Origin of the sequence: Pseudoalteromonas sp. T1lg122 (assembly GCF_002964825.1) — a bacterium.
Classification (GTDB): Bacteria; Pseudomonadota; Gammaproteobacteria; order Enterobacterales; family Alteromonadaceae; genus Pseudoalteromonas; species Pseudoalteromonas gelatinilytica.
Window position 1 is genome coordinate 576,714 of the sequence record NZ_PQCG01000001.1, and the last position, 57,671, is coordinate 634,384.

Consider the following 57,671-nt stretch of genomic DNA (forward strand, 5'->3'; position numbering starts at 1 on the left):
GACGCAGAAATTGCTAAAGATGCGTTATCGCCAGAGTTAGTCGGTAATACACCACGTCGTCAAGCTGACCTAATCTACTCATTAATGGCAACTTACAACTTTGACAAAGGTGCTGCTGGCCTGAGCTTTATTGGTACAACGGATGCTTACGCACAAGACAGTAACGACCTTAAATTTGATGGCTATACACAAGTGAATGGCTTTGTAAGTTACAACCTGTCTGAAAACTTAAGCCTATCGCTTAACGTGAACAACCTGTTCGACACCGTAGGTATCACAGAAGCAGAAGAAGGCTCAGTACCAGATAACGACATTATCCGTGCCCGTACTATTAACGGCCGTACCACGTCGCTTACGTTAAAATATTCTTTCTTTTAACTCTCCTCCCTCGTTTTAGCCCAGTATTTACTGGGCTTTTTCGGCTTTAATAACCAATTTTTTCAACTACACTTAATCATATAGTCGTAATTACCCTCTTTCTAATAAAAAACACTGATAATAAGTTAATACTTTGATCTATAATCAGGATTGGTATAAGTATTAACCATATGAATTAGGAACATACATGTTTGTCTCTAGCAAAAGCCACTCTTTACTCCAAGATCAATACAACGCGCTATTAGCTGAAGTTGAGGCACTTAAAGCCGACAATCACGTATTACGTGACGAAAACGAACGCTTAGAAGCAAAATTACATCAGCAAGCTGATGATGCAGACCAACTGTTCCTTGCCAACTTATTGAATAGTTCGATTGAATGTATCACGCAAATTGAGGGCGTACGCCAAACTGTACTCGACTCATACCTTGTTATCGAAGAAGAAAGCCAAGTTACTTTACAAATAAGCCAACTACTAAACGACTCGAATAACGCTCTACAACATATTGTCAGTGAAATGGCGAGTATGGCAGGCAAAATGGGCAGCATGACCAGTAACATTACGGGTCTTTCTGATATGGCGGATAGCATCAATACCTTTGTATCAACCATTTCTAAAATTTCTGATCAAACCAACTTACTTGCGCTTAACGCTGCGATTGAAGCTGCCCGTGCGGGTGAAGCTGGTCGTGGCTTTAGCGTTGTTGCCGACGAAGTGCGTACGCTTGCAACCAACACCAATAAATCAGCACAAGAAGTGTCTGATCTAGTAAAAGAGATCATCAACAAAACCAGCGAAACGGTGACCTCAGTTGAAGATATCCAGCAAAATAATACTCAGCTTTCAACAAGTTTTGATACGCTGAACAATGACTATGGTTCAATCATGAGCCACTGTGATTCGATGAAAGAAACCATTATTAATGCTGCTACGCGCTCATTCGTGCAAACCGTAAAACTAGATCACATTGTTTGGAAAGGTGAAGTCTATGCGGTTGCTAATGGCACAAGTAACAAGTCGATTGATGACTTTTCAGATCACACTATGTGCCGATTAGGTAAATGGTATAATTCAGAGCAATCAAGTAGCTTCAAACAGCACAATGCTTATCGTCAATTAGAAGAGCCACATCGTGAAGTTCATCGCAATGGTGTTGAAGCGTTAGTCATGCTGCAAACAGGCAATAAAGACGCAGCGATTAATCACATAAATAAGATGGAAGCAGCCAGTGAACGAGTCATGCATTTACTGGATCAAATCGCCAATGGCTAATGCCTAATTACTAAAAATAATAAAACCGAGCTCCGATGCTCGGTTTTTTATCAAGTTACTCAACTAAGCCTTCTTGCAGTACTGGCATAACAGCTTCTTGCTGCTCTTGGCGCTTCACATAACTAAACAACATTAAGCATCCAAGGGCTAAACTTGCAGCTAGCATAGAGCCAAGGGTTGCAAACCTAAAACTATAAAACTGTGCGACAACCCCTGTTGCCCCAGCCCCGCACATAACACCCAGTTTAATGGCGTTCGTGTAAAACGCTGAGGTAAACCCTATTCGTTCGGGGAGCTGATCTTGTAATACGGTTAAGCCAATGCCCGCAAAAATACCGTAAAACAGCCCATTTAAAACTTGCAACGCGATTAAATGCCATACTTGAGTGGCAAAAAACACCCCTAAATAAAATACAATGGCACAACAAAATGCCACCGCAAGCATCGCAACTTTACTGTATTTTCTAGCAAGCTTTGCCCCATACAGCATGATAGGAATTTCTAACAGTGCCACCACACCCATAAACAGCCCCGGTGTATGTTCAGCAAATCCTAGTTCAGTAATGCTATAAAGCGGCAGTGCCGATGAATACATAATATTGCCCGTTGAACCAAGCATAATAGCTAAACCCAACAACCAAAATGATAAACTCGCTGCGGCTGCAGGCTCTCTGCCATTTTGTGATTTTTTAGCGCTGTAGTCAGGAATAAACTTAAATGCGAAGATTAGCGCAACCAAGGCACACACCGCAGCAAAGTAAAACGAGCGGCTAAACTCGCCTCCAGCGGCTAACAAATAACCAAGCGGCGGACCGCCCACCCAAGCAAAGGAAATAGCAGCTCGTAAACGCGAATTAAAACTGGTAATGTCGATGTTCTGTTGGCGCCCAGCCCATTGTCTTGCCACAGTCATCATTTGCGGAATTGCTGCATTGCCCATCGCAAGAAACAACACGCCTGCGAGCAAGACTTGCCAAAATGCAGTGGCATTCGCAAAGGTCACTAACGCACACACCATACCTGATACAGCCACCATAAATAACTTTCGCGCACTGGTGCCTTTATCAGCCATGCCACCTAGCCACTGACTAATAACTAACCCAGTAATGGTGACCGCCACCATATAAACACCTAAATACACGGGCGGTGTTTGCAGCCCCTCTACAATGAATAAGCTCATCAACGGGTTAACAAATGCTCCCATTAACCCAGTTAGCATACTTAGAAGAATAAAAATTACACCATGCTGTTTCAGCAATGCTTTCACTCGCAACCCCACATTAATACGACACGTGAACAGATATTTAAAGGGCGCAAATTATACACAGTTTTAGCGAAGACTTCATTTTGTAATACAAATTAAATTAAGCCCACCATTAATAGTTAAAACCTATCACAACGATAGAAACAATCAGTTTTACCAAATCAAAACACCTTCATATAATGGCTGCAACAAAACGCCAATGCCTTGGTGACTTATGAAGAGGTTTATTATGAAATTTAATCGCACACTGACTTTAAGCACACTTGCTCTTGCAATCAGCCTTCCGGCATCTGCTGCTACACTTACCAAAGACAATGGTGCAGCTGTGGGTGACAACCAAAACTCTATTACAGCTGGCCCGCGTGGCAGCGTTTTACTTGAAGACGTTCATCTAATTCAAAAACTACAACGTTTTGCTCGCGAACGTATTCCTGAGCGTGTTGTTCATGCTCGTGGTACAGGTGCACATGGTGTGTTTGTTGCGAGTAAAAACCTTGAAGACCTAACCATTGCTGCGCCATTTGCACAAGCAGGCAAAGAAACAGAGGTATTTGTTCGTTTTTCATCGGTTATTCACGGTAAAGGTAGCCCTGAAACTCTACGTGACCCACGCGGTTTTGCTACTAAATTTTATACAGATCAAGGTAACTGGGACTTAGTGGGTAACAACTTACCGGTGTTCTTTATTCGAGATGCGATTAAATTTCCAGATATGGTGCATTCATTAAAACCATCTCCGGTTGATAACATTCAAGATCCAAATCGCTTTTTTGATTTTTTCTCACATGAACCAGGTTCAACACATATGCTGACATGGGTTTATAGTGACCATGGAACACCAGCAAGCCTGCGTAAAATGGATGGCTTTGGGGTGCATTCTTATAAAATGGTCAACAAAGACGGTGACGTAAAATACGTAAAATTTCATTGGCTTAGCCAGCAAGGCATTGAAAACTTAAATGCTAAGCAAGTTGCTGAAGTACAAGGTAAAGATTTTCAGCATTTAACCCGTGATCTGTACCAAGAAATCAATAACGGTAATTTCCCGAAATGGGATTTATATATCAAAGTATTAGACCCATCTGAACTGGATGACTTTGATTACAACCCGTTAGATGCAACAAAAATGTGGTTAGGTGTTAAAGAGACCAAAGTAGGTACCATGACACTAAACCGTATGCCGGGCAACTTCTTCCAAGCAACAGAACAAGTCGCTATGGCCCCTGCGAATATCATTCCGGGTATTGAACCATCAGAAGATCGTTTATTACAAGGCCGTGTGTTTTCATATGCCGACACCCAAATGTATCGCCTAGGTGCAAACCACCAGCAGTTGCCAATTAACCGCGCCAAAGTAGAAGTGGTTAATTACAACCAAGACGGTGCGATGAACTTTGGCCATACTACTAGCAATGTGAACTATCAGCCAAGCCATGAAAACGTGCAAGAAAACCCAATTGCTCGTAAGGCACAAACTAAGCTGGCTGGCTATGTTCAACAAGCAGCGATTAAAAAACAGCAAAACTTTGCTCAAGCTGGCGTGTTATATCAAAGCTTTACTAAACAACAGCGTACTAACCTGATCAACAACTTAGCGGGTGATTTAGGGAAGGTAAAAGATAGCAAGGTAAAGCACATTATGCTCAGCCACTTTTACAAAGCAGACAGCGAATACGGTACGCGCTTAACCAAAGCCGTCGGCGGTAACCTAGCAACCGTGAAAAAACTAGCAAACTCACTTTAATTCACTCTCCCAACCTTGATGAGGAAGGCATACCCTTCCTCTTTTTTAGGAGTTAACTATGCGTATTTTTGCTTTTCTACTGCTGAGCCTTTTATTAACAAGCAACCCTGTTAATGCTGATCAGCAAACCGATTCACAGACACAATATCAAACCTTACTTGCTTATTATTTTGCTGCTGCGCGAACCGCAGAGAACGACATCATTGAACAATTTGTTGAGGCCGGATTACCAATCAACAGTATTAATGAGAAAGGCTATACCGCGCTGATGATTGCCACTTACCATGGTCACAAGCAAACGGTAAACCAACTGTTAGCATTAGGCGCAAATGCTTGCCTTGAAGATAAACGCGGCAACACCGCATTGATGGCCGCAATTTTTAGAGGTGAATTTAGCATCGCTAAAACGTTAATGAAACAAGACTGTGACACAGAGCATGCGAATAAAGCAGGGCAAACCGCCGAAGCATTTGCAGCACAATTTGGTCAACAGCATGTACTCGCTTTACTTACGCAATATAAGAAAGCGAAACAATAAAAAAAGCCCAGTGGGGAAACTGGGCTTTGAGCAGTGAAACAATGTTAGTCGAAGGACACTGTCACTGGGTTAGAACAAACAGTATCAGATACACACACTTGATATTCATAGCTTGGTAACTCAGCTTTACGCTCTACATCGCGATAGAAACCACGATCAGCGACTGTTTCAAGTAGTTCACCATTACGGTAGATGCTTACTTGATCAGCCACAGTTTGCCAGCTTAAATCAACACGCATAGTACCTAAACGCGTTTTGTTAGCACGTTTAACCGATAGCTCAATTTCAACATCAGATACCACAACCGTTTGCGTGAACGTATCTGTTTGACCTTCACTATCTGTCGCAGTTAACGTCACTTCATAGCTGCCTGCTTGTGCGTAAGTATGCATAGGATCAGCATCTGTTGATGATGCACCGTCACCAAAATCCCACGCCCAAGCAACGATATCGTCATTGCTATCTGTGCTGGTGTTAGTGAAAGTGACATTTAAGCCTGATGTTTCAAATGCAAAGCCTGCTTGTGGCGGCTGCGGGCTCACTTCACCAATGGCGCTAAACGTCAGTGACCAGCTGTTTAAAGTACCGGTATCAGCAGACAGTACGTCTTTGACATTAAGTACCCAATCACCTGTCGCAACTTCGCCATTAAAGTTAGCCAGCGAGTAGCTTTGTACTAAGTCATCTGCACCACCGCCAGACTGGCTGTGAAGTGTTGCCGTTGTACCTTGCGGCGACGTTAATGTAACGATTAAATCACCAATGTAAGTATGAGCAATATCAATACTTGCATCCGTTGAGAACACAGTAAGCTCATCAGCTACCGTAATCACTGAATCAATACCCGTGTCATTGTTATCTGGGATAGACACTGGTGTTTCATTTGAGAAAGTAAAGTCATTTAAGCCAACAGGGTTAACAAACAATGACGCACTGCTTTGTTTCGCTAACTCACCTGATGTAGCATCAACAACAAAACTATAACTACCCCATGCTGTTGCTTCTTGTGTTGGTACGGTGAGTGTAACTACATCACCTGGTACAGCTTCTGTTTGCGATAGTGTTGCGCCCGCTAAATCAGCTTGAAGAGCTAAGCTAACAACGCCTTCCCACTGGGCGATTGAACCAATTTCAAAGGTATAGGTTGCTGTTTCACCCGCGGTAATTTGCTGTGAACTTGGCGAAACTGAAATTTTGAAGCTCGGTGTTGGATCAGCTTGCTCAAGTGCTTGATTCACATTTAAGCGATTGCCAGACACTGTTTTGCCTTGCAGCGCTTCATTTTGGTCGCCGCTATTCATTAACAACTCTTTAAGTTCAAGTGCTGTTAAATCAGGGTTGATCGAAAGCACGAGTGCTGCTGCACCTGCAACATGCGGTGTTGCCATTGATGTACCAGAATAGCTAGCGTAACCATTGCCCGGTACCGTTGATAGAATTGCACTACCTGGTGCACCTAAATCAACACTTGTTAAACCCCATTGTGAAAAGCTCGACATGTTATCTCTGTTGTCAGTACTGGCAACTGATAACACGCTGTCATGCTCGTAGTTTGACGGATAGTGAGGGTTTTGATCGTTATCAACCGCATCGTTACCCGCTGCCGCTACAAATAGAATATCAGCTTGTTCACTTGCCGTAATAGCATCTGCCAGTGCTTGGCTAAAGCCACCGCCACCCCAGCTGTTATTTAACACACGTACATTTACGCCTTGGTTTTTAAGATCAACCATGTAATCGATACACTTAATTGCATCTGAGGTTGAACCTGTGCCATCTGCACTTAAGAATTTACAACCCACGATTGATACTTCGTGGTTTACACCGACAACACCCGTGCCGTTGTTACCAGACGCACCGATTGTGCCCGATACGTGAGTACCGTGGCCTTGGTCATCCATTGGGTCACCTGAGTCGGTAATCGCATTAATACCGTGCACGTCATCGATGTAACCATTACCATCATTATCGATACCATCACCCGGAATTTCGCCTGGGTTGATCCATGCGTTATCAGCTAAATCTTCGTGGCTGTAATCAACACCGGTATCAATTACACCAACAACAACTTCGCGGCTACCCGTTGAGATTGACCATGCTTCAACTGCATCAATGTCAGCATCGGCGACACCACCTGTTTGACCTTCGTTGTGTAAACCCCACAGCGACGAAAAATCAGGATCATTAGGTACACTGGCAATCGATACACGGTAGTCAGGCTCTACATATTCAATAGCAGCATGGTTTTGTAGACGCTTGATAGCTTCTTTGCTGCTCATACCTGCAATTTTAAATTTAGCTAAACGGCCAGACAAAATGGCTGAATAGTTATCATCGACGCCATCTTTGTTGATATCGCTGATGGTGGCTTTAACTAAGCTACGAGCATGGGCACGCATTACAGCAGAGGTGCCTTTTTTATACATAACAAGTACAGAGTCTTCACTTGCACCAACGACGGTTGTTTTTGCTGGTGTGCTGACTTGTGCAGCACCTAAACATGGTAATAAGGCTAGGCTTAATACAGATAATTTAGTTTTCATATTTACTATCCATAATTAGTTGAACTGATCGAATCGCTATGACTCGACCACCAAAGCTCATTACTTCTGAATGATGAATATCACGTGGCATATTTCATAAATGGCAAATTGCAGATAACAGGCAAGAAAAAAAATGATGCTAAGTTTAAATCCATACTTTTTTGCTGATTGAATCAATAAAAATACGTCCAATTCACACTTTTTTGTGAAAAAAGCACCCTTAATGATCCATTAATATTTCTCCAACTTTTTTACTGCTTTTAAATAAAAAACCATACTAAAACCTATACAAACACACATAACCAATTGAAAATAAATAATTTATAAAAACCACAAAAACTGATGATTTTATATTATTCCAAATCTGTCTAAAGTAATTTCCTTGTTATTTGTATGACCTCATAGTCACAAATAACAACGTTGCTTCATTCACTTCTGATTGTTAGCTAACAGTTGAATATCACATAAATTAATCCGGCAAGGCATGCTGGTACATGGTTCTAAAAGCGAAAATAATAATTTTAGAGCTTTGATTAATAATAATTTAAAGGAAATAATCATGAAGTTAAGAAAGTCTCTACTCACCTGTGCAATCACTATTGCGTTAGGTTCAAGCTTCGCAGCAAGTGCAAACACAGATGATAAAGCTCAATCTAGCTCGGAGCTTGCAAGCCAAGTATCAACACTGGGTGTGTCAAACTCAATTACCCTAGATCAAGTATCGGTTACCGGTGTTGGTAACGAGGCGGTTATTGCTCAACAAGGTACAGGTCATCGTGCAGAAACAGTCAGTGTGGGTGATGGCAACATGGTTGAAGTAAGCCAAGCACAAACATCAAACTTATCTCTTATCTACAACACAGGTGACGATAATACGGTTTCGCACAGCCAAAACGGCACCATGAATGGCGCATTGTCTGAAACCGTTGGTATCGGTAATGCTATTCGCGTTGAGCAAGAAGGTGCAGGATTCTTTGGTGTTAACAACGAAGCTATCAACATCATGGTGGGTGATGAAAATACCGCAACTGTCACCCAAGGTGATGGCGGCCATTGGTTCTACAACTTTGACTTACAAGGTAACAGCAACACAATCAGCGCAGAGCAAAGCGGCTTACTAAATGAAGCAACGTTCAATGTAATTAGAGGTGATGACAACAGCATCGAAGTCATGCAAGAAGGTGTTTTCAATGCGTTTACCTCTGATGAAGTAATTGGCAACGGCAATGAAATTACTATTGACCAAACAGGTTTCTTCAACAGCGCTGAGCTTACTTCGCTGCATGGTGATTATAACGAAGTTGAGTTTGAGCAAGATGGTGACTCTAACAGCGCATTAGTTGCAGAAATCACAGGCAATGACAACGAAGTTAAGTCTGATCAAGAAGGTAACAGCAACAGCTTTGAGTCAGGCGTGATTGTTGGCGATGGCAATACATTATTGGTCAATCAAAAGCATGACAGCAATACTGCTGGCTTAGATGCTATTGGTAACGACAACGAACTCACTGCGTTCCAAAATGGTAACGGTAATGATGTGTACTTAGGTGCAATTGGCGATAGCAATGAATTTGTTGCTAACCAAATTGGTGACGCAAACAGTGCTCACGTTGCTAACTTCAATGGTAGCGACAATAACGTCGATATCGCTCAAGGCGGCAATGAAAACACGGTTCTAGTACAGTCTTCTTACCCAGACCAATCTCTATCTTCAAACGATAATGACATTGCAATTAACCAGTTAGGTGACCTAAACGAAGCTGCGTTAACGTTTGCAAGCGTACTTGATAGCAATAGCAACCAAGTCGCTTTCACACAAGTTGGTGAACTGAATGCAATCGACCTTTTTATGGAAGGTAGCAACAACTCTGTAGATATTAGCCAAACAGGCTCAGAGAACTTGGTTGCAGGTATCGGTGAAGGTGCATTCTTGCTAGGTGGTGAGGGTAACTCACTGGTCGTTGTACAAGACGGCAACGCAAACCTTGTTGAAGGCTCTATGATTGGCTCTAACAGCACAGTTGTTATCACTCAATTAGGTGATGGCAATGTCGCAACTGTAACCCAAGAATAATCGCTTAAGAGGGAGCTTTGCTCCCTCATTCCACTATGAAAATAATAAACTTACTACGTATATGTTGCATCGTGCTTGCAGCTCAAAGTACGACTAGTTTTGGTGAAGATCTCGAAATCGATGGCTTAGTACTCGATAGAAGTATTAGCCGATTTGGTCATCAATTTTATTTTGAATTTGCCAACCTATGGCGCGACTTACCTTCAACAGCAGGTTTTAATATCGAAATAAAAGAAACGGTATTACCCAGAGCGGGGACTCGACTTGCCTTAAAAATGAATAACCAAATAGTGTACGTCACTTACTTAGGACGTCGCTTAGAGCCATTAGATGAGCGTGTAAAACAAGCCATGTATAGCGTGATGGATGCCATGGCACGCAGTCAAATGCAGCAATCATCACCCGATATGGCAAAAGATGGATGGTAAAATGAAATACTTAACAACACTAATAATAATCCTCTGCCCTCTTTCTAGTTGGGCAACCGAACTCGTTTATACCCCAATTAACCCAAGCTTTGGTGGCAGCCCACTGAATGGCAGCATGCTACTTAACAAAGCGCAATCGCAAAATAAACACAAAGCGCCGGTTGTAGAACAGACCTACGGGGAAAAATTTCAAGATTCGTTAGAGCGTACCTACTTAAATAGAATGGTACGAGAAATCACAGATATGGCATTTGGTGACGAAATCGACGACAGCATCTTTAATGGTGACTCGACCTTTATGACGGGTGATTATGAAATTCAAATTATCACCAGTACCAGTGACACAATCACCGTTAGAATTACCAACACCGCTGATGGCACAGTGACAGTAATTGAAGTACCGAGGTTTGGATAATGAAGACACTCACATTAGCAGCAATGGTATTACTTCTGTCGGGTTGTTCATCAATGGGCAATTTAATCCCGCCGACTAAACAACTAGCAGACTCTCTTGAGCCAACCGAAACATTCCAGGCTTTGCAGGCCCTTCCTCAACCAATGGGAAGCATTCCTGTGTCAGTGTACTCATTTCGTGACCAAACTGGGCAATACAAACCACAGGCAAATGTAAGCTCATTTTCTACCGCAGTAACACAAGGCGCTAACTCTATTTTAGTGCAAGCATTGCATGAATCAGATTGGTTTATTCCGGTAGAACGCGAAGGTCTACAAAATATCTTAACTGAGCGTAAAATTATTCGCGCTGCGCAAGCCGAAAACGATAAGCTACCTGAATTACCACCGCTCACGACAGCTAAGATAATCTTAGAAGGCGGTATCATTAGCTACGACACAAATATCAAAACCGGCGGGATTGGTATGGAATACTTCGGGATTGGCGCATCAGAGTTATATCGTGAAGATGCAATCTCAATTTATTTACGCGCTGTCGATGTTCGCACAGGCCAAGTTTTGTTATCCGTTGCGACAAGTAAAAAAGTACTCAGCCAAGAAATGCGCGCAGGCTTCTTTCGCTATGTGAGCTACAAACGTCTTGCAGAAGCAGAAGCCGGATTCACCGACAATGAGCCTATGAGTATTTGCGTCACGCAAGCAATTGAAAAAGCGCTTAGCGACCTTGTATTAAAAGGTATTAACAAAGGCATTTGGTCTGCAAAAACGGTCTAATTTAATGAGTATATTATTGTGGCGCTGAACATCACAGCGCCCAATTTGAACTTTCTGCTTAATTATCCATCGAAATAAATACTTATAGCATTCAGTCAATTAGGTTTTATTTATGAAATGGATTACCTTCTCCAAATGCGCTTATTCTCTTATTGTTTTAGCCGCACTGATTACTCTAGTCATCACCATTGATAATTTTGACAGTTCAAAAAGCCTGCCAATTGGCTTTGTTTTATGGGGTATTTCGCCCTATTTATTAATGGCGTGGATGGTTGAACACAGTAAAACAAGAGTGACACAAATCGCCACGTTTATTGTCACTATTATGTGTGTCTTATTTGGTACTGTGACCTTAGGTTCAATCTATTTTTCTCATGATGCACAATCAGCACTGGTGTTTCTTTTTGCGCCATTATGGCAATGGCTGGGATTATTAATACTGTGTATTCCACTGTACTTTATGAATAAGCTCACATCTAAATCGAACCGAGGCTCGAATAATGGAAGCTAAACGGAAACATGATTTTGAAGGCTACTTGCTTGAATCTGGATTTTTAAGCATCGAGCAAGTGTCTGAATATTCTGATCAAACACTACCACTGGGATTAAACTGGCTATAGTTTGTCACTGTGTATTTTGTAAAGACAAACTCACTGCCATGTAATTTTGTGCCCAATTAGCCAGCTCCACGCGGTTACGCGATGCCGTTTTCTTGAATGCACTGTACAGATGGGTTTTAACTGTATGGTCGCTGATATTTAAACGCTCTGCGATATCTCGATTACTCGCACCTTGGGCAAGTAAGTGAATCACTGATTTTTCTCGTTTAGTCAGTAAGCTGAGGTCAATATCTGTATTTACCGAATCGTTACTAGCATTGAATTGGCTACGAGACATTGCTGACAGCATATGATTAAACGTAGTAGAAATACTTTTACGGCTAAAAAACAGCTCGCCATTGATCACTCTGACCAGCCCTGCAAAAATATCTTCAGGTGATTGATCTGCAAAAAACACCCCTTTAATGCCATTTAAAAGTAAGTTTTTTTCGCAAATTGCATTAGCGTCCGCATTAAAAATAACCACTAAATGTTGCTTAGCAAGTTGCACTAACTCAGCAGGTAATAAGTCTTTCCAATGTGCATCAGTGCTATCAATTAAATAAAGATTAAACTCATCGCGCATAGACTCATGAGGCAAGCTTGCATCGACTTTCACACGCATAAAAAACGCATCGAGTATTTTAATTAAATATTGATAATTTTGGCTGCGGTTTTGTAACCTTGGCTGTGTTTTTAGAAATACAGAAGTTGGTTGAATCATCTCATTTCTTCCTTGAAACATTTTATTCACAATACCCAATTTGGATACATGATTCAACCATTTATAAGCCTTTATTTTGGCAATTTACAACATTGCTAACCCATTTGGATGGCTAGATGCTTGAGTTAACAGAATGTAAACCAACTATACCGCATCTCCCCTTTTACAGCGAGTCATTGAGTAGTGTGTAAAAACGGAAGTTACACCGTTTGTCCAACCAAACCCTTGCTGTACTGTGTATTCGCCACCACCGGCACGACTGACTAATTCGCACACATTATACTTTTCAAGCAGGCACTTATCCTCTGCAAAACGCATTTCGATCATACTCAGCCAGTTCTTCATGATCGCCTGTGCCTCGCTGACAAAGCCATACTCTGTTAAACCTTTTACAGCAAACCATTGCAGCGGCGCCCAACCGTTAGGACTATCCCATTGTTGTGGTGTACTACACAATGTTGTCACTAAACCACCGGGCTTTAAAAACTCACTCATCAGTTTTTGCTTCACTTGTTGAGCTTGTTGTACAGATGCAGCGCCTACAAACAAAGGAACAGCCATTGCCATCGAATCGACACTGCTTTGCTGATTAAGTCGAATGTTGTAATCACGATAAACACCCGCCTCAGAATTCCAACAATAGGTATTAATTGCATCTAAGCGCAGTGTAGCCAGCTCAGCAATTGATTGACTCTTTTGTTCTTCACCAAGTAACCGATAAAAACGAGATAATGTATGCTCTAAGTTATACAGTAAGCTATTCAAATCAACCGGTATGATATTGGTTGTTTCAATGCTTTTTAGATCATCATGATCGCAAAGCCAACGGCTACTAAAGTCCCAGCCAGACTCGCATGCCGCACGAATATGTTGAAAATAACTTTGTTGCTGCTCAGTTGTTAGCTCTTCAGCGTCATGTAAATCTTCTTTTAATGACTCTGGACGAGGTGTTGCTGCACTATCCCAATAGCGGTTTAAAATAGCCTTATTAGGCATTTTTACAACACGCCTAATAGCAGGCGTTTCACTGCTAAGATCATTACAGCCTTGCATCCAAAATTGATACTCAGCTTCAAGTGCTTTGACGGCGTTTGCCAGCCAAGTTAAATCTGCTTCATGTTTATATTTAGCGTCCCATAGCATCGCTATCATTAACGCCAAAACAGGTGGTTGCGAGCGAGAGCTATAATAAACACGGTTACCATTTGGAATACAGCCATTACGTTCTTGTAGGTCAATAAAGTTATTAACCATGGCTTCAATGGTGGCTAGGTCGCCACAATCTTCTAAACCCAAAGCTGTAAAATAACTATCCCAATAATAAATTTCTTGAAAACGGCCACCCGGCACAATGTAATCAAACTGCAAAGGCATTAGTGAGCTTGCTAAATCTGTATCAGCATTGCGATGCAAATGCGGCCATAGGTCAAGAATATACTGTTTAACTGATGTGGTATCTAATTTCGCAGTCGGAATAGACTGATCAGCAAAAACAAAGTTCGACATCACAAATTCACGCAGCGCATCACCTTTTAAAGGGCCTACAAGTTGATATAACTCACAAGCACTTTGCCAAGATAAGTTTGGCACAGCATCGGCAAACATTTTTGAATCAGCAAACACTTCTGCTAGCTGTACGTCTTTAAATAATTGGCTATTAACGAAGTTCATGACAATCCCTTATTCTGCGCTTGAAGCCGCTTGATACTGTGGTTTTAGGGTAATTTTCTTAAAGATTGAAACGGTGATTAATAGCAAGGCTATTGGCACTAATGTGAGATAAAACGCATGCTGACCGCTAAATTTATCGAATACAAAGCCCGTAATAATTGAGCCTGTTGTTCCACCTAATGCTGAAAAAACCACAATTAAACCTGTCATAGCCGCATGCTTGTGCTTAGCAAGTGAACTCAGCATCACAGAGTTAAGTAACGGGTAAATCGGTGCCATAAAAAAGCCAATCAACGGCAGCATGTATGCTGCAAAAGGCACATCAAACACACTTTTCACTTGGCTACCATCAACATCGTGAGTCAAAGGCAGCACCAATAATACGAGCACCCCCATAGCGACCAAGCAGCCCATTAATAAACTAAACCAACTAATAAACCTAAGTACTTGCCCTGCTACCAAACGACCAAGCGCTAACGCAGCGGCAAACAAACTGGCAAGTTGGATACTGACATCAACAGGCAATTTTAAAACTTGGTTATTAAAGGTCGGCAGCCAAGTGCCCACGCCTTGCTCAATTAGTACATACATAAATGCACTAACAACAAAAATAAGCACAAGGGGTTGGTAAGTCAGCTTTAACATGTCAATAAAATCATGAAGCTGCGATTGCTGATTAGTTTTTAATTCTGGCGATTTTATTGGTGCCGCAAGCACAGAAACAAACGCCACCGCAACAATCGCTGCAAGCAAGTAATAAACATTCAACCAGTGGCTACTTTGCGGGTCATCAGCGTCTATAAATAGTGCAAAAATCCAATAACCCGACAGCACACCTAGCATAAACACCCCTTCAATGGTGTTTAATAACGCTGAATGTTTATTTGCATTATCAGTCACTTGACCAATAACAGAGTAAACAGAGATTTTCATTACTGCAAAGCTACAACCAATTGCGGCAAAGAGCGCTTTTAATACCCAAAAGTCGGCAATGCTCGGAACAACCAAGCACATCACTGCAACCAGTAATAAAGCGCCAAGCATGGCAATTTTATAGCCTATACGAGGGATAAATGACGCCACTAAAAATGACACAATGGCAATACTAAGATCCTTAAATCCTTCAAGAACAGACGCCTGAGTTTTGCTTACATCTAAGCTATTGATTGCTTGTAAAATAACAGTGCCCACACTATTAAGCATAATAGCAAAGACAAAATAGCTGCATGCCAGCGCGATAGTTATTCTTATAGGATTCATTCACTTCAACCTACGATTATTTTTATTCAGTCTAGTTTAGCGCAAAACAAAATGCAAACGTTTGCATTTAAAATTACACATATTGCTAACATTTAATAGGCTTAGCGCTGGCTCGACTGCCTATTTACTAGTTCTATTTCAACAACTTGAGATTCTACCGACTGCCCTGCTAACTGGGCTAACAACTTTTCAACAAGAATAACTGAAGCGCGTTGAGTATTTTGTTTAATACTCGACAAAGAAGGATGACTGATATCTGCCATGGCAATATCATCAAAGCCCACGAGGGCAACGTCGTTTGGAATACTAATGTAACGCTCTTTCAGGGCTTTCATCGCACCAAAAGCCACCATGTCACTACATGCCATAATGCCATCAAAGCACAGCCCTTTTTCTACCAACAATTGGTTAATTCCTTTATAAGCAGCACTACTAGTAATATCGATAGAAACCACGTGAGGAGTGGCTTTGGCTTCATTAATAGCATCTAAATAACCACGGTGGCGTTCACTAATTTCAGCGTGCCCAGGGTCACCTAAAAACAAAATATTTTTAGCGCCATTTGCCAATAAGTGCTCAGTCGCTAGGCGACCACCTAAATAATTATCGCTGCCAACAATTGGGTAAATGCTGGGTGTTTTTGGATCGCCCCACACAACTAGAGGAACACCAGCACTCGCTGCAGCTTCAATATTTGCTTGGCTTTTACCTTGGCCGACCACAATAATGCCATCGGCGCGGCGGCTATTAATAAAGTAATTTGCCCAATCATCGCTGGCCATAAACGAATTAGAAAGTAATAACTCTAAGCCAAATTTATTTAGCGCTAAATTTATTTCACCAACAATTTTAAGTAAGAAAGGGTCGTTAATAGACTGTTCTGTATCACCATCGAGGTTAATAATAACCGCAACAACATTGGTTTTTTGGGTGCGAAGGCGGCTAGCAGCCGTGTTTAAACTAAAGTTATGTTTTTTTGCTAACTGTTGAAGCTTGTCGCGAGTTTCCTTCTTTATCAATGGGTTATCATTGAGCGCACGGGAAACTGTCGACGTAGAAACACCGGCTAATTTAGCAAGATCAGCTAACTTTAATTTTCTATCATTCATGATACTGAAACACTGCTTTCCTTTAAAACATATGCTGGCAATATACCACCATTTTGACCAAATCGCTGCGCCAAAGAGCATAATATTTTTTCAGTAAGCAAAACAGACCAACTCACCCTGTGGGTAAAAAAAGGACAAAAAATTGAAAAAACAAATTGCAAACGTTTGCATAAATCTTTATGGTTTATAAAAGCAAGGTGTTAACAATTGCAAAATATTCGCTAATACATTGCTTTCAACAACATAAAAAATGGGAACACACAATGACAACTACATACACACGCAGTGCGCTAGCCTCTGCAATTTTGCTAGCTTTGAGTGGCCAAACAGTTATGGCCGAAGAGCAAACTGAGCAACCAGCTAAAGAAAAAGTAGAACGAATTATTGTATCTGGTACACCTGCAGGTATTGGCGTACGTAAAATTGATGCTGGCTATGCAGTAACCAATATCGATGCAGATCAAATTGTTAAATTATCGCCAAAAAGTACCGCTGATTTATTCAAAGCCGTGCCGGGTGTGTGGGTAGAAAGCTCGGGTGGTGAGTCTGGCGCGAACGTATTTGTACGTGGTTTCCCTGGTGGTGGTGATGCACCATTCTTAACATTAAGCCTTGAAGGTTCGCCAATTTACCCTGCGCCTACTTTGTCATTTTTAGAAAACTCGTCGTTATTCCGTTTAGATGAAACAATTGAAACAATGGAAGCACTGCGCGGCGGTCCAAACCCTGTTGTATCAAATGGCCAACCTGGTTTAACAACTAACTTCCGCCTTAAACGTGGTAGTGAAGATACCGAAGGTGTATTCAAATACACAACTTCAGATTACGACTTACAACGCATTGATGCCGTGGTAAGTGGTGAGATTTCGGATGATTTATATTTCATGGTGGGTGGTTATGTTAAAAGCTCTCCAGGTATTCGTGATGCTGGATTCACATCAGAAAAAGGCAGCCAGTTCACAATTAATATCACTAAAGAATTAGAAAACGGCACCATTAATTTATACACCCGTCAAACCGACGACCACGGTGCTTGGTACTTACCAACACCACTTAATGTTGACGGCGTTGACGCAAGCTACACGCAGCTGGGTACTTTAAATCGCCAAGCGACTATCTACACAGGCGCAAATAATGACGAGCAACAGATCGACTTAGGTGAAGGCCGTGGTTGGAAAGGTCATGTTTCTGGCGGTAGCATCAAACTTGAATTCGATAACGGTTGGAGCTTCACAGATCGCTTCAACATCACCAAAGGTGATGCAAACACGTACGGCTTAGTACCGGCAGGCTCTGCAACAACCGTTGGTGCGGTGGCTGATAACGGTGAAACAGCAACAGGTGCAGTAACTGGCACAGAATACGATGCAGACACAGCGGTTCAACAACTTGGTCGTTGGGTGGTATTAAAAGAAATTAGCGCATTCACCAATGATTTAGCATTTGCTAAAAAGCTTGATAACTTATCACTGGCCTTTGGTTATTACACAGCCAGCACATCAGCAAATGACTGGTGGAGCTTAGGTAACACAGCGTATCACGTCCTTGAAGCAGGCGGCGAAATGCTAGACGGCATCGAGTGTAATGCAAGTGTTGATGGTTGTGACTTCAACTACGATATCAACTCTACAGGCGATGCACGTACCAATGCGTTTTACACAACAGCTCAATATAAATTCAACGATGACTTTACGCTTGATGCCGGTGTTCGTTTTGAAAACCACGAAGTGGAATACTCGGTTGATGAAGGCCTTGATGGCGTAATCGACAAGTCTGTTCAATATGACGAAAGCAAAACATCGTGGACAACGGGTATTAACTACTCAATTAACGATGACATGGGTGTATTTGCCCGCGTAAACCGTGGTTACAAAATGCCTTACTTTGACGACTTCCGCGATAACTTTAGCGCATACGAAGGTGGCGAAAAGTTAATTAAAGAAGTAACACAAGCCGAGTTTGGTTATAAGCTATTAACTGATAGCACCGATTTCTATGCAACATTCTTCACTAACGAAGTAAAAGGTGACACCTTTGTTCGTCGCCCTGGTGTACCAGCTGAAATCTTAACCAACGAAGCATACGGTATTGAGCTTGATTATAACTACAACCACGAATCTGGTTTCTCAGTTAACTTAAACTCAACGCTTCAAGAAACAGAAATCACAGAAAGCCCAAGCAACGAAGGTAACGAAAGCCAACGTCAGCCAAAATGGCAAGTACGTGTAACACCAAGCTATGACTTTGAAGTAAGCGATATGTATGCAACCTTATACGGCACAATCTCAGCGGTTGATGATCGTTGGGGCGACAACGAAAACACGGTTGTGTTAGAAGGTTACGAAAAAGTAGACATTGGTTTAATTGTTGAGCCTATGGAAGGTATTAAAGTGCAATTAGCGGTTGATAACTTAACTGACGAGCAAGGTATCACTGAAGGTGACCCTCGTAATGCTGATGCACCGAATGGTCGTTACATTATGCCTCGTACTACACGCTTAAGCATTAGCTACGAGTTTTAAGCGATTCTCCCAAACCCCTTGATTGAAAGAATCAATACCCAAGCCACAGTGTTTTATAACCTGTGGCTTTTTTGTATTGATGCTATTTATTTATATTTTTCTATTAGTCTTATCGCAGCATTGTTTAAGTCATCATTGATGATCTCAAATACGGTTAATTTTTTAGTCACAGCGTAATAAGTTGCTAGGCATACCAAACAAAAAGTAAACAATATATTTTGCCATGAGTTTAAATACCATTGACCACTCCAAACCAATAGAAATTCATCATTTACTGGCGATAGATAGTGAATAGGCCACTGAAATCCATCAGGACTTTTTGACCCAATCACATCAAATAAAATGTGAACCTGAACGAGCAAAAATGATGCAATAAAAACCTTAGCTCTTTGTACTTTAGATAAGAGCATCGCTAGAGTTGCGATAACCAAGGCTGCAAACAATGAATGCCCTAAATGATGATGAAAGGAAAAGTAATAGTTTGAGCTTCCATTAAATTTATCAACAATGATACCTAGCCCATCTAGATCTGGTGCTACACCAGCCAAAGTTACAATAGCTCTTTCGCGGCGATTATTAAAAAGGCGGACGGTACTGAGCCAACTAAATAACAGATGAGTCACTGGTGCCATTAAACTTCTCCTTAAACCTTTTTAGTTGCTAATTAATAAGCTTAAACCAATAAAATCAAGCAACATATCTACGAAAAGAATAGGCCATACTATCCATTGAATAAGTCCCTTTTTTTTGGGTTACAATGCTCAAAACCTACCTGAATGAAAAAAGTTTTTATAAAGCTCTTGGGCTAAATTACTATGCGATTCAAGGGTAAAATGCACACCTTCTTGCTGGCAAGGCGTAGCGATTGCTGTGATATCCAAGAACAAAGTTTGCTGTTCTTGGCACAGTTCAGAAAAAGCCGCGACTAGCTCATCAGACTTAGCAGCCGCACCTGCATATATAGATTGATACGCGCCAACCTCATACACCGCCGGCGGGCTTAGTATCATTAGTTTGGGCAATTCGCGGTGCAAATAGTAGTTTTTTATATCTAAAATAAGTGCTTCGAGGGCTTTGGCAATATCAGCAGCCGACAGTGCAAAACGGCGCTTTAAATCATTCGTGCCGAGCTGAATAACAATCACATCTAAATGATAAGCCGCTAAGTAGGGCTCCAAGTATTTAATGCCCAGTTTATCACCACTAAAAGGTGGGTCGTTCACCAGTGTACGATTGGATTGGCCGGCTTCAATAACTTGGTAGCCGGCACCTAATTTAATACCCAGTAAACTAGGCCAGCGCTCATCGGCTGCAAAGCGCTTACCATCGACGGGCGAAATACCATAGGTATTTGAGTCACCAAAACATAAGATATTCATTAGAATGGATTCAGTGTGTAACCTTGCTGTTGCAACTGTGCATGCGCCGTCATTGCCGATAACGCCATTTGCACACCAGGAATAAGCTGTTGCTGCTTTACCTTCATGTGCGTTGCAGACTGCCCACACACATACACAACGGTATTATGTGCCAACAATTGTGAGATCAATTGCTGATTTTTATTGTCACTGTCAAAGCGCTGTTTATAAAAACTGTTTTCCAGTACATCAACACTCGCGCCACCATGCACAACTAAAGCGAGTTGAATGTTCTCAGGCTTCACACCATGGGCTATATGCATATTAATGAACCGTGCTAATGAGTTCATTTTGTTATTCTGCGCCCCTTTTTCTGCCGCATCAGCGACATCAAATGCCACTTTAAAAACCGTTTGATCAGAGATTGGTGCATGGTTTGGCACATCATAATAAAAACCAAAACCTTTGATAGCAGGCTCAGCTTGCTCTGCATAACTAAACGAAGATAATAAGGCTAAAGATAAACCTAACAGTGTTGATTTCATAAAAGTTCCTGTTGTTTTTTACTCTAGCCTACCTTGTTTAAACCCGTTTAACTAGCATCAATATGTTGGTGCGCTTTAAAGGTCATGCCTAAGTAATTAAAGGTGTTTTTAAACATCTCGATAAACGCGTTAGGTGCCTGAGCAGATCCTGCATTTGAGAGCAATGAAAACTGCTTTTCACGCAGTGTTCTCAGTTTTGGCCTGAGAGTTTCATCATCCATGTAATCAGTGATCCGGTCTAAAAACGCTTTAAACTGCGGTGTGGTGTTATACCAATACACTGGCGATGCCAATACCCAGTGTTGATAATTCAACAGCGCTTCAAATACCGCATAAAAGTCATCATTTTTATATTGCTTATCGTAGCAATAAGGCGAGATAACATAATCATCTAGACATACCAGATCACCACCATATTGTGCTTTATAATCATTAACTTGTAAGCTCGTGTTACCCTTTTTTCGTGCACTTGAATAAATAATTACCGTATTTGTTATTGGTTTTTGTTGCATGACTATCACTCCTTTTTTATGATGTGCGCAGCGTAAAACCTCAAGCTAACTTTAGGTCAACACCTTGGAGCAAATTATGTCAGATAAGAAACTTATTGATGCAAACCTAGCGGTTGGCTTTGTAGCAAAACGCAGTGGCGTAAATGTTTCGACCTTGCATTTTTATGAGTCGAAAGGGCTTATTCGCAGCTGGCGTAATAACGGTAACCAGCGCCGCTATAAACCCGATGTTTTGCGCCGAATTGCCGTAATTAAAGCTGCGCAAACCATGGGCATAACTCTTGAAGATATTAAACAAACGTTAAGCACCCTACCCGAGCAACGCACACCCACTAAACAAGATTGGGCAGCTCTTTCAAAAGTCTGGCAAAAGCAATTAGATGAACGCATTCAATACATGCAACGATTGCGCGAACGCGTTAATGGTTGCATTGGCTGCGGCTGTTTATCAATGGCCAAGTGCCCTATCTACAACAAAGATGATTATTTAGGTGAAGAGCACAGCGGCGCTGTGCTGTTAGAAAGAGATTAAAGTTTAGCTTTGCTCGGCTCACACATACCGTAAATAGCAAACGTATGCTCAGGCGCCTCTTCTATCTGAATATCAACTGTTTGTGGGCTGTTTGATAGCTCGCAAACAAGATCGCCAAGCAACCCTTTAAGGGTATTACTATTTTCATGAATTGAAATACTTGTATACCAAAGCACAATACCTTCGGGGGTGCCATTTTCAAGGTAGATATGTTGAATAAGCGAGTCATTATCAAACATATTTGCAGGCTTGGCCGTTCTTATTAGCTTTTCATCAAAACGAAAGCGGCCATTCTCATCTGTGATCGTCTTATCAATATATTCTTTACCATAAGTAAGCGAACGGGTTACTTTTTGCTTTGCCACCGGTTTACCGTTATCTAGTAAAACCCCTTGAACTGGAGCAGATAACAAAAAATCATTTTTATTGAACAAACCAAACATGCCTGCGAATACCTCAGTTGAAGTAAAAAGAAAAATAGCGATAAATGCTAACTTAATAAAGCTCACTACCACACGGCTTCTCTATTTACTTGGCAATCGACTGGATCTAAATAGGGTTTTAGCTCCTCAGGGAATCCGTGTTTTTCGGTTATGTCTTTATCAATTTTGAAGTAATGCTCTATCGATTGATATAAGTGAGTACCAAGCGGGATGGATGTATCCATAAAGGTCATGGCTGTGGCATATGCCAGTGAATCCCATTCACGGTTTGAACCACCTACATAAAATGTTGGCTTAGTGAAGCGATAATGTTTAGGGTATTTTAACGGCACCATGAGTGACACAAATACACGTGAACCACCACGGGCTGAACCGACATTACGCTGATTTGCGCCATAACAAACAATGTCTTCGTAAGGTAAGTAAAACGGTTTTCTAAATAAGGTATGCGGAGTTTTTACAAGGCCAGTATGGCGATTAAAGTAAAAATTATCTCGGTGCGCTAATATAGCGCGGTGTTTTAAAATGAATAAACCCAAACTAAAGAACGTCACATAGATTGAGGCCATCACCCAGAAATACTCAAACCCATTCGCAATTAACGCTATGATATGAAAAAAGAAAACCATTAAAGCGAGACTCGTACAACCGAAACCAAGAATAGTAAATAAATTAGACCAGCCTCCGAACCATGAAATAGCCAACTGCTTACCATCATTCTCTACCCAATGTCCCTCAAGTGTTGAGCCACGATTAGGGGATTCAAGCTCTGCTGCATATTGATCAGTAAAACGCTTACTTTTAAAGGTACGAGTTTTGAAGCGGCAGCCATTGAGTGCTTCTGCTTTTTTTAATCGCGTTTCATAACTGTCTTTATGTAAATAGTCTCTTGGCAGTTGCTCGTTATAGGTTTGTCTATCATCAAAATATTTACTACTGTTCTCGGCTCTCCTTCTACTTTCTGCAGCTTTTTCAGGATTATCTCTTCTAAATTCTTCTAATCGCACCACATCTTCTTCATCTAAGGCGAGCTGTTTAATGGTTTTATCTTTTGCTCTTGTTGGGTCTCTGCCAGGGTTTTCGGCGCACCACTGGTTAATTGCATTAATACGATTTTCTCTTTTAATTTTTTCTCGTTCTTCATGAGTTAAACCATCGTTTTGTTCAGCAATATAGCGTTTAAGATCCTCATCACTAACAAGATTATCAATTAAATCATCCAGATTGCTTGATTTTATAGAGCCTTTATCATCGCTAGTCATAGCTCTCTACATTCCTTGTTTTTAACCATGCCACTTTAAACTTCTTAAACCTCAAACACCCATTGCTTTTTTGCTTACTTCGTCGAAGGTAATTTTAAGAGTGCTGTTTTTGCAAAACTGTTAACGTATCATTGGCAATGCAACTTAAGCCTTTTCACGGAAAACCTATAAAAAGTTGAACCAGTAAACGCTTAACTTTATATTTCCACGTTAATCGCTCTATGCGTTCTGGCTCGGCTTTCCAATGTAGCCAAGGCTTGGTTATTTCGACATTTGCTTTACCTTTTAGCCAATCAAATGGAAAAGCATCCTCTAAAATTTCGTCCCTAATTTCAATTTGCTGTTCAATTGAAAAGTCTACCCAAAAGTTTGAAGGACGATTATTTTTCTTATCAAACTCTGCAGTAACTGGATCTAAGTGACGGTGTTGTTCATATACCGGCACATCAGGTAACGGCTTACTTAAATCCATGAAACGTACATAACACTCCCATAATAAATAACAATGCACAGGATTGGCCGAAAGTTCGACAACTGAACCAGTTACAGTTGTTTTAGGGTACTTATCTTGGTCTATATGGCTAATTTCTGGAAAGTAATTCATTACACCCGGCGCGCCCATTTTCGAGGTTAACCTGCAAACAATCTCTTCCCATTTAAAGCAACAGTTACCTAAGTCATCACGCCCTTCACAACCGGGAATTTCAAAAGTGAAACCGACCGTTTGATTTTGCCTGTCAAGGTACATCACCCTATCAGGTATATACTTAACCGTTATTGGTAGTAAATTTAAAAAGAATAAGTTCCAAGAAAAGGTCAGAATTACAAGCCACCAAGGGAATGGTTCTTCTGAATATGTTGCGACAACACATGCTATTATAATTAATAAACTCAATACAGCCCCTATAGCCATTGGCCCAAACAATATGGCTTTTATAGGGTTGTTGCCACAAGGAATGACCTTATATCTCTCGCGTTCATTTTCATATACCTTATTGGTATTAGCCCAATCATATAAAAAACACAGGCCTTTAAATTCGTGATATGTATTTTTTATACTACGATATTCAAAAAAACGATTAAACTTCGTTTTCTTTGGCATTATTCCAACACCTAGGTAATTTTGTTTTTGCATTAGATTCCTTTGCTTTAACAAGCCGAGGCGGTACATAAAAACTACAACTAAGATATTTTTATTATCAATACACTTAACCCAATACTATGCATCAAACTATCTTTTAAGGTATTCCTATAAATAATTGTAGTGCTAAGCGCTTTGCTTTGTATTTCCATGTCAGCTTTTCTATGCGCTCGGGCTCACCTTTAAAATGCAACCAAGGTTTAGTGATTTCTTCGTTAGGTGTAGCTCTAAGCCAATTGAAATGCGCAGCCTCTTTATTGAATTTTCGCCAAATTTCGACTTGTTGAGCAATCGAAAAATCACTCCAAAACTTATCGGGTCTGTTATTGTGCTTGTCAAATTCAGCAGTTAACTCATCAAGATGACGGCAACTTTCATACTCAGGCACATCAGGCAATGGTTGATTGCTATCCATAAACCGAACTACACGTTCCCAATATAAATAACAGTTCATCGGGTTATTTGAGTTATCAGGCACTTGAACTGCTATTTTAGTCTCAGGGTATTTATCCTCATCAATATGACTAATAAAAGGCACAAACCCCATTACACCTGGGCGCGTTGCCACAATATCAAGATGACATACAATATCGGCCCATTTAAAACAACAATTACCCAGTTCATCGCGCTCTTCACATCTAGGTATGTCATAAGTAAAGCCGACTAACTGTTTTTTTCTATCAAAGTAGATTTGTTTTTTGGGGATATAACTCTCTGTTATTGGCAATAAATTAAGAAAAAACAGGTTCCAAGAAAAAGTAAGTATCGGCACCCACCAATGGTAAGGTTCATCCGAATATGTCATCACAATACAAGATAATAATAGTAACAAACTTAAAACAAAGCCGATTATGATTGGGCCAAAAAGCAAAACTCGAGCAGGACTATTCCCACACATTTCTATTTTAAATCGCTCTGGATGTTTTTGAATTACTGTTTGCTTTCTTGCAGGTAAATCATATAAATAGCATAAGCCTTTGAACTTCTTCTTAAGACCATTTAATCTCTCAGGGTAAAAAAAACGATTAAATCTCGTTTTTTTAGGCATGATATCAACAGTTAAGTAGTCATTGTTTTGCATTACTTTCCTTATGCAATTGCTAAATCAGGTGAGGCATTTTCAATTGGCTTTTCATACGCATCAAAATCTACCGGTAAAGTTAGACTTTCGTTGTAAATAAGTGTTGATGTTATTTCAACATTAAACACCCACTGCTATTTGCCTTAATAAAGCTTCACTACCACACGGCCTCCCTATTTACTTGGCAATCGACTGGATCTAAATAAGGTTTTAGCTCCTCAGGGAATCCGTGTTTTTCTGTTACGTCTTTATCAATTTTGAAGTAATGCTCTATCGATTGATATAAGTGAGTACCAAGTGGGATGGATGTATCCATAAAGGTCATGGCTGTGGCATATGCCAGTGAATCCCATTCACGATTTGAACCACCTACATAAAAAGTGGGCTTAGTGAAGCAATAATGTTTAGGGTATTTTAACGGCACCATGAGTGATACAAACACACGTGAGCCACCACGGGCTGAGCCGACATTACGCTGATTTGCGCCATAGCAAACAATGTCTTCGTAAGGTAAGTAAAACGGTTTTCTAAATAAGGTATGCGGAGTTTTTACAAGGCCAGTATGGCGATTAAAGTAAAAATTATCTCGGTGCGCTAATATAGCGCGGTGTTTTAAAATGAATAAACCCAAACTAAAGAACGTCACATAGATTGAGGCCATCACCCAGAAATACTCAAACCCATTCGCAATTAACGCTATGATATGAAAAAAGAAAACCATTAAAGCGAGACTCGTACAACCGAAACCAAGAATAGTAAATAAGTTAGACCACCCTCCAAACCATGAAATAGCCAATTGCTTACCATCATTCTCTACCCAATGCCCCTCAAGTGTTGAGCCTCGATTAGGAGATTCAAGCTCTGCTGCATATTGATCAGTAAAACGCTTACTTTTAAAGGTACGAGTTTTGAAGCTGCAGCCATTAAGTGCTTCAGCTTTTTTTAATCGCGTTTCATAACTGTCTTGATGTAAATAGTCTCTTGGAAGTTGCTCTGTATAGGTTTGTCTATCATCAAAATTTTTACTACTGTTCTCGGCTCTCCTCCTACTTTCTGCAGCTTTTTCAGGATTATCTCTTCTAAATTCTTCTAATCGCACCACATCTTCTTCATCTAAGGCGAGCTGTTTAATGGTTTTATCTTTTGCTCTGGCAGGGTCTCGGCCAGGGTTTTCGGCGCACCACTGGTTAATTGCGTTAATACGATTTTCTCTTTTAATTTTTTCTCGTTCTTCATGAGTTAAACCGTCGTTTTGTTCAGCAATATAGCGTTTTAGCTCCTCATCACTAACAAGATTATCAATTAAATCATCCAGCTTGCTTGATTTTACAGAGCCTTTATCATTACTACTCATTGTCATTGCTATCTACATTCCTTGTTTTAACCATTCCATTTTAAACTTTTTAAACCTCAAACACCCACTGCTATTTGTCTTAATAATGTTTTTGTTAATCGCTTCCAATAAGGCGTTGTATCAGGCTGATTTAAGCTTTCGTCGATTGGCCATTTTTCCCCAAGGCTTAGTGATTTCTTTGTTTGCCCAGCGTTTAAAGTTGATTGGCAAGCTATATTCAAACTTATTTAGAGCGATATACTGTTCAAATTTTTGTAACGCTTCGATTGTTCTTGCATTCATTTTTGCGAATCTATACGAAATAGACATTGATATCCTTATCTTTCAATGTTGCCCTAACAGTCAGTATTTACAAATCAATCATTAAAAATGAGGTGAATTTTTGCCACGCTGTTTTGCCAAACTTAATCTCACTTTCAGGTTTTATATTTTCTGCGTATTTCCAAGGAAACTTAAAGATTTCAGGTGGATTGAGCTTTTTGATTGGCTTACCCATCAGTAAATTATCTAGTTGCTCCTCATTATCAAACTCTTTACTTAACTTCAGGGCTTCTTTGTTCATTTGTTTAGCGAACTTGCGCTCAACACGATACCAAAAATATTTTGGACGACCATTCGCTTTATCAAACTCTGCAGTTGTTTTATCAAACTCTCGATAATATTCAAATTGTGGGATATCAGCTAAAGGTTTTGTGGTATCCATGAAATTTTCAATCAGTTCCAACTCACAAAACACATCATAAATATAAGTTGGGCCTGTATAATCAAACAGTTCATCTTTTTTATAATGCAGTAGTGTAAAGCCTCTAAATGGGAAACCACTATTAGGGTTATGCACGACACGATAGTGTGCATTAAATTCATCATATTTTAAGCCAATTAACTCTTTACCATCTGAGCTAGGAACCTCAATATTACCACTTGATCGATTAAAAAATGTTTGTAATTTTAATTTTTTAAATAATCGACTTTTTCTAAAAAAAATACTAACTAACTTTGAAATTAGCCAAACTAATAAACAAATTTTTATGAGATCAAAACTAAGCTTCTCATTCCCAAGTAACCATGCTAACAGTGGCATACTGATTAATAAAAAGATTACAGATAAATGTATATATATCCAAGCTACAATTAAAGAGGTTTTCCAGTTAGTTGGGGTTCCACCAATACCTAGTTTTAGGTGTGTATTGTCTTTTGCAATAGTATTATAAGCTCTAATTGATTCCCCATTTCTATTAAGCCGATCACTCTCTAATTGAAAGTCACTCCAAGCATTCATAACGCATTGTTCTTTTGGAAAAATAGGCATCTTGCTTTGTTCTTTACAAAAGTAAGATTCTCTTTCATTTGTTAAACTTTCAGATTCTATCGATTTTCTTTTAAGACCTTTATAACAACCCTCTAGATAATCTTTATACATATTCAACTTTCTTAACCAGCCTAGTCGTTTTTATAAATCAATCATTAAAAACGAAGTGAATTTTTGCCACACTGTTTTGCCAAATTTAATCTCACTTTCAGGTTTTATATTTTCTGCGTATTTCCAAGGAAACTTAAAGATTTCAGGTGGGTTGAGCTTTTTGATTGGTTTACCCATCAGTAAATTATCTAGTTGCTCATCATCATTAAACTCTTTTAATTGCTCGTCTTTTGCTTGGCTCATCTTTTTTAAAAAAGATTTATCAACCCGATACCAAAAATATTTTGGACGACCATTCGCTTTATCAAACTCTGCGGTTGTTTTATCAAACTCTCGATAATATTCAAATTGTGGGATATCAGCTAATGGCTGAGTAACATCCATAAAATTTTGCAATAGCTCCCAATGTAAAAATGCAGAGCTAATTAAATTAGCACCTGTCCAAGCATAAAAAACGTCTTTTTTGAAATGTAATAGTGTAAATCCCCTATATGGAAAGCCGCTTTGAGGGTTGTTTTGGACTTTATAGTGAGCGTTAAACTCTTCAAAAGGAAATTTCAAAGAATGGCTTCCGCTATTATTATCCATCCAAACGAGACCTTTCGTTCGCTCAAAGTTAACTCTTGAAGCTTTGACCTTTTTCCTTATTAACTTCCATATCGTTAAATTAAAAAATTTAGAGAATGCCCACATTAAAAATATATAGCAAAGTGCAAGAGTGCCTTGTTTTTCATTACCTAAAAGATATAAAAATACTGGAATAAAAAAAAGACATAAGAGAATAGTTAAGTGAATACAAACCCAAATCAGTAATAATATATCAGACACTTTCCTACCAATTGTTGATAGGCTTAGAATGTTTGGCGTGCAACCAAGGGCATTTCTATAGTGCTCTGCTTTACCAGATAAATTGTACTTAAACGAAGCGCTTTGATAACTATCATAACAATGCCCAAATACATTATCCCTGGGAAATAGCGCTTGTTTACTTTTATAGCGGCAATACATTGATTCACGTTCATCTGTTGCGATTTCATTTCTAAATTTTGAAGCTTGTTTTCCGCGATAAGCGGTTTCTGCATATTCCTCAAGCATATTCAACTTCCTTACTACCGAACTGTATTACTAACTATTTATTTACAGTTCGGCGCCACTCCTTTGCGTAAGTACAAACCAAACTAGCTTCACTACCACACGGCTTCTCTATTCACTTGGCAATCTACTGGATCTAAATAAGGTTTTAGCTCCTCAGGGAATCCGTTCTTTTCTGTTACGTCTTTATCAATTTTGAAGTAATGCTCTATCGATTGATATAAGTGAGTACCAAGCGGGATGGATGTATCCATAAAGGTCATAGCTGTGGCGTATTGCAATGAATCCCAATCACGATTTGAACCACCTACATAGAAAGTGGGCTTGGTGAAGCGATAATGTTTAGGGTATTTTAACGGCACCATGAGTGATACAAATACACGTGAGCCACCACGGGCTGAACCGACATTACGCTGATTTGCGCCATAACAAACAATGTCTTCGTAAGGTAAATAAAACGGTTTTCTAAACAAGGTATGCGGTGTTTTTACAAGGCCAGTATGGCGATTAAAGTAAAAATTATCTCGGTGCGCTAATATGGCGCGGTGTTTTAAAGTAAAATAACCCAAACCAAAGAGCGTCACATAGATTGACGCCATAATCCAAAAATATTCAAACCCATTCGCGATTAACGCATATACATGAAATAAGAAAACCATAAAAGCGAGTGTTTCAAAGAAAAAGCCAAGTGCTGTAAATAAGTTAGACCACCCTCCAAACCATGAAATAGCCAACTGCTTACCATCATTCTCTACCCAATGCCCCTCAAGTGTTGAGCCTCGATTAGGGGATTCAAGCTCTGCTGCATATTGATCAGTAAAACGCTTACTTTTAAAGGTACGAGTTTTAAAGCTGCAGCCATTGAGTACTTCTGCTTTTTTTAATCGCGTTTCATAACTGTCTTTATGTAAGTAGTCTCTTGGCAGTTGTTCGTTATAGGTTTGTCTATCCTTACGGTATTTACTTTCGTTTCTAGTTCGCTTTCTTATTTCAGCCGCTTTTTCAGGGTTATCTCTTCTAAACTCTTCTCTTCGAACCACCGCCTCTTCATCTAAGGCCAACTGTTTAATGGTTTTATCTTTAGCTCTTGTTGGGTCTCTACCAGGGTTTTCGGCGCACCACTGGTTAATTGCGTTAATACGATTTTCTCTTTTAATTTTTTCTCGTTCTTCATCAGTTAAACCATCGTTTTGTTCAGCAATATAGCGCTCAAGATCCTCATCACTATTAAGATTATCAATTAAATCATCCAGCTTGCTTGATTTTACTGAGCTTTTATCATTACTACTCATAGTCATTGCTATCTACATTCCTTGTTTTTAAGCATTCCATTTTAAACTTTTTAAACCTCAAACACCCATTGCTTTTTTGCTTACTTCGTCGAAGGTAATTTTAAGAGTGCAGTTTTTGCAAAACTGTTAACGTATCATTGGCAATGCAACTTTAGCCTTTTCACGGAAAGCCGATAAATAGCTGAAGTGAAAGGTGTTTAAGTTTATATTTCCACGTTAATTGCTCTATGCGCTCAGGCTCGGCTTTCCAATGTAGCCAAGGTTTAGTTATTTCCTCCTGCTCTCTACCTTTAAGCCAATCAAAAGGAAACGCTTGATTCAGAATTTCCTCTTCAATTTCTAATTGCTGTGAAAACGAAAATGAGGACCAAAACTCATCAGGCCGATTATTCCTCTTATCAAATTCAGCTGTAATGGGGTCTAAATGGCGGTGTCGTTCATATACCGGCACATCAGGCAATGGCTTACTTAAATCCATAAAGCGCACATAACACTCCCATAATAAATAACAATGCACAGGATTAGCTGAAAGTTCGACAACTGAACCAGTTACTGTTGTTTTAGGGTACTTATCTTGGTCTATATGGCTAATTTCTGGAAAGTAATTCATTACACCCGGCGCACCCATTTTCGAGGTTAGCCTGCAAACAATCTCTTCCCATTTAAAACAACAGTTACCTAATTCATCACGCCCTTCGCAACCTGGTATATCAAAAGTAAATCCGACCGTTTGGTTTTGCCTGTCAAGGTACATCATCTTATCAGGTATATATCTAGCCGTTATTGGTAGTAAATTTAAGAAGAATAAGTTCCAAGAAAAGGTCAGAATTACAAGCCACCAAGGGAATGGCTCTTCAGAATACGTTGCGACAACACAGGCAATTAGTAATAGTAAACTCAGTACAGCACCAATAGCCATTGGTCCAAATAATATGGCTTTTATAGGGTTATTGCCACAAGGCGCTATTTTATATTGCTCTTTATTATTTGCATAAATGCGCCTATCTTGATTTAGCCAATGTCGGAAAAAACATAATCCTCTAAATTCGCTTCCTTCATTTATTATTCGATGCGCTTCAAAAAAACGATTAAACTTCGTTTTCTTTGGCATTATTCCAACACCAAAGTAGTTATTTTTTTTCATTAGGTTCCTTATGCAATTGCTAAATCAGGAGAGGTATTTTCAATTGGCTTTTCAAACGCATCAAAATCTATCGGTAAAGTTAGACTTTCGTTGTAAATAAGTGTTGATGTTACTTCAACATCAAACACACTAATGTTCGGTGATTCAATTTCAAACTCATAGGTGGCTGCATTTAAGCTCAGGCTATTTTCATCAAATTCAGCTAAATACTCTTTAATTCCTTCTACCCAAGTTGCTTTTTTATACACATCCAGCGTTATTGGGTGTCGCCAAGAGTATTTTACATCTAAAAGCAATTCGGATTTACCAACAATAAACATTGGTAATTCAACTTGCACCGTATAATAATTGCGACTGTCAAAAAAAGTAGGCGTATTAACTGTCACCTTAGGTGAAAACAACACACTTTGAATATATTTAAAATATTGATTTGGATCTGAAAAAGTATTGTAAATAGCCCCCTTTTCACCAGCAAATACGCCCCGCTTATTTTTAGCAAATGGGCCAAACTTTGCCCAAATCTCTAGCTTGCTATCGATTAACCACACAGCAAGTAAACCAAATACGATAGAGCCTAATAATAATGCCCACCCCCATGGCCCAAGACTTGCAAAAAATATAGTGTGAATACCAAGCCCAATACCGAAGCCTGCAGCTGCAAACATAGCAATGCCAGCATCAGTATCACTTTTACTGATAAGTTGATATGCATCAACCCCTTGTACAACGCCCATAAGTACCCCCATGGCACCAGCAAAACCTCTCAATACTGTCAATTGAGCGTTGTTTGTTGCAAGTATTGAAAATTTACTTACTACATTGTTTAATCTAGGCTTAGTTAAAAATTTTTGATCTAGATCTAATGAATACGCTTCCCAGACACTTCCGACAGCAGCTAAGCTAGCTCCAATTAAAGCTATATTTTTAGCTCCTTCATAGAGGTCACCTTTTTTAAATTCTTTTTCATAATTAATGTAAGCAAGATAACTGCTATAACCAGTCAAAAATAGTAGAGGGATCGACACAAAACGCCCTGCTGAAAGTGTTATGCGCTTAAGCATATTTGAGTCTAAGCCACGATAGTGAAATTCTTCACCTAAACTTCTTACAGGACTTTCAAATAAAACTTTGCCGGGAATATCGTTTTCAGGCAATGTGAGCACATAAGAGCGACCTCCTGACATCAGAGATGCAAGCGCTTTTTGCTCTAATACCATTTTTGCCATTTGGGACACTAAAGCAATTGTTTGTTTAAATAACCGTTGATTACTAGCATTAATACCATTTGCAAAAAGAGGCTGCTTTAAAGCTTTTGCGACGGTTATAATTTGGTTGGTATTGGTAGAAGTAACGTGTCCTTTTTCTTCAATGGCTTTAATAATATTTCTAAATGCGCTACGTTGCTTTTTAGTTTTTAAGTCATTTAATAGTGGATGGCTGACAATATCCATGTTCAACGCAAAACGCCCTTCAGGCACTGCATTTGCTGGATGTATTTGCAGGTTTTTAAATTCTTCTATGTTGCGTGACTTACTAAAGCCACCGATTAAATGATGGTACTTAACTCCCTTTTCTGTCAGCTCTTTAACAAAAGTAGAAAACACTCGTTCTTGTAAACCTAGCCACTCATTAAGCCCTTTTGAGACAACATCAAGCACGCTTTTGTTAGATAAATAAGCGGGTATAAACGGTAATCCAAGTTCTTCTTTAATTTTGTCATGATCAAACTTTTTAGGATTAAACCCTTCAACCGTATTAGCTATTAAATCTTCATCATAATCTGTGTTAACTAAGTTATCGCCATAAGCGTCAGGATGCACACATAACTGCTTACTAAACCAATTATCTCTAGTTTGTGTTACCTCAAGCACAAGGGCTTTATTGTCTTCAAACTGCTTATCTAAACGGTCAATTAGTACTTGCATTTTAGCTTTATCGCATAGCGCAGGTAAATAAGCTGATAAAGTCGTTTTGGGTAAGATAAGTGTGATTAATTGCTCACAAATAAATTCTGCAGCCAGCCCATAACTTAATGCGCCAGCGCTGGTTAAGTCTTTAACCAAATCTTCCCACTCTGCTGGTGGGTCAATATTAATTTGTTGACTGATTTCATGTAACGTCAACTGTTGAGCTTGGCAATCTAAATAATATAAATCATAGAGCTTCTCTCGCGCATCTAAGTATCCTTCTACAGCATTGATTACTGTTGTTGTATCAGATCCTAATAAATACTTTTCTAATTCCTGCTCGGATACTTCGCCGGCGGCTTTCCTTGCGTTACGGCTTTGCGCATCTTCTCTATTAAAAGATTTATGCATCGTTTTAGGCATACTAAGTGCCTGCTTTTGCCATAGTTTTTCATCAAAATATAGTTGATGAGCGAGCATTGCTGATTTATAAAATCCGTTTGATTCAAGTTCACTTTGATGACTTTTTAAAACTTGAAAATAATAATCCGCAGTTATTTTTTGCGCTTGAGCAATGCCTAAAATATCATGAACAAAGACATTTACCTTACCAGAATAAATATCCATATTCTTAATAGCATCCCAGCTTGGAGCACTACTTAGATCCAATGATTGCATTCTTTTAGTACGATAACGGCTCGCTGTTTGAGTATCATCGCACTTGCTCAGCAAAGGCTTTTTACTAAGGCGTGAGTCACTTTCATACATGCCACCTAATGCGGTGATATATTCCCAAGACCATTGCACTCGTGAAAAAGCAATTTGAATATCCGGAACCTGAATACTGTCCCCTGAACCAAATAGTCCTATAACTTTTCGTGGTAATAAAATATCTTGATTAAATACACTCGTATGCGGCCTGAAATCCTGACTATGATATAAGGATAAATCTACATCACTCAATTGTTTATCGGCGAGTGCCGCTATCTCTCTCCACAAGAAACCATTGATGTATATATAGTAATAACCATATGCTGCATTTTCTTCTGGTTGGGGCTTGAACTTATCCATAGGGATAAACTCAGGCGCCCCCGCTTTACTTTTATCTAACGTGTAGTCTTTAAATACGAGTGGCGTTACTGTTAAAAATGTCGGCTTTTGATCTGCTGATAGGCCTTGTGACTTTAGCTTTTTAGCAGCTTTACCAAAAGGAATACATAACTCTGAGCCAGAAAAGCTCTGCAAAAACAGGTTCAAGCTACAATCTTTAGCTTCATCAACAATCCTAGGAGCGTATACATACTGTGTTGTCATTTAAACTCCCTCATCGAAAATTTGATTATTATTAAAAGCGCCTTGAGTAACGGTGAATTTACCTTGGCCTATTAAATTATTATTTGTGTCTGTTTCTACGATAAAAGCAGCCTCTACAGGGTCTTCACTTTGTGTATCTAAATCCCTAACTTGCACTCTAAGCCCTCTTGGTGCAGGGCCGCCAGACTGCATAAGAGGCATGGGTGGGGTATTTTTATTATTTGATATCATCGGGTCGCCTTGGCGAGCCGCTGGCTTGCCTTCAATCATTACGTTAAATGACCCCATAATAAATTCGGCTTTACCGTCGTTCGTTCCGCTAGCGATACCTTTTTTATCACCTGGAGAGTCACCCGAGCTTTGAGAAAAGTAACTTTTTACATTCGCAGCACCTTGACCATTCACTTTGACTGAACTTGCGACAGAGGTAACATCACTTGATTGGGCTTTATTGCCGTAGGGAATAGGCACAACGCTAGTGCCAATTGTGGTTAAACACACATCGATTGTTGTTAACTTACCACCGCTATCTTGATGCACAGCGGTGCGGCCATTAATAAGTACATTTTGGCCAGAGACTGTAGCGGTTTGCGGTGTCTCTGATTCTGTATCTTTAACTAATTGCTGCTCTGTACCTGCTTGCCAACCTAAATGATTCGACACTAAATCTAAAAAGGCACGAGGGTTATCGATTGGTTTGTTAACGTCCATATTAGTCTGCGGTTCGTTCCACGGCAAAATTGGCTGGTTTTTCTCGTTATCCCATTGTGGTGGCGGAATAATGTAATCTGGAATAAATCGATTAACCAGTTCACCAAGTGTATGCTCTCGGTACTTAGGTCTGGCAATTTCATCTAAAAAAGCAGATTCGCCTTCAGAGCGGTCCGAAAAAATAGCAATACCATTAGCTTTGCCGAGCGCACCATTGCTGCGTGCACTATTGGTTAGACCTAGTAATGTCGGGTTATTATGGCGCCATGTAACACTGCCGCCGCTTCGTACGTCAGCAGTGAGTGCGTCTATGTCGTATTGTACGCTGCCTGATTCTTTGCCAGCCATGGCATTTATATATGACATTCGCTTTCACTCCTTGAAATCTTAAATAGCTGTTCGTTTGGCTGATTGAACACCACAAATACGTGTTCAATGTCAGCCATCAGCGGGTTATGCAAATAGCTTCCAGCTAATGCAAATGCCGCAGATTGGTTTGCCACACCTTGATAACCTAGTACGGTATTTAGTTCGGCAAACTCTATTAGTTCGTCATCATTTTTATAGTGCTTTTGGGTATAACTAAACCACTGTTTTTGCCATTCATACGACTGCATGCCAGCAAAAATAAAGGAGTCACTAACCTGTATGTTTGCCCTTTGAAGCTGAGTAGGCATTGACTCATCAAAAGTCGTGGCTTTTAAACAACCTTGTCTGTGTACCAACAGTGCATAGCCACCTTCGCCATTAATTACGCCGCTAGGGCCATTTACAACTTGTACTGTGTGGTGTTTGGCTTGCTCAGAAACGTATTCAAAATCATTACACGAATCAACGGCAACTACGAGGGTATCGAGGTCGGTTGCTTCGAGCTGCCAATCGCTTACCTGCTCAAAGGCTGGTGTTTGCTCAGGCATTGCGTTAATCAATAATTCACTTAATGTGTCATCATCAATCAGCGGCTCGCCATTACTGGCGTGCGGTAATATAAACTGAACTTTATTGACCCTAAATGAACAACAAAGTTTTTTTAACTCAATATTTTCAATAACATGAGACAAAATTAGCAAGCAACGAGTTTGCCTATCAAACCCAGCAAGCTCAGTCAGTTCTACAAATACATAAGGGGCATCTAAACTAATATCACAGCGGATCAGCGCTTTGCTTGGCTTTGAATACAACATTTGGTTTGCCACCGATGTATAAAAACTTTCGGTATAACACCCTGCGGCATTAACATGATAAAGAGTATCAAACTGCATCGTTACCTCCCTGCTCAGCTACAATTATATTGCTGCTACTTGCCACATTGTCACTGTTGATATGTCCGCGCCATAACAGCGAAAAGCACTGTGCGTCCGAATCAATCACTAAGGTATCGCAGTGCATGTCGATATCATGCCTCGTTAACGTATTAACCACTTGTACTATTGGCTTAAGCACAGGAAGCTCTACTGTTTGTTGTTGGCCATATTCTTGTAATGGATATAATCCGGTTAACGAAAACGCCCAGCCTTTTGTAAACAATTGCTTTGTTTGTTGATCTGCCGGGGCTGTATTATAAAAGTTGCTAGCCAATGACGTTTTGAACGGGTACTTACCAGCCATGAGCGCTTGTTCGTCAATCTCTGGCATTAATTCTATACGCGGTGACCAATGACTCGGAATTGCCGAAAAGCCAGCAACGCTTACTTGATGACTTGGTTTTCTTAATACCTCATTGGCATACTCTATCGCAGGTAAAAGCTGCCCTACTGCGTGCTTATTTTTCAGTTTAAAGCCAACGCCTATTGGGTTTCCGAGGCTATAGACGTTTTGATCATGATGTGCTTTGCCCCCAAACGCGCGGCTATAGCAAACAGCTGTTGGCGTAATTGGGCTAGGATCCGTAGCGACAGGGCCAAGCAGTGAACGGCGCCATTTACGTTCGCCAGTAAGGCGTAATCGCTTTTTAATTATCTGTGTGTCGTTTGCAGCTAAGCCTAGCTCAACCTCAATAACACGCGCAGTTTTGCCCTTTGGCGGGTAAGCAGTAAAGTTGCCATACACTTCGAAACCTTGCTTAAATGCCACTTGTTCATTCACTGCCACCAGCGGCTCGCTAGTCGGATCACCGCTATATTCGTCAGCCATGACGATTTCAACACACGGTTCCATTAAGCTAGTATTGCCTTTTTCATCAAACTCAAAGCTCTGTTTTACCAAAACAACATGAGACGCAGTGCCATCTGTTTGCCAACCTTCAAACACGCTTGCTTGCCAAGGAGTAAAGTTATGCAGCATGCTTTGCTCCTGCTATTAACTTTTGCCACTGAACTGCTGTTTGCTGAGTATGATAAAGACCACAGGCCAGTGTTAATTCAAACTGAGGGGCAAATACTCGCTGTACAATCTCGCCTGCCAATTCTGCTAAGCCTTGCTCTGGCTGCGCTTTTGTAAAACTCACGCCTTTTAAAACACACTCTCCTTTGCTTAAAGCCAGTGCTTGCCTAACATGCTCTGCATCATGCAAGTTTATACCGGCTTGCACATGATGCTGATTTTGCGTGCTTACCAGTGTTAAGGCTTCTGCTTTTGCAAGTGGTCTATCTGTTAACGTTAGCCAAGCCTGATAAGCTGCTTGCTGTGTTTGCGCAACGCCCATAAGCTCTATCACCAATACCAGCGCTGATTTATACACAAAGTGGCTTAATACGGTTTGGCAAAATTCTGGGTGCGCTTTACAAAATAAAGCACAAGGCTCATGCCAGCGACTATCGTCAAGCAGCCCCGCTAATTGTAATAACTGCGCTTTTTGTGAAGGCTCGCTAGTACTCGAAAACACTTTAAATACTTTATCACTAAGGCTGTTATCGCCTTGGCAATAGCAATTGACTAAAGCGGCATACACCAAAGTAAAATCAGCATGAGCGAGGGCTTGTTGTAACTCGGCATCATTTAAAGGCTGCGAAAACAAAATAGTTTTAAGCTGCTGCGGTAATGACTCTTTACCCTCTAGCACTGTGGCTCTGAGTGCTTTTTGTTCTGGGATAGTCCAATACCTAAGTTGCTGCGATAACAAAGTATAAACAGGCAGAGCTTGCTGCTTTTTAAGCGCTAAAAAATAATCACTGTTGTCTTGCTCTGATGCAGCCATTAAACGTGTTGCACAAAGCGCAAAAATGGCGTGCTGGTCGCTCGCTAACGCGATCTCACAAAAATCATCACAGCTAAGTTCAGCAAGGTCATTAAAACTGTTCCCATTGAAGTAGTCGCACGGTGACTGCTGCTTAAGCGATGCCAGCACATAAAGGTGATTAAGCACTTGATGCTCTAACACTTTTTGCCTTGCAAGACTATACGCCCCTGACGCAAGGAGCTTTTCACGGTGCGCCATTAAGGTAGTAACACGCTGTTGATGCTGTTTTAACTTAGAAACCGCTGCAAACATATTAATTAAGCCTAATCGGCCAACCTGCCAAAGTAAGGTCTTGTTGGCTATTTGCAGTGATATCTTCGCCTTCAAGCACGATAGTGCCATCGGCGAATACTTCGATGCTGCCCTTGGCGGTTTGCAAGCTAACGCTTTGCTCTGCGGCAATAATAATATGCCCTGCTTCGTTGCTAATGTGAGCCGCCGGAGATTGTTCAGGTGCAGCTAAAAGTGCCGTTACAATCACACCTTGCTCACTGTGTAGCACCACAACTTGGCTACCTACTTTGCAACACGATACATGGGCAGCTTGCAAAGCAACATCAAAACGAATGTGATTAATAACCACGCTCAAAGCTTTACCCTGAGGTGACACTTCACTGACCTCTGCGAGGCTTTGTTGCTGATCAAATAACTGAGTTACTGTGGCTGTCATTTTCAGTCCTTGAAATTAGTTATTACTTATTGCATTGCCTTTAATAGCAATGTTTCTAGCCGATAGAGTGATATTGGTGGCATCGATAGTTAAATTACCCGCAGCATCAATCTCTAAACTTGCACCACCTTGGCTAAGCTGGATAGAGCCTCGACCTTCGCCTTTGATGGTGATATTTGCCCCGCTAGAGAGGTTCAAATCACCATTTGGCGCTTGAAACTCAAGGTTGCCATCGACCGAGTAGACACTAAAATCTTGCTCACTTTGCAAGTTAAGCTCTTGCGCTGCTTTTAGTTCGCTACTGCCATCAGTCGCTTCGATACGAGTATCGGCATCAGACTTTAATGTTAAATCAGCCGCAGCTGTTACCTTAATATCACCCTCACGTGTTTGAACTTGTAGGGTGTTCTCTACACGATTAGTAAAATCGTTGGCAGCAGTAAAAATGGCGTCATTCTCAGCAACAAACTGAAGGTTCTCTTTAGCTGAAATTTTGACGTCACCTTCCACTGACTTAAGTGTTGCTTGATGGGCATTCTCGGTTGCATCTAACAACAATTGGTTTTTATTTTCTTTATTTGCAAGGCTAATTTTTTCTTCACCGCTTTTGTCATCCATGATCAAGGTATGCCCAGCACGGGTGACAAGCTTATTCTCTGTCGGATTTTGGCTGGTAACCGGGTTCGGGCAGCTCTGATTATAAAGCGCTCCTAAAATAATCGGCCTATCTAGGTCGCCATTTTCACCGGTTACTAACACTTCGGTGCCCGTCGTTAACGGAAAATGCATACCATGGCCACTGCCACCATATTGCTGTAGTAAGCGCGTTGGGCGGCTTTCTTGGCCTTCACCGTCTTGGTTAAACGGTAAGCGCACTAAGTAATTGCCGTCGTCGTCAACCTCTTGCTCAATGGTGGCATTAAATGTTGCAAATACACGACGTGCAGGAGACAGCTCAGCTCTAAACTCAACGGATGCAGGCAATAAATAGGCTTGGTTTTTATAGGTTAACCCTTTAACTTGCGAGCCATATTCTACTGCCGCAGATTGGCTGCCTTTGTGATCAACACGCGTAATTAAATACAGCCCTTTATGATCAGGATGGTCATACACTGTCAACAACATACCGGGTCTTAAGGCACGGCAATCAGTATCAATAATTAATTGTTCACGCTGACAATCAAACGCTTGTTGACGTACTTTCGCCAGCGAATTACCTATATTGGCGTTAGGAAAGTTATCTGCATAATGACTGTCATCACCAAACCCTGGGTAACTGGTATTATTTGCGGTCGACACATTTAAGTTACCTTGCGCTTTGTAGTTGTAATCATTAAGCGACACACTTTGTGGATGCAACTGTGCTTTACGGCTTATTGCAAAAATGGTTTCGCTATTTCGAACTTGCCCTGATGGCGGCACATAACTCAGGCTTATATCATCGCATTGCCCGGAAAAGTCTTTACTGCTATTACAGACTTTGAAGGTGCAATCACCTTCTGTTTGCTCTACAAAACCATATACAAAGCCATACTTACGCATCAAACGCGTGACAAACTCATAGTCTGTTTCGTTGTATTGAACCGTCATTTCAAGGGTTGGGCCCGACGCTTGAATACTAAACTTTTGCATTGGAAAACCAGCTTTAGTAAATACGCTTTTTACTATGGCAGCTGGATCCATCATGGTGAAAACACGGTTAGAGTGTTGGTGCTTCAACAAGGTTAAATAAGAACTCATGGTCAGCGTATAGTGATAACCCTGATGGCTTTGCCCATGTGCAGTAAAAGCACTGATGATCCCAGAAATAGTGCGGTCGCTCATTGACCATACTAAATTGAGCTTGGCATCTTTACCTAACAGCATCTCGGCACTGAGGTGCTCTTGACTTAACACTTGAATAGAAAAAGCAAAGTCTTCACATAGGCTGTCATTGCTTGATTCAAAATCGGTCACCGAAACCATGCCATCCGGTAATCCTTGCACGCTGACACTAAAATGACTGGTGTTGGCTTTTAGTTCATTTAGGCTATCCATGAATCCCATTGTTCAAATCCTTTATGCTTGGTCCGCAAAGGTTGCGGTAATTTCATCATTCTCATCAACAGCTAGAGTGAGAATATCTGGCATGTCATCCTCTGCCATAAACTCTAAAATTGATTTCGCAATGCCTGGCAATATTTGCTGCTCTATCACCGCATTTACCATGCGCGCACCACTGTCTGATAACTGGCACTGTTCGGTCAGTTTGTTAAGTACGGTTTCATCAACACGTAGCTGCATTTTGTGATTATTCGCTAACCGCTTGGCAATACCGTCTAGTTTCAAACTGACAATAGATTGCAGTGCCTCTTTATCGAGCGCTAAATAAGGAATAACTTGCATACGCGCTAACAGTGCCGGGGCAAAAAACTGCAGTAACTGCGGCTTAATTAGCTCTGTTAGTGCTGTAATTGAAGGAACTTGCCATGGGCTACCGTCTTCATTTAAAGGGGCTTGTTCATTATTCAATGCTGCATTGATTTGGTCTTGATTTTCAATGTCAGCATGTTCATCGTCAGTCGGTTCAGTTAAATCAATGACATTAGGTGGCGTGCAAGCATCAATAAGCTCGGCAGATCCTAAGTTTGAGGTCATGATGATCACGGTATTTTTAAAATCGATTTCGCGACCTTCGCCATCGCGCATACTGCCACGCTCAAAAACTTGGTAGAACATGTTTAGTACGTCTTTATGCGCTTTTTCTACTTCATCGAGTAAAATAACCGAGTACGGACGCTGCCTCACAGCTTCTGTTAATACCCCGCCTTCGCCGTAGCCAACGTATCCCGGTGGCGACCCCTTAAGCTGCGATACTGTATGCGCTTCTTGATACTCGCTCATGTTTATGGTGGTTAAAAACTTTTCACCACCAAATAGTTGCTTAGCTAGACATCGTGCTGTTTCGGTTTTACCCACCCCAGAAGGGCCAGCTAATAAAAACACGCCAAGCGGCCCATACTCATTGCTTATACCTGCCTTACTTACACGCAACGTTTGGGCAATTTTCGCAATGCCTGACTGCTGACCGATCACTTCTTGGCTTATGGCTTTTTCAAGGGTAATCAAATTGGTTATTTGGTCTTTCACCATCGCGCCAACAGGTACGCCTGTCCACTGCGAAATAATTTGCGCGACGGCATCGGCATCAACTTCACTGTAAAGGCCATTATCTTGGGTGTTCTGCTCTTTTAGCGTTTGTCGTAAGTTAAGTAACACGCTGCTGTCTAATTCATTTTGCGAATTAGCTTGCTTAAACTCATTGATTTGGCCTAATGTCGAAATTTGTGACTCACGCGCACTCGTCAATGTTGCTAAGTTACTCTGCGCTGCATTTAGTTCTTGTTGTAAGTGCAGCAATTTGTCCATATCAACCGCCAAACCTTGCTCGCTTTCTGCTGCAATGCTTTGGATACGTGTTTCAAGGTAATTAATGTGCTCACGCTCAGCTTCAATGGCTGCAGGATCGGTAGCAAACGACATTCGAACTCTTGCCGCAGCGGTATCTAGCACATCAATGGCTTTATCTGGTAGTTGACGACCCGTGATATAACGTGACGACAAAACCACTGCAGCTTCTATAGCATCATCAGTAATTTGAATGTTGTGATGTTGTTGATACTTATCTTTCAAACCCGCTAACATTAGCTGAGCAGCTTGCTCCGTTGGCTCATCTACTTTAATAAGTTGAAAACGGCGCTCAAGTGCAGCATCTCGCTCAAAGTATTTTTTGTATTCACTCCAAGTGGTTGCAGCGACTGTGCGTAACTCACCTCGGGCAAGCGCAGGCTTTAGCAAGTTAGCCGCATCACTCATACCAGCATCGCCACCAGCACCAATTAACGTGTGGGCTTCATCAATAAACATGATGATAGGGGTGGTTGAGTTTTTCACTTCATCGATCACTGTTTTTAAACGGCGTTCAAATTCACCTTTAACCCCTGCACCGGCTTGCAATAGGCCCATATCTAACACCAGTAATCGTACACCTTTAAGATCATCAGGAACCTGACCATCAACAATACGCTGAGCAAATCCTTCAACTACCGCAGTTTTGCCTACCCCTGGCTCACCCACTAAAATTGGGTTGTTCTTACGACGACGACAAAGCACATCAACCATCATGCGAATTTCGTCATTGCGACCAAGCACTGGGTCAATTTTGCCTTGTTTCGCTTTCTCGGTAAGGTCTTCACAATACTCATCAAGGGCACCACCTTGACCACTTTGCTGATCAGCAGCAGTATGCTGAGCACTTTGTTTTGCCTGTGGATTTAATCGCTCACTTGAGTTTTGGCAAAGCTTATCGAGGTTTTCAGCCATAAAACGGGCGTCAATTTTTTCAAGTAACGCAGGCAATTGCAGTACAGGGCTATATGGCAATAATTCAGTTAAGGCATCAATCAACGCAGCGCCGGTGATCCAGTCACTTTTGTGCTGTACATTTGCACTTAACCAAGCCCGCTCAAGCCACTCATAAAGTCGACGAGAAAAAACCGGCTTACTCTGGTTACCCGCAGGTTGGCGGTTTAAAAAGTCGAGCAGCTCATGCCACACTGCGTCTTGATTAATATTAAAAAAGTGAAAAATATGCTCTAAATCACCGTTACTACCTTCTTCCATCAACTTAATTAATAAATGTTCAGGTAACACTTCATAGTGACTACGACTGCTTGCAAACCCTGCCGCTGACTCAAGTGCTGTTGCAGTATGGCCATTTAGTTTGTCGATAAGCTGCTTTATGCCTTTTGCATCCATGTTGTTTTCCTTAAATCCTGATTACTTTTAATGTTGATATTGTTGATGTGTGTAACTGTGCACGCTGATATTTGCTTCAGCACAGCCTAAATAAGAGTTGTGACCGAGTAGCAAGTCGTTTTGCCCTAAGGCTTGCTCTGTTACTGCTTGATTAGCCACCTTAATTTGACAAATCCATTGCACATTACTAGGTAAATGAGTGCTTAACATGGCAGCCATTTTTTTGCCTTGTGAGTGCTGAGGATTAAGCGCTATCGCGGTGTCAGAATCCACAGGACCAATCACAATGGTCAGTACGCTACCACTGACTAATACGCGCTCACCAAGAACCGCTGACTCGCCTAACACCATCTGTTGATCTTGACCAAATGAACTTGGCGAGTCTATTTGTTGCCAATTTGCACGGGTGTCATCCACAGTCAGTTGCTCAACCTCTAGTGAGTGGCGAAGTAATTGCGCTAAACCCGCAGCGCTGGTTTGTTTTAAACTGGCGATACCGCACTGAACTTTTTGCTCAGTTTTGGTTGATAAGATGGCTTCGATTAAATGGTCGAATTGCTCTGCACCACGGCCTTCAACATTGATGTGCGACTTTTTCCATGCTTGAAACAATTGGCAATAAAGCACATGATTAAACATGCTAAAAACTGCCTTACTCGGCCCCCACTTTCTTGATCACTTGCCGCCTGCTCGAGTAAATAATGTGGCATAGGTGCATCTACACCATACAAGCCTAAAAATGATGTCGACAAACTTAATCGGCCACGGCCAAGGTTATCTAATTCACAGCTGCGAACATCCGTGGCAGGAAAGCCAAGTTCTTTATAAGGCTTAAAGATAACTCGCTCGCTAATCCCTTTTTCAAGTTCTAAAGGGGTTGCCCAATGTTTTTCAATTAGGCTCATCGCCTTAAACAAATTAAACTGCCAAGGAGCTGCAATCAGCTTTTCTATTGGTTCAGGTAACTTTGCCCAAACAGGGTGATTTATTGACTCGTGCATATTCATAACTGATAACTCTTGCCCGGTTCAATTTCCCAGCAGTGGGTTTTATAACTTGGAATCGCATTGACTCGGGTCTGCACGCTCTCGTTAATTGGCGCATACATTAGAAAGAACTGATGCAGCATATTGCAAAAGTGGTATAAGTCGGCATCACAAACAAATTTGCTTTCATCAATATCAATCAGTACATCAACACCTTTAATAAAAATGCCACGCTTAATTTGACTAATCGGTGTTGCGGTAATTTTTTGAATGCTATCAATACGTAATCGGTTTTCAGCTTTTTGTGACCAATCAAATAATACCAGTAAGCGTTTTAATTCGGTGACTTGTGTAATCTGTGAAAACTTCACATTTAATAGGCTTATCAACTGCCAATGCTTTGGTTGTTCAGGGCATGGCAAATAGTTAGTCGGGCGAATTACATTTTCTACATTGGCAATGCTTGGCATATCTGGGCCGCCAATGTTTAAATCGCCCTCTTGGAGTAACTGCCTTGGCCAACCAGCATTAAAAACGGTTAAATCAACCGATAAGGTTTCTTTTTCTTCTTCAAGGTTAAATGGCAACTGTAAATAGTGGCACGGCGCAGCCCCGCCCACATCTTTCGTTAAAACGGTAAACAGTTTCTTTTCGTCTTCAAACACGCTTTGATATCTGGGGGTATAATCATACGATTTGCCACTTAACGAGTTGCGTCCTTTAACCTCATTAACGGTGTAACTGAAGATATGATCTGTTCTGTTTTGATCAGCGGTGATCATGTAATCAGTGCGGTTTGACTCTATGCGTATTGGCTCTGCAGGTTGTGCAAACAAATTAATAGCTGGCACGCAATTGAGTAAAATATTATCGCGGCTTAATTGATGACCCGGTGGTAATTTACTACTGCCTCTAAACACCAGCTCAAATCGATCGATATGCTCAGGTAAGGTCAGATCTTTTAAACCATCAAAGCGCATAAAGTAAAAACGGTCTTTCGCGTTAAAGTAGTCTAACAGCAGCGCATAGCCCGGATGGCTTTGTTCTGCATGCGGTAATAAAGCGCCATCTATATCTAAATAAGTAGCACTACAACCTTTTACTTTTAACTTTTTATTATGTTCAAAATGCGAGGGGCCAAAATCAAGCTCTGTAAACTGCTCTGCTGTTTTTAAAAGCTTAAACAAAGAACTACATAAAGGCGTATCACCACGTAAGTAAAACTGTAAATTTGCAAGGTCGTAGTTTTTGCGCTCACCTTGGCAAACAAAGCGTAGGCCAATACGTAGCTCAGATCCTAAATGCGACTCTTGATAACGCACATGCTCAACATCAAGAGGACTAACTTGTAGGTCGTGCGTTGTTGTAAAGGTGATATGTTTTTTATCAACCACTGACTTATCAGCGCTTAGCGTCAGCCCTTTTTCAATAAGATGTGATTTTTGCATTGCCAACTTAGGGCTAAACTTTACAACCGTGCTTGATGGGTAATAGCTCAATAATATAGGGCATAGCTGACGCAGCACTTGCTCTGAGACCTCAGGAACAGACTCATCTAAACGCTTTTGCGTATGCGCAGTTAAATAGGCAACACCTTCTAGTAGTCGTTCAATATGGGGATCACGATCTTTTAGCGCATCGATATTTAACATGCCTGCGTGCTCAGGGTAATGCTGAGCAAACTGTTTGCCGGCTTGGGTTAATAAGCGCATTTGTGCATCAAAATACTGTTGCATTGAACTATCCTTTTACGCTGAATTAATCAAACTGCTTGGCATGCTCTGCCACATCGGCTTTACCACCCGACTCAAATCGGGTGTTAAGTTTGATACATTGTCCTGAGGTTAAAAATGCTTGTATATCAAGCCTAATCACGCAATTTTCTTCACGAATTTCCATAGGAATGACATTGGCATAGCGAACTCGTGGCTCGTATTTTTCTATCAATTTTTTAACTTCAAACGCCAAGGTGTGCTGTGAATACGGAAGGCCCTCGTAGATATCTTCGACATCAGGCAACCCATAATCGGCCAAATGTTTTAACACGCCACGACGCGCATTAAGTAATTCATTTAGATGTTTGCAGACACTGTTTTGCTCATCAGTTTGAAAACCTTGATGACCATTTCGTGTGACTGGTTGAGTTAAAAAATCGAATAACGCCATAAACTTACCTCTAAGAAAAGGATATGCTTTCGCATATCCTTTAATTTTGCTGACTTATCGACCTTCAGTCCAAGAGTCAGAGAACTCGATGTTGCCATCAAGGTAAGTCCACGTAATGCGCTTATAACGTAGGCTAACTGTTTCAAGGTGCGGGTAACGCTCCTTGTCTAAGTCTTTTACGTTATGCATTGTTGGTAGAATTGAGGTGATTTTTACATCTTCCAACTTGTGGCAGAAATATTCACGCTCGGTCCCTGTGTCATCAATACGGTACCATTTAAGCTCAAGTTGCTTAAGTGTTTGACCGTTTGAGCACGCTTTGTACAGGTATGGTGTTGCTGCATCAACCGCTTTTGTAATAACAAAAGGTTCGTGCTTACGAGTACCTGTTAATTCGCCTGTGTCGTTATCTGTAGGAATGCGAAGTTCATGATCAAAGTGTAGGATCTCAATTGAACCTTCACGCTCTGCAACAGTTACAGAACCTTTGATGTCATTACCTTGGTCATCCTTTAACCACATATACGCTGGAATTGCCATTTCATTATTCTCCTTTTAGAATGAATTGTTTCCTGTTTAATGGCATAGGCATAAACAACCTTGTTTATGCCCCCCAAAAAGCCCGATGCTTCATGCCACTGGGGAACATGTCCCAAGTTGGCTGCAACCAACTTGGGGCCATTCTTTTACACCAACCAGCTACTCACCAAATTGACGTCTTTACACAGCCTGCTTAAATCCGTTTCATCGGCGGCTTGGCAGTTCATTTTTCGCCAGGCATTTGCCCAACAAGCGCAAGGCGAACATCAATACCTTCAACTTGGAAGTGCGGCACAATGTAAGTGCTCACGCGGTAATAACCTGGGTTACCTGGGATCTCAGATACCGTTACTTTTGCGTCTTTGAGCGGGTGTGTTGCAATTAACGACTCATCTGGGTTATTCATCTTCGTTACCAACGCACCTAGCCAATCGTTTAGCTGCTGCTCTAGCTCATGACGAGGTTTACTCGAACCAATATTTTCACGCTGCAATACTTTTAAGTAGTGAGCAATACGCGATACTAAGAAGATATAAGGTAAACGCGAGTTAATACGGGCGTTTGCAGTTGCTTCAGCTGTTTCAAGTACTTGCGGTTTCTGGGCACTATTTGCCGAGAAGAAACACGCAAAGTCAGAGTTTTTGTAATAGCTAAGAGGAATAAAGCCTTGGTTAGCAAACTCAAGCTCTTTGGTCTCTGAGATAAGCACTTCTGTAGGGATTTTAGTTTCAGAGCCCTTACCAGCTTCAAATGAATGCAAAGGTAGATTTTCAACTTTACCACCTGATTGCGGGCCGCGAATATTCACCGACCAGCCATTATCATGGAAACTACGAATAATATTGGCAGCAAATGCAAATGTTGCATTACCCCATAAATAGCGCTCGTGGTGCTGACTGTTCACATCTTCTTGGTAGTTAAAGTTACGAATTGGGTTTGTTTCACCATACGGTAAACGTAGTAAGAAACGCGGGAAAGCAAGACCAATATAACGAGAGTCTTCTGACTCGCGGAAGTTTTTCCAACGTAAGAATTCAGCACGCTCCATATAAGAGCCAATATCTTGAATTTTAGATACTTCGTCTAATGACTCTTTTAAGAAGAACTTAGGACCTACGCTGCCCATAAATGGACAATGGGCCGCTGCCGAAACGCGCGAGATTTCTTGGAGTAGTGAAACGTCTGGCGCTGAGCAATCAAACTCAAAGTTAGACACCATAGTCGATACAGGTTCGCCACCAGGGGTATCATAATCTGATGTGTAAACATGCTTATATAACGCTGATTGTGTTGTATCTGGCGCTTCTTCAAAATCATCACGCAATGTTTCTTTATCAACATCGAGCATTTCAATTTTAATATTCGCGTTATTTGGCGTGCGGTTAATTAAATAACGCAGTGAACGCCACGCTGATTCTACTTTTTGAAAATCAGGGTGATGTAAAATTTGATCCAACTGCTGCGAAATAATGGTGTCTACTTTTGCAATATAATCATCAAGCAACAGCTTATCGATGCGAGTTACCGCTTCGCCACTGGTACCCGCCATATCTAAAAAGACATTAATAGCGGCAGTAAGGCGCTCATTCGCACGTGTTTCTGCTAGATTACCTGCATCTCTAAATGTATCTAACTTGATTTCATCGCCTACAGGGGCAATATCAACCATGTTACATAAGTTTTCATAAGTTGATAATGGCGCTTGCTCTACCGTGTGAGCAGCTACATTTAATTGTTCTTGCATTGACATAGCGGCGTCCTTATTCCGTCACAGGTTGTTTTTCGTCTTCAGAAGCAAGCGGCGCTATTTCATCTAGCTTCGCTTTTAGCTCATCAAGTTCTGGTTGGTTTTGTAAAACACGTTCCAACTCTTTTCTAAGTGATGAGTTATCAAGAAGGTTTGACTTCAAGTCACGTAACAAATTACGCATTGCCATCATTTTGTTTAATTCAGGCACCTGTGCAGCAACCTGCTCTGGATCAAACGATTTAAATGAATCAAACTGCAAATTAACATTGATATCACCGTCGCCTTTAATCTTATTTGCCACCTGAAAGTTCGCTTTTGGCGCGATATCTTTCAGTACTTGCTCAATGTTATTTTTATTGATCGTCACGCGTTCGCGCTCAGCAAGTTCTTGGCTATTCTGACCATTAGAATAGTCACCAATAACCAGCATTTTTAAAGGCAATTCGCTTTTTTGTGATGCCCCATCAGTATCAAGCTCTAACGATATGTTGATCCGAGCTCGTGGGATCTCTTTTTGAAATGTATCTGTCATGTTTCTTCCTTTGCAGTTTGTTTGTCTAACGACTAAATTCCAATTAGGCGTGTTACACCCACGCTATTGCTTGAGCCGGGTTTGTAACCATCATTCGCTGACTAATTTGCTTAGCAGCTAAACTCATGTCATCACTCTCTGTCTGAGACAAATTGGCGTAACATTGCTTGGCGAAACGCCATACTTCCATGCAAAACTGTTGTTGCCACTTCGCTAATTGATAAGTTTCAATTTGCTCGAGTAATTCGGTTAAAATTGCCAATGCGTGCTCATAATGTTCTGCTTTAAGTAACAACTTAGCTTTAAGCAATTGACTTTGAGCTTGGTCGAATCCAGTTGGCGTACTTAATTGTGCAACCAAGCTAAGGGCTGCACTTAACTGCCCTTTTGCAACTTGCTCGCTTAAGGCTATGTAATGCTCGTCAAATGGATTTGCTTGCACTTGAGTTGTTTCATTTTGCGAAGCATGTGAATTGGCAATGTCTAATAACGCTTCTTTGTTCTGTGGGCTGCATAACCCCGAACCATCGTCATATTTTAAATTGGTTAATAACGGAAATTGACTGACTAAAGAGACTAGCTGTTGCTCTAACCACTGTACTAATTTTGCTTTATTTAGCTGTTTCAGCGCTGACAAAGTAAGCATTTGCAGATTCAAATTAAACTGCATAGCGCCTTCCATAAACAAACCCTCAGCAAGTAACAATGCTTGCTCTGCTTGTTCAGTTGCCAGTGCGTTTTCAATGGGGGCGAAGGCAGCCGCACGCGGTGCTGGCAGTCTTGTTTTGCCATTTTCATTGGCAGGTAACGCTAATCCAGACCAACGTGCTGCACGCGAGAGCTTTAACACCCGTTCAATGTTGTTTTGTTCTTTATCAAAATTAAGCAGCTCACGAATTGCTGCTAGGTAAGCACTATCGCTGGCAATGTCAGCCACTTTAGGTGCAGTGGTCACTGGTTTTGCCTGAACAACTTGTTGCGCTACGGGCTCAGTCGTTGGCTCGCTGACCACCGTCGCCTGGTGTGTTTCAGGCTCTGCTTTAGCTTCTGGTTCAGGCTTAGCGACAGGATTGCGAATTACTTGCTCTTTTACCCACTCATTCAGAGTTGATAAAGGCCCTGAGTCAGCATCAAGTACAGGCACTGAAACCTGATTATATTCAGCTAACACAGTCTCTAATTCAGCCCATTGCTCAGGGCTAGATGATTGAGCTTGGGCGATTCCTTTTAAGCGTTCTTGCTGCTGTAAAAACCACGTGTTAACCGCACAACGCATACGTGCTTTTAAAGGATGAACCTGTTCACTAAACTGGCTTAATAGTTGATTAAACAGTTTTAAAGAATGAGTTAAACCCACCACGCCAAACTCACTGGTAGCCGCAAGGCACAAGTAGCTCACTATACGTAAATCTTTACTTTGGTTTTGCAAAAGATCGGTGGCTTGAATAAACATGACTTTAAAATCAACTTCGCCCACACCTGATGATGAAGCTTTAAGTGCTTTAAAGGTTTCTTCGTATTTTAGATCTTCACCACACGCAAGCCCCGAAAGTGGCTTACTAAGCTCTTCAAGCCACAGCTCCCAGCTGTTATGGGTATGCGGATTAACTACACTCATGCTTTGCACCACCTTCTGAGCGCATCGTAAACACTCACATTGTCCATATCAGCAAAATTAAGGCTGTATTCGCTCGGCACTTTGTCTAGTGACAGATTTACTAAATCAATAATGTCTTTTGACTTATCCTCAGCAAGCCACACTGAACCAAAATAAGAGGCCGGTACAGGGCGGCAAAACACCGTTAGGCTCGGTTGTGAGCTTTCATTTCCTAGCTGGTAAAAGAACCAAGGTTGCCAATTATGATCGGCAACGATCGAAGCAATTAAATGTAGCCAAAAACCTGCAACTAGGGCACTTTCGTGACTAAAGTGTGGCATGGGTAGACGAATACCAAATTGTGTACGTAGGCAACCTCTATTCGCAATCGACTTTAATACCGCTGAAAGCTCTTCAATTAAAACCGCTCGGTGATGAATGTCGTTGATCCCTAAATGCTGCCAAACCACACTCATCGGAATACTGCGTAATTTATCAAGCTCTTGATTTAGATTTGGCTGCTGCTTTAATGCATCAGCCACTTTACTATACGATTTAGCTTGCTCAGCCATCGCATCAATTGAATGTGCTTCAACGATGCGCTGATTAACCCCTAATAGGTGCTCAATAACATGACTTGCATATAAAAATAGAAAAGCAGGGTGACGTTTGTAAGTCTCAAGTCCGCTATGGATAAACGAACTAAACGGGTAAAAACGACCACTGCTATCAGTGCTTGGCTGTAAAACACCTAACAAACTACTGTCGTCACTATTACCAGATACAAAAAATAACGAAGAAACACCATTTAATGCAGTTGTTTTACCGCCAATAACACCTCGGTTTATATGCGCGAAACCTTCTTGCAACCAATGGTCTAGTGCTACTGATTCCCTAGAAGATATATTTAACTTTACAAAGTCAGGCCTAACAGGTGTTTTACCCATGTACCCATAGGTAAACTGCTTAACCAGCGTTGGCGACTTTTTCTTGGTGAACAAATTAAACATACTTGCCCCTATTGAACCGAGGCTCTACTTGCTTGCGCAAGTTGTGGCTTAGGTGCAAACAACGAATTAGGCAATGCAAAAGAGGTCAACATGTACTTTGAAAAAATACCGCTATTGCGACCAGACTTTAATGAGAACTGGACTGTTAAACTTTGCTCTGATTTATCAACTAATTCCCAGGTAGCAAGAAACTCTGTACCCTTAATCCATTTCACATTTGCTTCGTTAAGTACTTTTAATAAAGCCCATGGACCATCTTGCTCAATAGTGACTCTTCGTCCGGCGTTATCTAAACCATACAAAATAGCTTTTTCTGCTGCGCCTCTTCCTGGCCATGAGAAATTACGCCACTCTTCCGGTTCATTTCTATAACGATAACCTTGCTCAGAGAAACCTAAATACGTTTCGCGAATGCCTTTTTGTGGAACAGGCATCATTTGGAAGTTAAAACCAGCCGCGTCTGAGCCGTTCAAGAATAAAGAGCGTGTTACTTTATTTGCTTTTGTTAAACCGTCTAATAACTCTTGATTAAAGCCAATCCCCACACCGTTCCATTGCTTTTCTTCCCATACACCTCGGCGTACTTTCATGAAAGGTTTAAGTTGGCTATTAATAAAGTTCCAAAGCACCCCAGTTTCACTATTTAAGAACTCAGAAACATCGGCAATAGCAGCATCAGGGCCAGTCAAATTGAATGGGTACTTGCCAGCAATGCTGTTGCTATACATGGTATAAACTTGGTTTTCCCACTCTTCATTTAACTGGCTACGTGCTTTTGCCATGATACTTGCAATACCTGACTGCAATGGCGCTTTGAATAGCACGTCAAGCGTGTCTTTTGTTTCTGGGTCTAGCGCTCGAGTTTGGCTTTCTATAATGATCCAAGACGATTGCAATGCATTATCTTGGCTATTTCCAGACAATAAGTCTTGTACAAACACCATTGCTTGCGCATCATCTTCATTGCTAGCAGCCATCGCTTTTATATCTGAGTGAATGCTGCTCAAAGAACTAATGTACTGACTCATATAATCAGACATCTGCTTATCTTCATCATGCTGCGAGAAGCGACGCAAGTCAGCAAAACGCGTTTCAAGTTCAGGGGCTCTAACAGTACTAACTTGAGAAAAATCAGGGCGCTCTGCAACTTGTTTTGCTAACTTTCCTTTGGCCACTTTTTTAGCCGCCGTATCTGTTGCACCAGAAAGAATGGTCGCTATTTTGTCGTTGTTTGCACTTACAGCAGATGGTTTATCTGCAACAACGATGTTGTCATTCACCAACGTCATCAGATCAATGAGTGGTCCATCAGTAGACGAAAGGCGAGCAAAATTAATACTGGCATCATTTAAATCTCTAAAAGTAGGCACTTTTATACTGTTCAAAAACGCAAACCATGTATTGCCATAGTCTTTAAAGTAATAACTACGCATTGCTTTTGCCAGTGCATCAGCTTGGGCTTCATCAACGGCATTTTGACCGCTTTCATTACTTGTGCCCATTACCCAATCACCAGAGAATACCAGTCGAGAAATACGTTTAATTTCTGGATAAACATATTCTTGCCAACCTGCATTGGTATACACATAAGGAATACTAAAGTTGCTTTTCAGTACATCGCGATTTTTCGCAGCCATAAACTGTTTAAGCTGAATCGCTTTTTTACGCTCAGCAAAGCTACTAATAATTTGTTGATATAGAGGTTCGGCTTCTGGTTGTGTGTTCAGGCTATTTCTTGCATTCAGTACAGCCGTTTCATTATTTTGCCAAAATAAAATTTCACCTGGGTTTTCTAGATCTGTGCTTATGTTCGCTAAATATAAATCAACTAAATCGTTTAATTGTGAGATGATCGGTGAGTCAGCTTGAGCATCAATCTCAATGTTAAAGTGCTGGCTAATAAAACTAAGTAGCTGCTGCTTGGCAAACTCATCGTCTTTGTGTTCAGGGTGAGCACTTAACATCAGATGTAATTTCAAAGCATCATAATATGCCTGACGACTTGCTGCGCGAGCATCGGCATCATCTGCTGACCAAATAGCTTCAAACTCTTTCAGCTGCGCAAGCGTTTGCTTTTCTGCAGGAAGGGTGATCAACTGATTTAATTGATTAAACAAAACCTGCGAAACACTAGTTAGGGTTTCGTCACCCTCGTAAATGCCAAAAATGAAATACCATGGCAACTGCTTTTCATAATTGTTAAGCGATTGATAATGTTCAAATAAATCAAGCGTAGCTGCAAGTTTTTGCTCATCTTTTGCTTTATTTACATTCGCTTCTACAATCGCTTTTACACGGGCTTCACCTTGATTCAACAACAACTGGTTACTAGTATATGAAGTAATGAGTAATGCTGTCACGGCGGCAATACTTGCCAAACCTGAAGTCACTGTTAAACCTTTTAACCAGCGGCCAACCAAGCGCTTTTTGCGGTTACCACGAGTTAGGTCTTGCAACTTGAAAATCACATCATTAAAAACACGATTGATAAAGTAGCTTTGCGTAATGCTTTCTTGTTTTTGCTCAACAACGACAGCACCAAATTGATCCCTTACCCCATTCGTAATACGTTCAATTGGTGTGCCCTCTTGCGTGCCAGAGGTAAAATATACACCAGCAAACCAAGGAACCTCTTGATACGGATTGGCTTTAAATAACAAGTTTACAAACTCAGTCAACTTTGTTGATGCTGACTTAAATTGATTAGGGAAATCTAAAATTAACTGCTTACGGTGTTCATTACGTTCGCGGGCAACCTTGCTCAAACGTTGCTCACAAAGGCGTTGGTATAACTCCTCCATGCGCACTTCAAACATTTCAGCCGGATCATTTTGTTGATCTTCACTAATATCTAGTAAATAAGCACCAAACACTTGCTCACGTTCTTTTTCTGTTAAGTCATTAAAAAATGGCTCAAAGCCGCTGATCAAGTCTGTTTTAGTAAAGGTTATATAAACCGGGAAGATCACCCCAAGTTGAGTAATAAGCTCTTCAATACGCTCACGAACTAATTTTACGTGTTGACGAATTTCTTCACTGTCTGAGGTTAAAACATCTGCAACACTAATCGCGACCATCACACCATTAATAGGCAGTTTAGGACGATATTTTTTGAGCAAGCTTAAAAAAGATAACCACTCTTTGTTTTCAGATTGCTCTGTTGTGTAACGCCCTGCGGTATCGATCAGAATTGCTTGATCTGAAAACCACCAGTCACAGTTACGCGTGCCACCAAAACCTTGGATGTGCAGTTCATTTGAATTTGAGTATGGAAAATGCAGGCCAGAGTTAGCAAATAATGTACTCTTCCCAGTGGCTGAAGGACCAATGATCATATACCAAGGTAGTGCATACAAAGCTGTATTACCACGGTATCCTGCGCCAAGATGGGAAGCTTTTAACGAGCTTAATGCTTCTTGCATCTTTTCTTTTATTTCATCAAGTTCAGCACTTGAACCCGCATTATGGCTCGCAAGTTCAGAGGCTAGCTTATCGCCCGAACGCTTTGTCCATAACCAACGGATAAAAATAAAAACGATAAAAACAGCTGTTACCGCAGCCATCGCGATAAGCTTTTTATCTGTCGTGTCTAAACCAACGATTCGACCAGCAAACCAAATAATACTGAGCACAGCAATTAAGCCAATTAACTGCCCTGTTGCTCTTGATGACACTAAGCCCAGTAAAAAGTGCACTAGGCCGCTTTTGTTCACTCTTCCTTGCATTACTTTTCCTATCGAGTCTCGTTGGTTTTACTTAATTGCGTAAGTACTTCTACTTGATTATCTATACGTTGGCTGCTCTGAGTTGCTTGCTTGTTAATAACAAAATGAAAACCAGCAAAAAGCGAAACAATCGATGCCAAGCAAATTGATAAAATCACCCAATAAGGAATGTTTCGGCCTACCTTCATTGCAAACCCTTCAAGTGGCGCGCCATTATCAGATAGTTGCCCTCGTGGAGTACCGCGTACATCTTCTATTTGCGCACGTACATCAACAATTAAGGCTTTAAGTTGCTCA

At 40.9% G+C, this 57,671-nt stretch carries 48 protein-coding genes and 1 pseudogene (2 of these 49 cut by a window edge); 11 read left to right on the forward strand and 38 right to left on the reverse strand.

Going from position 1 to position 57,671, the window contains the following annotated elements; translation table 11 throughout:
• Positions 1-378 carry the final stretch of a TonB-dependent siderophore receptor gene (locus tag C2M33_RS02640; protein ID WP_063701290.1) on the forward strand. It extends 2,022 nt beyond the left edge of the window, so the window shows 378 of its 2,400 coding nt (coding positions 2,023-2,400); its start codon lies off the left edge, out of view; it ends in the stop codon at positions 376-378.
• Between the two features lie 187 nt (positions 379-565).
• On the forward strand, positions 566-1,651 hold the full coding sequence (locus C2M33_RS02645; RefSeq protein ID WP_063701293.1) for a methyl-accepting chemotaxis protein: 1,086 nt from the start codon (positions 566-568) through the stop codon (positions 1,649-1,651).
• 55 nt (positions 1,652-1,706) lie between these two features.
• Here the strand turns inward: C2M33_RS02645 and C2M33_RS02650 are convergent, their stop codons facing one another.
• Positions 1,707-2,918 (reverse strand): sugar efflux transporter, encoded by a 1,212-nt coding sequence (locus tag C2M33_RS02650; RefSeq protein WP_233999078.1) that lies wholly within the window; start codon positions 2,916-2,918, stop codon positions 1,707-1,709.
• Positions 2,919-3,144: 226 nt separating this feature from the next.
• Here C2M33_RS02650 and C2M33_RS02655 point away from each other — a divergent pair, with 226 nt between their 5' ends.
• Positions 3,145-4,659 (forward strand): catalase, encoded by a 1,515-nt coding sequence (locus C2M33_RS02655; protein WP_105173624.1) that lies wholly within the window; start codon positions 3,145-3,147, stop codon positions 4,657-4,659.
• A 58-nt stretch (positions 4,660-4,717) separates the two neighbouring features.
• The gene (locus C2M33_RS02660; RefSeq protein ID WP_105173625.1) at positions 4,718-5,197 is read left to right on the forward strand and encodes an ankyrin repeat domain-containing protein; all 480 of its coding nucleotides are present in this window, start codon (positions 4,718-4,720) and stop codon (positions 5,195-5,197) included.
• A 44-nt stretch (positions 5,198-5,241) separates the two neighbouring features.
• Here C2M33_RS02660 and C2M33_RS02665 read toward each other — a convergent pair whose 3' ends face one another.
• Positions 5,242-7,740, reverse strand: a complete 2,499-nt coding sequence (locus C2M33_RS02665) for a S8 family serine peptidase (RefSeq protein WP_105173626.1) — start codon at positions 7,738-7,740, stop codon at positions 5,242-5,244.
• Between the two features lie 559 nt (positions 7,741-8,299).
• Between C2M33_RS02665 and C2M33_RS02670 the strand changes: the two genes are divergently transcribed.
• The 5 genes from C2M33_RS02670 to C2M33_RS02690 all read left to right on the forward strand — a co-directional run bounded on the left by C2M33_RS02670 (position 8,300) and on the right by C2M33_RS02690 (position 11,941).
• The gene (locus C2M33_RS02670) at positions 8,300-9,814 is read left to right on the forward strand and encodes a curlin (protein ID WP_105173627.1); all 1,515 of its coding nucleotides are present in this window, start codon (positions 8,300-8,302) and stop codon (positions 9,812-9,814) included.
• Between the two features lie 35 nt (positions 9,815-9,849).
• Complete coding sequence (locus tag C2M33_RS02675) at positions 9,850-10,242, forward strand: curli production assembly/transport protein CsgE (RefSeq protein ID WP_105173628.1); 393 nt, start codon at positions 9,850-9,852, stop codon at positions 10,240-10,242.
• Positions 10,232-10,657 carry a curli assembly protein CsgF gene (locus C2M33_RS02680; protein ID WP_063701311.1) on the forward strand — a complete coding sequence of 142 codons (426 nt, stop codon included), beginning with the start codon at positions 10,232-10,234 and terminating at the stop codon, positions 10,655-10,657. The genes C2M33_RS02675 and C2M33_RS02680 overlap by 11 nt, the downstream gene beginning before the upstream one ends.
• Positions 10,657-11,430: a CsgG/HfaB family protein gene (locus C2M33_RS02685; protein ID WP_105173629.1), complete on the forward strand. Its 774-nt coding sequence runs from the start codon at positions 10,657-10,659 to the stop codon at positions 11,428-11,430. The genes C2M33_RS02680 and C2M33_RS02685 overlap by 1 nt, the downstream gene beginning before the upstream one ends.
• Before the next feature lie 112 nt (positions 11,431-11,542).
• Positions 11,543-11,941 carry a hypothetical protein gene (locus C2M33_RS02690; RefSeq protein ID WP_105173630.1) on the forward strand — a complete coding sequence of 133 codons (399 nt, stop codon included), beginning with the start codon at positions 11,543-11,545 and terminating at the stop codon, positions 11,939-11,941.
• 113 nt (positions 11,942-12,054) lie between these two features.
• On the opposite strand, the gene C2M33_RS02695 is transcribed toward C2M33_RS02690, so the two are convergent.
• The 4 genes from C2M33_RS02695 to C2M33_RS02710 form a co-directional block, all read right to left on the reverse strand.
• Positions 12,055-12,753: a helix-turn-helix transcriptional regulator gene (locus C2M33_RS02695; RefSeq protein ID WP_063528060.1), complete on the reverse strand. Its 699-nt coding sequence runs from the start codon at positions 12,751-12,753 to the stop codon at positions 12,055-12,057.
• A gap of 144 nt (positions 12,754-12,897) precedes the next feature.
• Positions 12,898-14,424, reverse strand: a complete 1,527-nt coding sequence (locus C2M33_RS02700) for a trehalase family glycosidase (protein WP_105173631.1) — start codon at positions 14,422-14,424, stop codon at positions 12,898-12,900.
• A gap of 9 nt (positions 14,425-14,433) precedes the next feature.
• Positions 14,434-15,684, reverse strand: coding sequence for an MFS transporter (locus C2M33_RS02705; RefSeq protein ID WP_063701326.1), 1,251 nt, complete (start codon positions 15,682-15,684; stop codon positions 14,434-14,436).
• Between the two features lie 101 nt (positions 15,685-15,785).
• Positions 15,786-16,793 carry a LacI family DNA-binding transcriptional regulator gene (locus tag C2M33_RS02710; RefSeq protein ID WP_105173632.1) on the reverse strand — a complete coding sequence of 336 codons (1,008 nt, stop codon included), beginning with the start codon at positions 16,791-16,793 and terminating at the stop codon, positions 15,786-15,788.
• A gap of 263 nt (positions 16,794-17,056) precedes the next feature.
• On the opposite strand from C2M33_RS02710, the gene C2M33_RS02715 reads away from it, so the two are divergent.
• On the forward strand, positions 17,057-19,315 hold the full coding sequence (locus tag C2M33_RS02715) for a TonB-dependent receptor (protein WP_105173633.1): 2,259 nt from the start codon (positions 17,057-17,059) through the stop codon (positions 19,313-19,315).
• Positions 19,316-19,401: 86 nt separating this feature from the next.
• On the opposite strand, the gene C2M33_RS02720 is transcribed toward C2M33_RS02715, so the two are convergent.
• The 4 genes from C2M33_RS02720 to C2M33_RS02735 form a co-directional block, all read right to left on the reverse strand.
• Entirely contained in the window at positions 19,402-19,947 is a 546-nt protein-coding gene (locus C2M33_RS02720; protein ID WP_105173634.1) for a metal-dependent hydrolase, read from the reverse strand.
• A gap of 129 nt (positions 19,948-20,076) precedes the next feature.
• Positions 20,077-20,694 carry an SGNH/GDSL hydrolase family protein gene (locus tag C2M33_RS02725; RefSeq protein ID WP_105173635.1) on the reverse strand — a complete coding sequence of 206 codons (618 nt, stop codon included), beginning with the start codon at positions 20,692-20,694 and terminating at the stop codon, positions 20,077-20,079.
• On the reverse strand, positions 20,694-21,218 hold the full coding sequence (locus C2M33_RS02730; protein WP_063701337.1) for a DsrE family protein: 525 nt from the start codon (positions 21,216-21,218) through the stop codon (positions 20,694-20,696). Before C2M33_RS02730 ends, C2M33_RS02725 begins: the two co-directional genes overlap by 1 nt.
• A 47-nt stretch (positions 21,219-21,265) precedes the next feature.
• Positions 21,266-21,730, reverse strand: coding sequence for a flavodoxin family protein (locus tag C2M33_RS02735; protein ID WP_105173636.1), 465 nt, complete (start codon positions 21,728-21,730; stop codon positions 21,266-21,268).
• Between the two features lie 76 nt (positions 21,731-21,806).
• Between C2M33_RS02735 and soxR the strand changes: the two genes are divergently transcribed.
• The gene (gene soxR, locus C2M33_RS02740; protein WP_199776347.1) at positions 21,807-22,262 is read left to right on the forward strand and encodes a redox-sensitive transcriptional activator SoxR; all 456 of its coding nucleotides are present in this window, start codon (positions 21,807-21,809) and stop codon (positions 22,260-22,262) included.
• On the opposite strand, the gene C2M33_RS02745 is transcribed toward soxR, so the two are convergent.
• From C2M33_RS02745 to icmH, 28 genes and pseudogenes are all read right to left on the reverse strand, one after another.
• A complete protein-coding gene (locus tag C2M33_RS02745) occupies positions 22,259-22,771 on the reverse strand; it encodes a DUF6795 domain-containing protein (RefSeq protein WP_105173800.1) in 513 nt (170 codons plus the stop codon). The genes soxR and C2M33_RS02745 overlap by 4 nt on opposite strands.
• Positions 22,771-23,967 carry a hypothetical protein gene (locus C2M33_RS02750; protein ID WP_105173637.1) on the reverse strand — a complete coding sequence of 399 codons (1,197 nt, stop codon included), beginning with the start codon at positions 23,965-23,967 and terminating at the stop codon, positions 22,771-22,773. The genes C2M33_RS02745 and C2M33_RS02750 overlap by 1 nt, the downstream gene beginning before the upstream one ends.
• Before the next feature lie 154 nt (positions 23,968-24,121).
• Positions 24,122-25,102 (reverse strand): hypothetical protein, encoded by a 981-nt coding sequence (locus tag C2M33_RS02755; RefSeq protein ID WP_105173638.1) that lies wholly within the window; start codon positions 25,100-25,102, stop codon positions 24,122-24,124.
• A 103-nt stretch (positions 25,103-25,205) separates the two neighbouring features.
• Positions 25,206-26,189: a hypothetical protein gene (locus tag C2M33_RS02760; protein WP_105173639.1), complete on the reverse strand. Its 984-nt coding sequence runs from the start codon at positions 26,187-26,189 to the stop codon at positions 25,206-25,208.
• Positions 26,190-26,346: 157 nt separating this feature from the next.
• The gene (locus C2M33_RS02765; RefSeq protein ID WP_105173801.1) at positions 26,347-27,543 is read right to left on the reverse strand and encodes a hypothetical protein; all 1,197 of its coding nucleotides are present in this window, start codon (positions 27,541-27,543) and stop codon (positions 26,347-26,349) included.
• Between the two features lie 120 nt (positions 27,544-27,663).
• Complete coding sequence (locus C2M33_RS02770) at positions 27,664-27,852, reverse strand: hypothetical protein (protein WP_105173640.1); 189 nt, start codon at positions 27,850-27,852, stop codon at positions 27,664-27,666.
• A 40-nt stretch (positions 27,853-27,892) separates the two neighbouring features.
• Positions 27,893-28,963 carry a hypothetical protein gene (locus tag C2M33_RS02775; protein ID WP_105173641.1) on the reverse strand — a complete coding sequence of 357 codons (1,071 nt, stop codon included), beginning with the start codon at positions 28,961-28,963 and terminating at the stop codon, positions 27,893-27,895.
• Positions 28,964-28,993: 30 nt separating this feature from the next.
• Entirely contained in the window at positions 28,994-30,058 is a 1,065-nt protein-coding gene (locus C2M33_RS02780; RefSeq protein WP_105173642.1) for a hypothetical protein, read from the reverse strand.
• Between the two features lie 92 nt (positions 30,059-30,150).
• Positions 30,151-31,347 carry a hypothetical protein gene (locus C2M33_RS02785; RefSeq protein WP_105173802.1) on the reverse strand — a complete coding sequence of 399 codons (1,197 nt, stop codon included), beginning with the start codon at positions 31,345-31,347 and terminating at the stop codon, positions 30,151-30,153.
• 160 nt (positions 31,348-31,507) lie between these two features.
• The gene (locus C2M33_RS02790) at positions 31,508-32,491 is read right to left on the reverse strand and encodes a hypothetical protein (RefSeq protein ID WP_105173643.1); all 984 of its coding nucleotides are present in this window, start codon (positions 32,489-32,491) and stop codon (positions 31,508-31,510) included.
• Positions 32,492-32,499: 8 nt separating this feature from the next.
• Positions 32,500-35,712, reverse strand: coding sequence for a hypothetical protein (locus C2M33_RS02795; RefSeq protein WP_105173644.1), 3,213 nt, complete (start codon positions 35,710-35,712; stop codon positions 32,500-32,502).
• The gene (locus C2M33_RS02800; protein WP_105173645.1) at positions 35,713-36,789 is read right to left on the reverse strand and encodes a DUF4150 domain-containing protein; all 1,077 of its coding nucleotides are present in this window, start codon (positions 36,787-36,789) and stop codon (positions 35,713-35,715) included.
• Positions 36,777-37,685, reverse strand: a complete 909-nt coding sequence (locus C2M33_RS02805) for a hypothetical protein (RefSeq protein WP_105173646.1) — start codon at positions 37,683-37,685, stop codon at positions 36,777-36,779. The genes C2M33_RS02800 and C2M33_RS02805 overlap by 13 nt, the downstream gene beginning before the upstream one ends.
• On the reverse strand, positions 37,675-38,706 hold the full coding sequence (locus C2M33_RS02810) for a DUF2169 family type VI secretion system accessory protein (protein ID WP_105173647.1): 1,032 nt from the start codon (positions 38,704-38,706) through the stop codon (positions 37,675-37,677). The genes C2M33_RS02805 and C2M33_RS02810 overlap by 11 nt, the downstream gene beginning before the upstream one ends.
• Positions 38,696-39,928 carry a hypothetical protein gene (locus C2M33_RS02815; RefSeq protein WP_233999079.1) on the reverse strand — a complete coding sequence of 411 codons (1,233 nt, stop codon included), beginning with the start codon at positions 39,926-39,928 and terminating at the stop codon, positions 38,696-38,698. Before C2M33_RS02815 ends, C2M33_RS02810 begins: the two co-directional genes overlap by 11 nt.
• Complete coding sequence (locus C2M33_RS02820; protein WP_105173649.1) at positions 39,855-40,271, reverse strand: hypothetical protein; 417 nt, start codon at positions 40,269-40,271, stop codon at positions 39,855-39,857. Before C2M33_RS02820 ends, C2M33_RS02815 begins: the two co-directional genes overlap by 74 nt.
• Positions 40,272-40,286: 15 nt before the next feature.
• Entirely contained in the window at positions 40,287-42,308 is a 2,022-nt protein-coding gene (locus tag C2M33_RS02825; protein ID WP_199776350.1) for a type VI secretion system tip protein TssI/VgrG, read from the reverse strand.
• Between the two features lie 21 nt (positions 42,309-42,329).
• Positions 42,330-45,068, reverse strand: a complete 2,739-nt coding sequence (gene tssH / locus C2M33_RS02830) for a type VI secretion system ATPase TssH (protein ID WP_105173651.1) — start codon at positions 45,066-45,068, stop codon at positions 42,330-42,332.
• A gap of 27 nt (positions 45,069-45,095) precedes the next feature.
• Positions 45,096-46,075 (reverse strand): annotated as a pseudogene (gene tssG / locus C2M33_RS21525) (type VI secretion system baseplate subunit TssG).
• Positions 46,072-47,790: a type VI secretion system baseplate subunit TssF gene (tssF, locus tag C2M33_RS02840; RefSeq protein ID WP_055197340.1), complete on the reverse strand. Its 1,719-nt coding sequence runs from the start codon at positions 47,788-47,790 to the stop codon at positions 46,072-46,074. Before tssF ends, tssG begins: the two are co-directional and overlap by 4 nt.
• 22 nt (positions 47,791-47,812) lie before the next feature.
• Entirely contained in the window at positions 47,813-48,220 is a 408-nt protein-coding gene (tssE, locus tag C2M33_RS02845) for a type VI secretion system baseplate subunit TssE (protein ID WP_054554066.1), read from the reverse strand.
• A gap of 54 nt (positions 48,221-48,274) precedes the next feature.
• Entirely contained in the window at positions 48,275-48,760 is a 486-nt protein-coding gene (locus C2M33_RS02850; protein WP_054554067.1) for an Hcp family type VI secretion system effector, read from the reverse strand.
• A gap of 223 nt (positions 48,761-48,983) precedes the next feature.
• Positions 48,984-50,510: a type VI secretion system contractile sheath large subunit gene (gene tssC, locus C2M33_RS02855; RefSeq protein WP_063704429.1), complete on the reverse strand. Its 1,527-nt coding sequence runs from the start codon at positions 50,508-50,510 to the stop codon at positions 48,984-48,986.
• Between the two features lie 10 nt (positions 50,511-50,520).
• Positions 50,521-51,042: a type VI secretion system contractile sheath small subunit gene (gene tssB / locus C2M33_RS02860; protein ID WP_054554071.1), complete on the reverse strand. Its 522-nt coding sequence runs from the start codon at positions 51,040-51,042 to the stop codon at positions 50,521-50,523.
• A gap of 52 nt (positions 51,043-51,094) precedes the next feature.
• The gene (locus tag C2M33_RS02865) at positions 51,095-52,660 is read right to left on the reverse strand and encodes a TssA family type VI secretion system protein (protein ID WP_105173652.1); all 1,566 of its coding nucleotides are present in this window, start codon (positions 52,658-52,660) and stop codon (positions 51,095-51,097) included.
• On the reverse strand, positions 52,657-53,649 hold the full coding sequence (tagF, locus tag C2M33_RS02870) for a type VI secretion system-associated protein TagF (RefSeq protein WP_055197346.1): 993 nt from the start codon (positions 53,647-53,649) through the stop codon (positions 52,657-52,659). Before tagF ends, C2M33_RS02865 begins: the two co-directional genes overlap by 4 nt.
• A gap of 8 nt (positions 53,650-53,657) precedes the next feature.
• Positions 53,658-57,374, reverse strand: a complete 3,717-nt coding sequence (tssM, locus tag C2M33_RS02875; protein ID WP_063704425.1) for a type VI secretion system membrane subunit TssM — start codon at positions 57,372-57,374, stop codon at positions 53,658-53,660.
• An 8-nt stretch (positions 57,375-57,382) separates the two neighbouring features.
• Positions 57,383-57,671: the end of a type IVB secretion system protein IcmH/DotU gene (icmH, locus tag C2M33_RS02880; RefSeq protein WP_054554075.1), read on the reverse strand. Its footprint extends 434 nt past the window's final position; the window shows 289 of its 723 coding nt (coding positions 435-723); the start codon falls outside the window, past its right edge; it ends in the stop codon at positions 57,383-57,385.

What these genes read in the sequence shown, in the direction of transcription:
- tssF (WP_055197340.1), bottom strand. Translation starts at nt 47,790, where the DNA reads ATGCAACAGTATTTTGATGCACAAATGCGCTTATTAACCCAAGCCGGC.
- C2M33_RS02780 (WP_105173642.1), bottom strand. Translation starts at nt 30,058, where the DNA reads ATGCTTGAGGAATATGCAGAAACCGCTTATCGCGGAAAACAAGCTTCA.
- C2M33_RS02760 (WP_105173639.1), bottom strand. Translation starts at nt 26,189, where the DNA reads ATGCAAAACAATGACTACTTAACTGTTGATATCATGCCTAAAAAAACG.
- C2M33_RS02695 (WP_063528060.1), bottom strand. Translation starts at nt 12,753, where the DNA reads ATGATTCAACCAACTTCTGTATTTCTAAAAACACAGCCAAGGTTACAA.
- C2M33_RS02820 (WP_105173649.1), bottom strand. Translation starts at nt 40,271, where the DNA reads ATGACAGCCACAGTAACTCAGTTATTTGATCAGCAACAAAGCCTCGCA.
- C2M33_RS02690 (WP_105173630.1), top strand. Translation starts at nt 11,543, where the DNA reads ATGAAATGGATTACCTTCTCCAAATGCGCTTATTCTCTTATTGTTTTA.
- tssM (WP_063704425.1), bottom strand. Translation starts at nt 57,374, where the DNA reads ATGCAAGGAAGAGTGAACAAAAGCGGCCTAGTGCACTTTTTACTGGGC.
- C2M33_RS02805 (WP_105173646.1), bottom strand. Translation starts at nt 37,685, where the DNA reads ATGCAGTTTGATACTCTTTATCATGTTAATGCCGCAGGGTGTTATACC.
- C2M33_RS02660 (WP_105173625.1), top strand. Translation starts at nt 4,718, where the DNA reads ATGCGTATTTTTGCTTTTCTACTGCTGAGCCTTTTATTAACAAGCAAC.
- C2M33_RS02700 (WP_105173631.1), bottom strand. Translation starts at nt 14,424, where the DNA reads ATGAACTTCGTTAATAGCCAATTATTTAAAGACGTACAGCTAGCAGAA.
- tssH (WP_105173651.1), bottom strand. Translation starts at nt 45,068, where the DNA reads ATGGATGCAAAAGGCATAAAGCAGCTTATCGACAAACTAAATGGCCAT.
- C2M33_RS02775 (WP_105173641.1), bottom strand. Translation starts at nt 28,963, where the DNA reads ATGTATAAAGATTATCTAGAGGGTTGTTATAAAGGTCTTAAAAGAAAA.
- C2M33_RS02795 (WP_105173644.1), bottom strand. Translation starts at nt 35,712, where the DNA reads ATGACAACACAGTATGTATACGCTCCTAGGATTGTTGATGAAGCTAAA.
- C2M33_RS02770 (WP_105173640.1), bottom strand. Translation starts at nt 27,852, where the DNA reads ATGTCTATTTCGTATAGATTCGCAAAAATGAATGCAAGAACAATCGAA.
- tssB (WP_054554071.1), bottom strand. Translation starts at nt 51,042, where the DNA reads ATGACAGATACATTTCAAAAAGAGATCCCACGAGCTCGGATCAACATA.
- C2M33_RS02790 (WP_105173643.1), bottom strand. Translation starts at nt 32,491, where the DNA reads ATGAAAAAAAATAACTACTTTGGTGTTGGAATAATGCCAAAGAAAACG.
- C2M33_RS02710 (WP_105173632.1), bottom strand. Translation starts at nt 16,793, where the DNA reads ATGAATGATAGAAAATTAAAGTTAGCTGATCTTGCTAAATTAGCCGGT.
- tssC (WP_063704429.1), bottom strand. Translation starts at nt 50,510, where the DNA reads ATGTCAATGCAAGAACAATTAAATGTAGCTGCTCACACGGTAGAGCAA.
- C2M33_RS02645 (WP_063701293.1), top strand. Translation starts at nt 566, where the DNA reads ATGTTTGTCTCTAGCAAAAGCCACTCTTTACTCCAAGATCAATACAAC.
- C2M33_RS02850 (WP_054554067.1), bottom strand. Translation starts at nt 48,760, where the DNA reads ATGGCAATTCCAGCGTATATGTGGTTAAAGGATGACCAAGGTAATGAC.
- C2M33_RS02735 (WP_105173636.1), bottom strand. Translation starts at nt 21,730, where the DNA reads ATGCAACAAAAACCAATAACAAATACGGTAATTATTTATTCAAGTGCA.
- C2M33_RS02675 (WP_105173628.1), top strand. Translation starts at nt 9,850, where the DNA reads ATGAAAATAATAAACTTACTACGTATATGTTGCATCGTGCTTGCAGCT.
- C2M33_RS02685 (WP_105173629.1), top strand. Translation starts at nt 10,657, where the DNA reads ATGAAGACACTCACATTAGCAGCAATGGTATTACTTCTGTCGGGTTGT.
- C2M33_RS02705 (WP_063701326.1), bottom strand. Translation starts at nt 15,684, where the DNA reads ATGAATCCTATAAGAATAACTATCGCGCTGGCATGCAGCTATTTTGTC.
- C2M33_RS02825 (WP_199776350.1), bottom strand. Translation starts at nt 42,308, where the DNA reads ATGGATAGCCTAAATGAACTAAAAGCCAACACCAGTCATTTTAGTGTC.
- C2M33_RS02715 (WP_105173633.1), top strand. Translation starts at nt 17,057, where the DNA reads ATGACAACTACATACACACGCAGTGCGCTAGCCTCTGCAATTTTGCTA.
- C2M33_RS02665 (WP_105173626.1), bottom strand. Translation starts at nt 7,740, where the DNA reads ATGAAAACTAAATTATCTGTATTAAGCCTAGCCTTATTACCATGTTTA.
- C2M33_RS02785 (WP_105173802.1), bottom strand. Translation starts at nt 31,347, where the DNA reads ATGAGTAGTAATGATAAAAGCTCAGTAAAATCAAGCAAGCTGGATGAT.
- C2M33_RS02810 (WP_105173647.1), bottom strand. Translation starts at nt 38,706, where the DNA reads ATGCTGCATAACTTTACTCCTTGGCAAGCAAGCGTGTTTGAAGGTTGG.
- C2M33_RS02800 (WP_105173645.1), bottom strand. Translation starts at nt 36,789, where the DNA reads ATGTCATATATAAATGCCATGGCTGGCAAAGAATCAGGCAGCGTACAA.
- C2M33_RS02725 (WP_105173635.1), bottom strand. Translation starts at nt 20,694, where the DNA reads ATGAATATCTTATGTTTTGGTGACTCAAATACCTATGGTATTTCGCCC.
- tagF (WP_055197346.1), bottom strand. Translation starts at nt 53,649, where the DNA reads ATGTTTAATTTGTTCACCAAGAAAAAGTCGCCAACGCTGGTTAAGCAG.
- C2M33_RS02670 (WP_105173627.1), top strand. Translation starts at nt 8,300, where the DNA reads ATGAAGTTAAGAAAGTCTCTACTCACCTGTGCAATCACTATTGCGTTA.
- C2M33_RS02755 (WP_105173638.1), bottom strand. Translation starts at nt 25,102, where the DNA reads ATGCAAAAACAAAATTACCTAGGTGTTGGAATAATGCCAAAGAAAACG.
- C2M33_RS02765 (WP_105173801.1), bottom strand. Translation starts at nt 27,543, where the DNA reads ATGAGTAGTAATGATAAAGGCTCTGTAAAATCAAGCAAGCTGGATGAT.
- C2M33_RS02730 (WP_063701337.1), bottom strand. Translation starts at nt 21,218, where the DNA reads ATGAAATCAACACTGTTAGGTTTATCTTTAGCCTTATTATCTTCGTTT.
- C2M33_RS02750 (WP_105173637.1), bottom strand. Translation starts at nt 23,967, where the DNA reads ATGACTAGCGATGATAAAGGCTCTATAAAATCAAGCAATCTGGATGAT.
- C2M33_RS02720 (WP_105173634.1), bottom strand. Translation starts at nt 19,947, where the DNA reads ATGGCACCAGTGACTCATCTGTTATTTAGTTGGCTCAGTACCGTCCGC.
- tssE (WP_054554066.1), bottom strand. Translation starts at nt 48,220, where the DNA reads ATGGCGTTATTCGATTTTTTAACTCAACCAGTCACACGAAATGGTCAT.
- C2M33_RS02655 (WP_105173624.1), top strand. Translation starts at nt 3,145, where the DNA reads ATGAAATTTAATCGCACACTGACTTTAAGCACACTTGCTCTTGCAATC.
- C2M33_RS02865 (WP_105173652.1), bottom strand. Translation starts at nt 52,660, where the DNA reads ATGAGTGTAGTTAATCCGCATACCCATAACAGCTGGGAGCTGTGGCTT.
- C2M33_RS02680 (WP_063701311.1), top strand. Translation starts at nt 10,232, where the DNA reads ATGGATGGTAAAATGAAATACTTAACAACACTAATAATAATCCTCTGC.
- soxR (WP_199776347.1), top strand. Translation starts at nt 21,807, where the DNA reads ATGTCAGATAAGAAACTTATTGATGCAAACCTAGCGGTTGGCTTTGTA.